Annotated in this window: 46 protein-coding genes and 2 pseudogenes (1 of these 48 running past the window's edge); 27 read left to right on the top strand and 21 right to left on the bottom strand. The window is 61.6% G+C overall.

What is annotated here, in order from left to right; genetic code table 11:
* The 3 genes from JQ609_RS20605 to JQ609_RS20595 form a co-directional block, all read right to left on the bottom strand.
* Positions 1-448, bottom strand: the start of a protein-coding gene (locus JQ609_RS20605; protein ID WP_212214714.1) for a Gfo/Idh/MocA family protein. 569 nt of this gene lie to the left of the window's left edge; 448 of the gene's 1,017 nt are visible here — the first part of the coding sequence; its start codon is at positions 446-448; its stop codon lies beyond the left edge, outside the window.
* 227 nt (positions 449-675) lie between these two features.
* The gene (locus JQ609_RS20600) at positions 676-2,775 is read right to left on the bottom strand and encodes a caspase domain-containing protein (protein WP_212274754.1); all 2,100 of its coding nucleotides are present in this window, start codon (positions 2,773-2,775) and stop codon (positions 676-678) included.
* Between the two features lie 23 nt (positions 2,776-2,798).
* Positions 2,799-3,725, bottom strand: a complete 927-nt coding sequence (locus JQ609_RS20595; RefSeq protein ID WP_312014740.1) for a DUF4399 domain-containing protein — start codon at positions 3,723-3,725, stop codon at positions 2,799-2,801.
* A gap of 310 nt (positions 3,726-4,035) precedes the next feature.
* On the opposite strand from JQ609_RS20595, the gene JQ609_RS20590 reads away from it, so the two are divergent.
* The 8 genes and pseudogenes from JQ609_RS20590 to JQ609_RS35145 all read left to right on the top strand — a co-directional run.
* A complete protein-coding gene (locus JQ609_RS20590; RefSeq protein WP_249119596.1) occupies positions 4,036-4,827 on the top strand; it encodes a formylglycine-generating enzyme family protein in 792 nt (263 codons plus the stop codon).
* A 200-nt stretch (positions 4,828-5,027) separates the two neighbouring features.
* Positions 5,028-5,939 (top strand): LysR substrate-binding domain-containing protein, encoded by a 912-nt coding sequence (locus JQ609_RS20585; RefSeq protein WP_212214779.1) that lies wholly within the window; start codon positions 5,028-5,030, stop codon positions 5,937-5,939.
* Positions 5,940-6,070: 131 nt separating this feature from the next.
* On the top strand, positions 6,071-7,228 hold the full coding sequence (locus JQ609_RS20580) for an ABC transporter substrate-binding protein (RefSeq protein ID WP_212274752.1): 1,158 nt from the start codon (positions 6,071-6,073) through the stop codon (positions 7,226-7,228).
* A gap of 155 nt (positions 7,229-7,383) precedes the next feature.
* On the top strand, positions 7,384-8,382 hold the full coding sequence (locus tag JQ609_RS20575) for an ABC transporter ATP-binding protein (RefSeq protein WP_212274751.1): 999 nt from the start codon (positions 7,384-7,386) through the stop codon (positions 8,380-8,382).
* The gene (locus tag JQ609_RS20570) at positions 8,379-9,347 is read left to right on the top strand and encodes an ABC transporter permease (RefSeq protein ID WP_212274750.1); all 969 of its coding nucleotides are present in this window, start codon (positions 8,379-8,381) and stop codon (positions 9,345-9,347) included. The genes JQ609_RS20575 and JQ609_RS20570 overlap by 4 nt, the downstream gene beginning before the upstream one ends.
* Entirely contained in the window at positions 9,337-10,152 is an 816-nt protein-coding gene (locus JQ609_RS20565) for an ABC transporter permease (RefSeq protein ID WP_212274749.1), read from the top strand. The genes JQ609_RS20570 and JQ609_RS20565 overlap by 11 nt, the downstream gene beginning before the upstream one ends.
* 24 nt (positions 10,153-10,176) lie before the next feature.
* Positions 10,177-11,604: a gamma-aminobutyraldehyde dehydrogenase gene (locus JQ609_RS20560; protein ID WP_212214678.1), complete on the top strand. Its 1,428-nt coding sequence runs from the start codon at positions 10,177-10,179 to the stop codon at positions 11,602-11,604.
* 92 nt (positions 11,605-11,696) lie between these two features.
* Positions 11,697-11,848 (top strand): annotated as a pseudogene (locus JQ609_RS35145) (4-aminobutyrate--2-oxoglutarate transaminase); the annotation flags it as partial.
* A gap of 143 nt (positions 11,849-11,991) precedes the next feature.
* On the opposite strand, the gene JQ609_RS20555 reads toward JQ609_RS35145, so the two are convergent.
* Positions 11,992-12,111, bottom strand: a complete 120-nt coding sequence (locus tag JQ609_RS20555) for a hypothetical protein (RefSeq protein WP_312014880.1) — start codon at positions 12,109-12,111, stop codon at positions 11,992-11,994.
* Positions 12,112-12,746: 635 nt separating this feature from the next.
* On the bottom strand, positions 12,747-13,184 hold the full coding sequence (locus JQ609_RS20550) for a hypothetical protein (protein ID WP_212274748.1): 438 nt from the start codon (positions 13,182-13,184) through the stop codon (positions 12,747-12,749).
* A gap of 470 nt (positions 13,185-13,654) precedes the next feature.
* Between JQ609_RS20550 and JQ609_RS20545 the strand changes: the two genes are divergently transcribed.
* The 6 genes from JQ609_RS20545 (at position 13,655) to JQ609_RS20520 (ending at position 20,433) form a co-directional block, all read left to right on the top strand.
* A complete protein-coding gene (locus JQ609_RS20545) occupies positions 13,655-14,971 on the top strand; it encodes a DNA modification methylase (protein WP_212274747.1) in 1,317 nt (438 codons plus the stop codon).
* The gene (locus tag JQ609_RS20540) at positions 14,961-15,395 is read left to right on the top strand and encodes a DUF5681 domain-containing protein (RefSeq protein WP_212274746.1); all 435 of its coding nucleotides are present in this window, start codon (positions 14,961-14,963) and stop codon (positions 15,393-15,395) included. Before JQ609_RS20545 ends, JQ609_RS20540 begins: the two co-directional genes overlap by 11 nt.
* Before the next feature lie 67 nt (positions 15,396-15,462).
* Positions 15,463-17,034, top strand: a complete 1,572-nt coding sequence (terL, locus tag JQ609_RS20535) for a phage terminase large subunit (protein WP_212274745.1) — start codon at positions 15,463-15,465, stop codon at positions 17,032-17,034.
* 822 nt (positions 17,035-17,856) lie between these two features.
* Positions 17,857-18,711, top strand: a complete 855-nt coding sequence (locus JQ609_RS20530; RefSeq protein ID WP_212274744.1) for a YqaJ viral recombinase family protein — start codon at positions 17,857-17,859, stop codon at positions 18,709-18,711.
* Entirely contained in the window at positions 18,698-19,825 is a 1,128-nt protein-coding gene (locus tag JQ609_RS20525; RefSeq protein WP_212274743.1) for an ERF family protein, read from the top strand. Before JQ609_RS20530 ends, JQ609_RS20525 begins: the two co-directional genes overlap by 14 nt.
* Positions 19,822-20,433, top strand: a complete 612-nt coding sequence (locus JQ609_RS20520; RefSeq protein WP_212274742.1) for a hypothetical protein — start codon at positions 19,822-19,824, stop codon at positions 20,431-20,433. Before JQ609_RS20525 ends, JQ609_RS20520 begins: the two co-directional genes overlap by 4 nt.
* A 13-nt stretch (positions 20,434-20,446) precedes the next feature.
* Here the strand turns inward: JQ609_RS20520 and JQ609_RS20515 are convergent, their stop codons facing one another.
* Together JQ609_RS20515 and JQ609_RS20510 are read right to left on the bottom strand one after the other, a co-directional pair.
* Positions 20,447-21,859 carry a mannose-1-phosphate guanylyltransferase/mannose-6-phosphate isomerase gene (locus JQ609_RS20515; protein WP_212274741.1) on the bottom strand — a complete coding sequence of 471 codons (1,413 nt, stop codon included), beginning with the start codon at positions 21,857-21,859 and terminating at the stop codon, positions 20,447-20,449.
* An 8-nt stretch (positions 21,860-21,867) separates the two neighbouring features.
* On the bottom strand, positions 21,868-22,857 hold the full coding sequence (locus JQ609_RS20510; RefSeq protein WP_212274788.1) for an NAD-dependent epimerase: 990 nt from the start codon (positions 22,855-22,857) through the stop codon (positions 21,868-21,870).
* Positions 22,858-23,060: 203 nt separating this feature from the next.
* Between JQ609_RS20510 and JQ609_RS20505 the strand changes: the two genes are divergently transcribed.
* The 3 genes from JQ609_RS20505 to JQ609_RS20495 all read left to right on the top strand — a co-directional run bounded on the left by JQ609_RS20505 (position 23,061) and on the right by JQ609_RS20495 (position 26,439).
* Positions 23,061-24,020 carry a lysylphosphatidylglycerol synthase transmembrane domain-containing protein gene (locus JQ609_RS20505; RefSeq protein WP_212274740.1) on the top strand — a complete coding sequence of 320 codons (960 nt, stop codon included), beginning with the start codon at positions 23,061-23,063 and terminating at the stop codon, positions 24,018-24,020.
* Positions 24,021-24,094: 74 nt separating this feature from the next.
* Positions 24,095-25,339 carry a glycosyltransferase family 4 protein gene (locus tag JQ609_RS20500; protein WP_212274739.1) on the top strand — a complete coding sequence of 415 codons (1,245 nt, stop codon included), beginning with the start codon at positions 24,095-24,097 and terminating at the stop codon, positions 25,337-25,339.
* Positions 25,340-25,425: 86 nt separating this feature from the next.
* A complete protein-coding gene (locus JQ609_RS20495) occupies positions 25,426-26,439 on the top strand; it encodes an MraY family glycosyltransferase (protein WP_249128229.1) in 1,014 nt (337 codons plus the stop codon).
* Positions 26,440-26,457: 18 nt separating this feature from the next.
* Here the strand turns inward: JQ609_RS20495 and JQ609_RS20490 are convergent, their stop codons facing one another.
* From JQ609_RS20490 to rfaD, 6 genes are all read right to left on the bottom strand, one after another.
* Positions 26,458-27,399 carry an NAD-dependent epimerase/dehydratase family protein gene (locus tag JQ609_RS20490; protein WP_212274737.1) on the bottom strand — a complete coding sequence of 314 codons (942 nt, stop codon included), beginning with the start codon at positions 27,397-27,399 and terminating at the stop codon, positions 26,458-26,460.
* Complete coding sequence (locus tag JQ609_RS20485) at positions 27,396-28,613, bottom strand: glycosyltransferase family 4 protein (protein WP_212274736.1); 1,218 nt, start codon at positions 28,611-28,613, stop codon at positions 27,396-27,398. The genes JQ609_RS20490 and JQ609_RS20485 overlap by 4 nt, the downstream gene beginning before the upstream one ends.
* A 54-nt stretch (positions 28,614-28,667) precedes the next feature.
* Positions 28,668-30,602: an SDR family NAD(P)-dependent oxidoreductase gene (locus tag JQ609_RS20480; protein WP_212274735.1), complete on the bottom strand. Its 1,935-nt coding sequence runs from the start codon at positions 30,600-30,602 to the stop codon at positions 28,668-28,670.
* Positions 30,603-30,715: 113 nt separating this feature from the next.
* Entirely contained in the window at positions 30,716-32,005 is a 1,290-nt protein-coding gene (locus JQ609_RS20475; protein WP_212274734.1) for an O-antigen ligase, read from the bottom strand.
* A complete protein-coding gene (gene rfaE1, locus JQ609_RS20470; RefSeq protein ID WP_212274733.1) occupies positions 32,002-33,474 on the bottom strand; it encodes a D-glycero-beta-D-manno-heptose-7-phosphate kinase in 1,473 nt (490 codons plus the stop codon). The genes JQ609_RS20475 and rfaE1 overlap by 4 nt, the downstream gene beginning before the upstream one ends.
* 20 nt (positions 33,475-33,494) lie before the next feature.
* Positions 33,495-34,475, bottom strand: coding sequence for an ADP-glyceromanno-heptose 6-epimerase (gene rfaD, locus JQ609_RS20465; protein WP_212274732.1), 981 nt, complete (start codon positions 34,473-34,475; stop codon positions 33,495-33,497).
* Between the two features lie 160 nt (positions 34,476-34,635).
* Between rfaD and waaF the strand changes: the two genes are divergently transcribed.
* The 3 genes from waaF (at position 34,636) to JQ609_RS20450 (ending at position 36,946) form a co-directional block, all read left to right on the top strand.
* Entirely contained in the window at positions 34,636-35,715 is a 1,080-nt protein-coding gene (gene waaF, locus JQ609_RS20460) for a lipopolysaccharide heptosyltransferase II (protein ID WP_212274731.1), read from the top strand.
* An 89-nt stretch (positions 35,716-35,804) separates the two neighbouring features.
* A complete protein-coding gene (locus tag JQ609_RS20455) occupies positions 35,805-36,407 on the top strand; it encodes a D-sedoheptulose 7-phosphate isomerase (protein ID WP_212274730.1) in 603 nt (200 codons plus the stop codon).
* The gene (locus tag JQ609_RS20450; protein WP_212274729.1) at positions 36,404-36,946 is read left to right on the top strand and encodes an HAD family hydrolase; all 543 of its coding nucleotides are present in this window, start codon (positions 36,404-36,406) and stop codon (positions 36,944-36,946) included. The genes JQ609_RS20455 and JQ609_RS20450 overlap by 4 nt, the downstream gene beginning before the upstream one ends.
* On the opposite strand, the gene JQ609_RS20445 is transcribed toward JQ609_RS20450, so the two are convergent.
* Entirely contained in the window at positions 36,928-37,974 is a 1,047-nt protein-coding gene (locus JQ609_RS20445) for a glycosyltransferase family 4 protein (RefSeq protein ID WP_212274728.1), read from the bottom strand. The genes JQ609_RS20450 and JQ609_RS20445 overlap by 19 nt on opposite strands.
* 130 nt (positions 37,975-38,104) lie before the next feature.
* On the opposite strand from JQ609_RS20445, the gene galE reads away from it, so the two are divergent.
* The 3 genes from galE to JQ609_RS20430 all read left to right on the top strand — a co-directional run bounded on the left by galE (position 38,105) and on the right by JQ609_RS20430 (position 41,791).
* Positions 38,105-39,118, top strand: coding sequence for a UDP-glucose 4-epimerase GalE (gene galE / locus JQ609_RS20440; RefSeq protein ID WP_212274727.1), 1,014 nt, complete (start codon positions 38,105-38,107; stop codon positions 39,116-39,118).
* Positions 39,119-39,227: 109 nt separating this feature from the next.
* The gene (locus JQ609_RS20435) at positions 39,228-41,042 is read left to right on the top strand and encodes an ABC transporter ATP-binding protein (RefSeq protein WP_212274726.1); all 1,815 of its coding nucleotides are present in this window, start codon (positions 39,228-39,230) and stop codon (positions 41,040-41,042) included.
* A 47-nt stretch (positions 41,043-41,089) separates the two neighbouring features.
* Positions 41,090-41,791, top strand: coding sequence for a fumarylacetoacetate hydrolase family protein (locus JQ609_RS20430; protein WP_212274725.1), 702 nt, complete (start codon positions 41,090-41,092; stop codon positions 41,789-41,791).
* Positions 41,792-42,829: 1,038 nt separating this feature from the next.
* Here JQ609_RS20430 and JQ609_RS20425 read toward each other — a convergent pair.
* From JQ609_RS20425 to JQ609_RS20405, 5 genes are all read right to left on the bottom strand, one after another.
* Positions 42,830-44,296 carry an NAD(P)/FAD-dependent oxidoreductase gene (locus JQ609_RS20425; protein ID WP_212274724.1) on the bottom strand — a complete coding sequence of 489 codons (1,467 nt, stop codon included), beginning with the start codon at positions 44,294-44,296 and terminating at the stop codon, positions 42,830-42,832.
* 53 nt (positions 44,297-44,349) lie between these two features.
* Entirely contained in the window at positions 44,350-44,769 is a 420-nt protein-coding gene (locus JQ609_RS20420) for a nuclear transport factor 2 family protein (protein ID WP_212274723.1), read from the bottom strand.
* Positions 44,770-44,937: 168 nt separating this feature from the next.
* The gene (gene ahcY, locus JQ609_RS20415; protein ID WP_212274722.1) at positions 44,938-46,368 is read right to left on the bottom strand and encodes an adenosylhomocysteinase; all 1,431 of its coding nucleotides are present in this window, start codon (positions 46,366-46,368) and stop codon (positions 44,938-44,940) included.
* Positions 46,369-46,445: 77 nt separating this feature from the next.
* Entirely contained in the window at positions 46,446-47,708 is a 1,263-nt protein-coding gene (metK, locus tag JQ609_RS20410; protein ID WP_212274721.1) for a methionine adenosyltransferase, read from the bottom strand.
* 60 nt (positions 47,709-47,768) lie between these two features.
* Positions 47,769-49,124, bottom strand: a complete 1,356-nt coding sequence (locus JQ609_RS20405; protein WP_212210132.1) for a hypothetical protein — start codon at positions 49,122-49,124, stop codon at positions 47,769-47,771.
* A 169-nt stretch (positions 49,125-49,293) separates the two neighbouring features.
* Here JQ609_RS20405 and JQ609_RS20400 point away from each other — a divergent pair.
* Positions 49,294-49,663 (top strand): annotated as a pseudogene (locus tag JQ609_RS20400) (tetratricopeptide repeat protein); the annotation flags it as partial.
* 159 nt (positions 49,664-49,822) lie between these two features.
* Here the strand turns inward: JQ609_RS20400 and JQ609_RS20395 are convergent.
* Positions 49,823-53,155 carry an adenylate/guanylate cyclase domain-containing protein gene (locus JQ609_RS20395; RefSeq protein ID WP_212274720.1) on the bottom strand — a complete coding sequence of 1,111 codons (3,333 nt, stop codon included), beginning with the start codon at positions 53,153-53,155 and terminating at the stop codon, positions 49,823-49,825.
* A 788-nt stretch (positions 53,156-53,943) separates the two neighbouring features.
* Here JQ609_RS20395 and JQ609_RS20390 point away from each other — a divergent pair.
* The 3 genes from JQ609_RS20390 (at position 53,944) to JQ609_RS20380 (ending at position 56,123) form a co-directional block, all read left to right on the top strand.
* Positions 53,944-54,453 carry a hypothetical protein gene (locus JQ609_RS20390; RefSeq protein ID WP_249119025.1) on the top strand — a complete coding sequence of 170 codons (510 nt, stop codon included), beginning with the start codon at positions 53,944-53,946 and terminating at the stop codon, positions 54,451-54,453.
* Positions 54,454-54,577: 124 nt separating this feature from the next.
* Complete coding sequence (locus tag JQ609_RS20385) at positions 54,578-55,174, top strand: TetR/AcrR family transcriptional regulator (RefSeq protein WP_212274719.1); 597 nt, start codon at positions 54,578-54,580, stop codon at positions 55,172-55,174.
* A gap of 70 nt (positions 55,175-55,244) precedes the next feature.
* On the top strand, positions 55,245-56,123 hold the full coding sequence (locus JQ609_RS20380) for a DMT family transporter (protein WP_212274718.1): 879 nt from the start codon (positions 55,245-55,247) through the stop codon (positions 56,121-56,123).
* 317 nt (positions 56,124-56,440) lie between these two features.
* Here the strand turns inward: JQ609_RS20380 and JQ609_RS20375 are convergent, their stop codons facing one another.
* Positions 56,441-57,403, bottom strand: coding sequence for an IS110 family transposase (locus tag JQ609_RS20375; RefSeq protein ID WP_212274717.1), 963 nt, complete (start codon positions 57,401-57,403; stop codon positions 56,441-56,443).
* Positions 57,404-57,671 lie beyond the last annotated feature (268 nt).

Genomic DNA, 57,671 nt, shown 5'->3' with positions numbered 1-57,671 from the left:
TCGCCTGCTTGATCGCCGCGACCGCCGGATTGAAGCGCTCGACATGGCCGACCATCAGTGTGACACCGGCGCGATGCGCAGCGTCGACGATGTCCCGCCCCTCCTCGACCGTGGGCGCAATCGGCTTCTCGACCAGAATATGGATCTTGCGCGCGATGCAGGCGAGCGCGACCTCATGATGCAGATGGGTCGGGGCCGCGATCGTGACCGCATCGACGCCCTCGGCCAGCAATTCTTCGAGACCCTCGAAAGCGCGGCAGCCTGCGAGTTCGGTGGCGCGCAGGCGATGCTCCGGCAGCGGGTCGACGATGCCGACCAGCGTGACGCCGGGCAGCCCCGCCAGCACGCGGGCATGGTTGCTGCCCATCACGCCGGCACCGATCACGCCAACGCGCAATTCAGGCGTGGCGCCGGCTTTCGCATCCGACCCGGACCCTTTGGAACTCATATTGTCGACCCCAACAAATCAATCCCCCAGTATTGCCCCGGCGGTTCTCTAGCACGCCGCCACAAGTGTGGCGAACGCCATCCTCGCTATCCGGACACGTTTTGATTCAAAGAGTTACAGCCCAGAAACACTGAGAGAAGCGCATTGGCGGGGCTCATCGGGGGCTTAGGCCACCGCAATATGGAGGAATTAAGTGCTTCGGCCGAGGCTGTGGGAGCCCGTCCTGACTAGCCTCCGGACAGGCTTTCCCGCAGCCGTATGACCTGAGGCCGCAACTGCTCGCAGGCGAGTTCGCGCTCGAATCGAACCACATCCTCGCGTGACTGGCTGGCGCGTAGCTTGGCCAAGGTGGCCCTCTCCTCGTCACAGCTTCGGACCGGGACAATCGGCGCGGGCTGCGCCGGCTTCGCCCCTGATGGCGCGGACTGAGCGGATTGAAGGGTTGGCGGATTGGCCGCAACCGACGGCTCGTCCGGTTTCGCCACTTCCTTCGCGATTTCCTTGGGCAGGCTCTCGCGCAGCCGCACGATTTGCGGGCGCAACCGCTCGCAGCTGAGGTCACGCTCCAGCGCGGCCAGATCGGCGTGCGAGGGATTGGCGCGGACCTTGGCAAGCCTGGCTTCGTCCTTTTTGCATTCGGGTGCCGGTGCGACAGTCGCAACGGCGACCTTCGGTTCCGGCGGCTTCGGGGCGGCTTCCTGTTTCGGGGCGGCCGGCGGCGGCGGTGGCGCAATAACCAAGGCCGGCGGCGGCGCAATTTTTTCAACGACAGGCTTAATCTGGGCGGCGATGGCCGGCGCCGCGTTGGCGACCGCCGAGAGGCTTTCCCGCAACCGCAGGATCTGGGCACGCAATTTCTCGCAGCTCAGGCTCCGTTCCAATTCGGTGACCGCCTCGATCGACGGGTTGCTGCGCAACTGCGCCAGCATGGCGCTGTCGCGATCACAGGGATCGCCAGGCGCCGGCGCGGCGTCAGTCGGCGGCAGCGTCCGGATGTCGGTCGATATGCCGGCGAGCGACGGACTGGTCGGCTCCTTCCGATCGATCGCGGCGATCTTGGTCCGCGCCTGCTCGGCCAGCAATTGCGCAGCCTCTTCACGCAGCTTGCGCTCCCGCTCGGCCGCGAGCTTCACGCGTTGCTCTTCCTGGGCCTTGGCGGCTTCCCGCTCCTTGCGCTCATTCTCGGCCACGAGCCGCAAGCGCTGCTCTTCCTGCGCCTGCGCGGCCTCGCGTTCCTTGCGAACTTTCTCGGCTGCCGTCTGCGCGCGAAGGGTCTCCTGCTTGCGCAGCGCTTCTTCCTGCTCGGCCAATTTGCGCATCATCGCTTCGCGTTCGGCCTTGCGCTGCTCTTCCGCAAGCCTTGCCGCTTCGCGCTGACGGGCCTCCTGGTTCTGGCGTTCGCGAATGGCGGCCTCGATGCGCTGGATGCGGTTTTGCGCCTCCGGCACGTAGCTCGACGTCGAGAACTTGGCGATGAAGTCCTGCAGCACGGCGGGATCGGGCGAGTCCTTGATCTTGTCGAACGCGATCCGGTCGGTCTGGTTGAGGTAGTAATTGCTCAGCAGCGACACGTAGGTTTCCGGGCGCTGGCGGCCGCCGGTCTGAGCGTTGACGTCGGCGGCGACGCGGCGGAACAATTGTTCGATTTCGAGGCCGGGCTCCTTGAGCCGCTTCAGGAAGGCGCTGGTGAACGGGCTGTTGCGGCCGTCGCCGTCGGCGGCGACTTCATCCGCCGCGGTGGAATAGGCCACCACCATGCCCTGGGCCTTGTCGATCTTGGCGAGCCCGCCGCGCACGGCATCGATGGCGCGGCTGTCGCCGGACTTCTTCTTGCGGCGAAGCGCGTTGACGATCGGATTGTTGCGGCACGCATCGAGGATCACGATCTTGACGCCGTCGCCGCGGTCGAGCGCGGCGCGCACGTCGTCGAGCGGCGTCATCTGGTAACGGAAGCTGATCTCGTCCTCGACTTCGGCGTCGGTCGGCATCAGGAAGTTGCGGCCCTGATACTGGACGGCATGACCGGCGTAATAGAACAGCGCGGCGTCGGCGTCGGTCGCCAACCTGGCGAATTTGGCCATGTTCAGGTCGAGATCGCGCTTGTTGGCGTCGATCGCCTGCAACACTTCGAAACCGACCCCGCGGAGTGCCGCGGCAACGTCCGTGGCGTCGTTCTTCGGATTAGCCAGGAACAGGCTCGCATTGCTGTAGTTCGAGTTGCCTACAACCAGCGCAACGCGCCGGTCAGCCTTCGCAACGCTGATCGAACAGGTCAGCAGCACGAGACTATACAGAGCTGCAATCCAGATCGGACGACGTGTGCTCATATCAGGCTCCGGAACTGCCCCCTTTAGTAATAGCGACGATATTTGCGATACTTCCTCTTCGCAGGCGGACGACCGTTGGCGGTGACCGTGACCGTGATCGGTTCCGACAGCAACGGCGGATCGTGCGGGATGTGGAGTTCGTCGGCGAGCAGCAATCGCAGCGTATGCTTGCCGAGCGGAAGCGTAATCTTGGCTTCGGTCTGGCCGGCGCCGAAATGCAGATGATTGAAGTCGGCGGGAATCGGCAGGTCGAGGTTCGGAACGTCGGTATCGATCAGCAAATGGTGGTGACCGGTGTTGACCTTCTCGAAGCCGGCGGGTGCAACGCCCATGCCGATCAGGCCGAAACGGATGACCGGGTTCGGCGTGACATAGCCGCGATTCTTCGGAAAGACGAAATATACCTTGGCGCCTTCAGGAGATTTTTTGCGGCCCGCGCTGGCGGGGGTTGTCGTGGCGGGCGCCGCGGCAGATGCCGACGCCGCAGGCACCTGGGAGGCGGCAACCACGCGAATCTTGATCCGCTCGGAGATCACCGGAATCGTATTCGGAATGTGGTCCTTGTCGCCCAGCACCAGCTGCAGCGTGTGCTCGCCTTCCGGCAAGGTCACTTCGGCCTCGGTTTGCCCCGCGCCAAAATGCAGATGATTGAAGTCGCTCGGGATCGGCTGATCGAGCGGCGGCAGCTCGGTGTCGATCAGCAAATGGTGGTGTCCGGCGTTCGCCTTGTCGGAGCCGGCGGGCGCGACGCCCATGCCTTTGAGGCCGAAATTCACGGTGAAGGTGGTCGGTACCGTCTGACCATCCTTGAGGCCAACAAAGTAAACGGCTGCACCCGGGGGAGAGGGATTGGGACCACCAACCGGCTTTTGTTGTCCGTGGCTCGGTCCGATCGTTCCTGCCAGCATCAAAAGCGAGACAGCAATTCCGGTCGATACTTTCGAGAACACGCGCACACCTCCTAAAATCAGACAGGCCGGCTGCCAAAATCTCAAATAACTCAAGAACTGAAATGCGTCTGTGAAATAGTACACTGGATTTGCGCCATTGAATATCGTCCCCTGCCCGCGGGCGGACCACACCCTTGCGCCCAAGCTCTCGTCGATTTGATTATGGAATGAGGCGATCTGGAGTATTATAATACCACCAAACTAACTGACGATAGCGACACTGCGACTTTTGATTTTATGGAGTGTTGCGGGCACGATGGACCGACAGGCGGCGCGCGGGACGACCGGCGCAATTGAGGCCGAGGGTACGATGTTCAGATTTTTTGCTTTTTTGATATTTCTGCTCGCGGCCGGACCGGCCGCCGCCCAGTCGGCCGCACCGCCCGAACCGGGCGAGCTGTTCCGAGATTGTCCGGATTGCCCGGAAATGGTGGTGGTGCCATCAGGCGAGTTTGACATGGGCGGCAAGGACAGCCCGTACGAGGCGCCGCAGCACCGGGTCACCATTGCCAAGAACTTCGCGATCGAACGGCGCGAAACCAGTTTCGCCGAGTGGGATGCGTGCGTCTCGGACGGCAAATGCAGGCACCGGCCGGACGATCGCGGCTGGGGTCGCGGCGATCAGCCGGTCATCGACGTGAGCTGGGAGGACGCCAAGGCGTTTGTTCTGTGGCTGACGCAGAAGACCGGCCGCAACTACCGCCTGCCAAGCGAGGCCGAATGGGAGTATGCGGCGCGGGCCGGCACCACGACCACCTACTGGTGGGGCAAAGAGGTCGGCAAGTCGAACGCCAATTGCGACAATTGCGGCGACTCGCTGCGCCGGACGATGCGGACCGGATCCTACCGGCCGAACGGCTTCGGGCTCTACGACACATCCGGCAACGTCTACGAATGGGTCGAGGATTGCTGGAACGACAATTACAAGAATGCGCCCAAGGACGGCTCCGCCTGGACGCAAGGACAATGCCGCCAGCGCGTGCTGCGCGGCGGATCGTTCGCCAACAAGGCCAATACGGTCACCTCGGCGGCGCGTTACCGCTACGATCTCGACGTGCGCTATTTCGCCAACGGTTTTCGCGTCGTGCGGGACGTTCAGTAGTCCTTCGGTTCTGCTTCGATCAGAACCGAGCTTGCGCCAGGGACAATAAACCCGCTTTCTCGGTCACGTCTTTTTTGCTCTTTGACGGTTTTTTCAGGCGCCACCTCATGGCGCCATTCCTCGCATTGATACTGTGGTCGTCGATCTGCCGCTCGCGGCTGGAGCTTTCTTCCGCGGCAATATTGGTGCTTAATCCCGTCATGGCGTTCACGATCAGACAGCTTCAGTTCTTTGTCGCGGTGGCCGAGGCCGGCACGGTTTCCCATGCCGCGCAAGCGCTGTCGATCTCGCAATCGTCCGTCACCGAGGCGATCAAGGAGCTCGAGGCCGATCTGAACGTAAAGCTATTTGAACGTCACCCGCGCGGCCTGTCTATTACCCACAAAGGCCATCAGCTCCTGCGCCACGCGACGCGCATCCTGACGGATATCTCCGATGCACGCAGGAGCTTCTCCGAGCAAGCTTCGAACCGTGGTGGCCGCCTACAGCTCGGCGTTACCTCGCTCGTCGCCGGCTACGTGCTCTCGGATCTTCTGGCGCGCTATCGCCGTGCGTTTCCGTCGGTTGAGGTCAACGCCATCGAAGACAACGGCGACTACCTCGAGCACCTCTTGATCGGCGGCGAACTGGATGTTGCCGTCATGGTGGTGTCGAACCTGCGCGACCGCCTCGCAATCGACGCCGAGATCGTCGAAGTCTCGCCCTATCGTTTGTGGCTGCCGCTCGGACATTCACTTGCAAGCGCCGACAGCATCGCGCTTGCAGACATTCTCTCCGAGCCCCTTATCATGCTGACAATTGATGAGGTGGAGGAAAATACGGGCAAACTGCTCGCCGCATTCGGAACCCGCCCCAAGATTGCTTTCCGCACGCGATCCGTCGAGGCGGTGCGCAGCCTGGTGGCCACGGGCGCCGGACTCGCACTGCTGCCCGATCTTGTCTACCGGCCCTGGTCTCTGGAAGGCGATCGCATCGAGTCGCGCGACGTCTCCGGCTCACTGCCGGCAGTTCAAATCGGCATGACGTGGCGGCGCGGGTCAGGTCTCACGCAAAACGCGCGCGACTTCATAGGCATAGCGCAAGGCCAGCGCAGCGCACGGCAGCGACCATAACGGCACGCTATCGGAAAAAGCGAAACCCACCCTCTGATAAATGAATTTGCGAAAGCTTGCATTTGCCGACACGCTCTGTGCGAGGACCGTGCTGCCTCGAAAATGCAGCCGCCTGGACCTGGGAGGTGTTGATGAAGTCGATACTCGCATTGCTGAGTGGCGTTACGTTGACGCTGGCGCTTGCGAATCCATCCGCGGCGCAAATCAAGGAAATCGGGAAGGCCGAAGGGCAACTTACCATCGTCGCCTGGCCGGGCTATATCGAGCGCGGCGAGACCGACAGGAAGTTCGATTGGGTCACAAAATTCGAGCAAGCTTCCGGTTGCAAAGTCAATGTAAAGACCGCCAACACCTCCGACGAGATGGTGGCGTTGATGAATGAAGGCGGCTTCGACCTCGTGACCGCATCTGGCGACGCCTCATTGCGGCTCGTTGCCGGCAAGCGGGTGCAACCGATCAATATCAGCCTCATCAAGAGTTGGGGAACAATCGACGAGCGCCTCAAGAAGGCGCCTTGGCATACGGTCGACGGCGTGCACTACGGCGTTCCCTACATGTGGGGGCCGAACGTTCTGATGTACAACACCAAAGTCTTCAAGGACCCGCCGAAGAGCTGGAAGGTGGTATTCGAGGAGATGGCGTTGCCGGATGGCAAACCGAACAAGGGGCGCGTTCAGGCCTATGACGGCCCCATCCACATTGCAGACGCGGCGCTCTATCTCATGACGCACAAGCCCGATCTTGGCATCAAGAGCCCTTATGAGCTGAACGACGCGCAGTACAAGGCCTCGCTCGAACTCTTGCGCGCACAGCGCAAGCTGGTCGGCCGATATTGGCACGATGCCTTCATCCAAATCGACGATTTCAAGAACGAAGGCGTTGTCGCGTCGGGCTCGTGGCCATTCCAGGTCAACCTGCTCAAGAGCCAGAATCAACCGGTCGCATCGTCGATCCCGGACGAGGGTGTCACCGGGTGGGCCGACACGACCATGATGCACGTCGACTCACGTAATCCGAACTGCTCATACATGTGGATGGAGCATTCGCTTGCATCCAACCTGCAGAGCGACCTCTCGGCCTGGTTCGGGGCCAATCCGGCGGTTCCGGCGGCGTGCACGGACGGACGCGGAATGCAGACCAAAGAGGGCTGCTCGACAAATGGCTTCGACAACTTCTCGAAGGTTCGCTTCTGGACGACGCCAACAACGAAATGCGCGACGCAGGGCGACAAGTGCGTGCCCTACTACCGCTGGGTCTCGGACTACATCGGCGTCATCGGAGGGCGTTGAAGCCTGATGCCGCGGTGCAATTCCGCGGCAAAGGTGGCCAGGCGCGACGAACCCTTAAGGGTTGCCGCGACTGGCCACGAGATCTCAAGCGCGTGCTGGCCACCGACAGGCGCCGTAGGCCGAGCGCCGGATCATACAAGCAACGCGGGCAAAGCATGATCGCCGCCGTTTCATTCGAGAACGTATCGCGCCATTTCGGCAGCGTAAAAGCGGTCGACTCGGTCGACCTGGAGGTACAGCCCGGCGAGTTCTTCGCCATGCTCGGGCCATCCGGGTCGGGTAAAACCACCTGTCTTCGCCTCATCGCTGGTTTCGAACATCCAACCGCCGGCGCCATCTCGATCTTCGGCGAACGTGCCGAGGGCGTTCCGCCGTATCGGCGCAACGTCAACACCGTGTTCCAGGACTACGCACTGTTCCCGCATATGAATGTACTGGACAATGTGGCCTACGGACTGAAGGTGAAAGGTGTCTCCAAGACAGAGCGGATACGGACTGCGGAGGACGCGCTGGCGCTCGTCCGCTTGCCGGGCTACGGCACGCGTAAGCCTGGGCAGCTTTCCGGAGGGCAACGCCAGCGTGTTGCACTCGCGCGTGCGCTCATCAACCGGCCCAAGGTTCTGCTGCTGGACGAACCGCTTGGCGCGCTCGACCTGAAACTGCGCGAGAACATGCAGGAAGAGCTGAAGGCGCTGCAGAAATCGCTCGGGATCACTTTCATCTTCGTAACGCATGACCAGGGCGAAGCTCTGTCGATGGCGGATCGCGTCGCAGTCTTCAACGATGGCCGCATCATGCAAGTAGGCACGCCGCAGGACATCTACACTCGCCCGGCTTCCCGGTTCGTGGCCGATTTCGTCGGCTCCTCCAATGTTGTGCCGCCGGACTTCGTCAAACGCCATTGCCAGCGTGACGGCTGGGGAAGCCTAAGGCCTGAGGCGATCCGCGTGAGCACCCAGACCAACGGCACAGGCATCCCGGCGCGCGTGGTGTCGGTGAGCTATATCGGCGCGGCGACGCGCCTCGGATTGGACGCGGAAGGATTGCGGCTGCATGCGACGGTACCGGCCGGCGTGACCGTGCCGGAGCAGGGAGCGGACGTCGTCCTTTCCTTTGGCGCCAACGCGCTGCATGTGATGGAGGCCGACGTATGAGCGATACGGTTGCGCTGAGCGATCGGAGCGCGCCGGCGGTTCTCACCGCGCGCAACGGCGTGCTGGGCGCCCTGTCCGATCTCTTCTGGCGCAAGCCAAAGCTGCTGCTGTTTCTCATGCTGCTGCCGCCGGTTCTGTGGCTCGGCATTGTCTACCTCGGCTCGCTGTTTGCGCTTCTGCTGCAGAGCTTCTTCTCGATCGATGAATATTCGGGGATGATCAAGCGTGAGTTCACGCTGAAAACCTACGGCGAACTGCTACAGCCCTCCAACCTGGACATCATGATTCGTACCGTCGTGATGGCCACGCTGGTGACGATCGCATCCGCCGTCGTCGCGTTTCCGATCGCCTACTATGCGGCCCGGTATGCCCGCGGCAAGTGGAAGGCATTGTTCTATCTCGGAATCATGCTGCCGCTGTGGTCGAGCTATCTGGTCAAGATCTATGCCTGGAAGCTCATCCTCTCAAAGGAAGGCATTCTCAACTGGGCTCTTGCAAAGCTGCACCTGACGGGCCTGCTCGAGGCTTGGCTGGCGCTGCCGATCGTCGGCGGCAACTCGTTGTCGGTGTCGTCCACGGGCACGTTCATCGTTTTCGTCTATGTCTGGCTGCCTTTCATGATCTTGCCAATCCAGGCGTCACTTGAGCGCATTCCCGTGAGCCTCATTGAGGCGTCGGCCGATCTGGGAGCCTCGCCAGGGCGTAGTTTCTGGAACGTGATCTTCCCGCTGGCGTTGCCGGGCGTCGCCGCAGGATCGATCTTTACGTTCTCTCTGACGCTTGGCGACTACATCATTCCGAAAATCATAGGCACCTCGCACCTGTTCATCGGACAGGCTGTCTACGCCCATCAGGGAACAGCCGGAAACATCCCGCTCGCCGCCGCATTCACAGTCGTGCCGATCGTGGTCATGGGCCTCTATCTGTGGATGGCCAAGCGCATGGGGGCGTTCGATGCGATCTGATCGCAAAGCATCCGCGCCGCTCGGGCTGAAGGTGGCGACCGCCTGCGGCCTTCTGTTCTTGCACGTGCCGATTCTCCTGATCTTTGTGTACGCATTCACCACTGAAGACAAAACCTACCAATGGCCGCCGCCCGGCTTTACGACACAGTGGCTCGGGGTAACCTGGAATCGGCCCGACGTTTGGGAGGCGCTGACGGTGTCGGTGAAGGTCGCGGCGATCGCAACCCTGATCGCGATCGTGCTCGGAACATTGTGCGCTGCTGCGGTGAGCGGCTCGCGCTTTTTCGGCCGCGAGGTCATATCACTCCTCATCATCCTGCCGATCGCGTTGCCCGGCATCATCACCGGCATCTCGTTGCGGTCGGCCTTCTCGCTGATGGATATTCCGTTCTCAACGTGGACCATCGTGCTCGGCCACGCCACGTTCTGCGTGGTCGTCGTCTACAACAACGCGGTCGCGCGCTTCCGCCGCACGTCCGGCTCGCTGATCGAGGCATCGTACGATCTCGGCGCCGACGGCTTTCAGACCTTCCGCCATGTCGTTCTGCCGAATATCGGTACGGCGCTGCTCGCGGGCGGGATGCTGGCCTTTGCGCTGTCGTTTGACGAGGTGATTGTCACCACCTTCACGGCTGGGCAGCAACAGACACTGCCGATCTGGATGCTGGAAGAACTCGTGCGGCCGCGTCAGCGGCCGGTCACGAACGTGGTGGCGATGGTTGTGGTGCTCGTGACGCTGATCCCGATCGTCGCCGCCTACTACCTGACGCGCGAGGGCGATCAAGTCTCGGGCGCGGGCAAATAGAAAATGCAGAAAGGAGACTGGGCTATGGATATGGCGATGCTGATCGGCTCGAAGCTCGAAAAGGGAGCCGAAACCGAAGAGCCGATCTTCAATCCGCGCACTGGAGAGATTGTGCTGCAGATGCCCGAGGCCTCGCTGCAGCAGATCGAGGCCGCAATCCTTTCCGCCGAGAAAGCGTTTGCGACCTGGTCGCGCACGACACCTGCACAGCGCTCGGCCTATCTCTTGCGCATCGCCGACCGTATCGAGGCAGAGGCTAACGAGTTTGCCAAGCTCGAGGCGCTCAACTGCGGCAAGCCGATCAACGCCGTGCTCAACGACGAACTGCCCGCGATCGTCGACTGCTACCGGTTCTTCGCCGGCGCAGTCCGTACCATGCCCGGGGCAATCGCCGGAGAATATCTCGCAGGCTTCACGTCGATGATCCGCCGCGACCCGATCGGCATCGTCGCATCCATCGCGCCGTGGAACTATCCGCTGATGATGATGGCCTGGAAGCTCGCGCCAGCCATCGCCGGAGGCAATACGGTGGTGTTCAAGCCCTCCGAGCAGACGCCGCTGACAGCGCTCAAACTAGCCAAAATCCTGGCAGACATCTTGCCCGAAGGAGTGGTCAACGTCGTGCTCGGCCGCGGCGAGACAGTCGGCAACGCGCTGATCAACCACCCCAAGGTCAACATGATCTCGATCACGGGCGACGTCGCAACCGGCAAGAAAGTGTTGCAGGCGGCGGCAAAGTCGGTGAAGCGCACACATCTGGAGCTTGGCGGCAAAGCCCCCGTCATCGTTTTCGACGATGCCGATCTCGCGGCCGTGGTGACCGGATTGCGCGCCTTCGGCTACTACAATGCCGGCCAGGATTGCACAGCCGCCTGCCGCATCTATGCCGGCAAGGGGATTTACGACAAGCTGGTTGCGGATCTCTCGTCTGCCGTTTCAACGATCAAGTACGATCGCGCGGACGACACCGAAAACGAGATTGGCCCCTTGATCTCGCAGCGTCAGCTCTATCGTGTCGCAAGCTTTGTCGAGCGTGCGTCGGAACTCAAACATGTCGCCATCACGACCGGCGGCAAGGTCGGTGGGGGCCAGGGCTTCTACTACCAGCCGACCGTCGTCGCGGGCGCAGTGCAAAACGACGAGATCGTGCGGCGTGAAGTTTTCGGGCCGGTGGTGTCGGTCACCCGGTTCACAGAAGTCGATGATGCGGTCGCTTGGGCCAATGACAGCGACTATGGGCTGGCCTCGTCGGTATGGACGAAGGACGTGGGACGCGCAATGGCGACTGCGGCTCGGCTGCAATATGGCTGCACCTGGATCAACACACATTTCATGCTGACCAACGAGATGCCGCATGGCGGGGTCAAACAGTCGGGTTACGGCAAAGACATGTCGCTCTACGCATTGGAAGACTACACGGCCGTGCGCCATGTAATGGTCGCGCACGGGTAGTGGCACGGGTTGTTTTGCCTTGGATCCGCACCACCGCCTAGAGGCGGCCGTGTTCCTGATGACACACTGGCCTGGGCTGTATGTCGGCATCGATGACCAATGCGGCGGTCTCCGCGCGCAAGGGGAATGCGATCTCGCGAGCTGTCGGCATGACTACGCAGATCTACGCCGACCGCGCCGAAATTCAGAGATTTGGGACATCGAAGGCCGACGCTACGTCGACTTCGCCGGCGGCATTGCCATTGATCCGGCCCGGGTCGCCGCGATTACGCTGCCTGCGATGACGAACGCTGGAATTTCCGATTCCCCAAGCTCAACAAAGGCCTCCAGTCTTCCTTGGCCGCATACCAAATCGTATCTGACGCCTTGCTCGTCCTCCCGCCTAGACTACGTGCGCTGATAATCATCCTCGATGCGGATGATGTCGTCCTCGCCGAAATAGCTGCCGGTCTGCACCTCGATCAGCTTGGTTGCTTCGCGGGCGGCCGTCGCCATAGAGTTGGTCAACAACTGCAATTCCCTGGTAACAGGGAATTTTACAGGGATATTCTACGTCCCTTGCGCGTTCCGAGCCGTCAAAATGGCGATATGCCCTTCATAATGACCATTTGCTGGCGAATTGCTGTGCATCTTGCAGGGAAAAATTCGGAGCCGAACAGGGAAATTGTGGCGAGGAACAGGGAGGTTTATCACCACTGCATGGTCTTTAAGCACGATGTGCTCTCGCTCTCGACTAGCGAGACGGGGGACGAGAACGAAACGTAAGCGCCAGGGCACGACTTTCGGCCGGGCTACAAGGCGTGGAAGCGTAGCCGTCAGATCGCCGATTCTATGCGATCACGAGATCCATCGAGTGCTCTGGCGCGCAACCATCTGTTCGCGCGGAACCTGACGGGCAGGCGTCCGGTGACAAACGTCTCCCTCAACGCCATCGCGAAGCTTAACAACGTTGAGCCAATTGCTAGCTCCGGAGACGTCGTCGAGAAACAACTACATCCCGCCAGCCGCCCCACCTAAATCGTGCACTGAACTCGAGGCCGATAGGGGCCAAGACAAGTCGCGATCTGCAGGGAATGGATTGGTTACCTAAGTTTCACAATTCATTGCGCAGGCGCGCTATGCTTAAAATCATGCGAGATCATTTAATCGTCCCGCTCATGCGTCCATCCGTCGCCGGAATCTGCGTGCTTAAAGAACTTCCAAGGCACCGATGGGCGAAGTCTCAGAGTCTTGACTTCGATGATGCCTTCTAGATTGTTCCAAACGATACGGAAGACGATATCGCGCCCCTTATATATCGTCAGTTGATTTTCCAACGAGCGATTCGCTAGATCCAGCGGTGGTGATCGGACGAGTCGAATGTTATGAATGACATAGAAACCGTACCCTTTGACCACGGCGTACCGCGTTGCGCCACCGATACTCGTCGAGGCTCGTCCCAGATTTGCAATAAGGCAAAGCGCGGCGTCACGAATTTCCCTTACGCGCAATTCTTCACGCTTTGCCTGCTCGAGTTTAGAACGCTCGTCGAGTGGGACGATCCAAGCCAGCGGATCGTCCGGATCGGGCAGCATCAGCAACCTTGACGGGATCCGCCTTGGGCGGCGAACCAGTCGCGCCCGAGCGCGTCGGGCATCATGCCGACCGGGAACGTAAAGTTCCGTCATAGGATCATCACTCATATATTGACCACCTCAGGACAACAGCGAGCCCCCGTCGAAACTAAATAGTGCGCATTCGGGCAAATTGAAACAGTCCGTTGAAGATTCAGACTCAATGAGGTAACGTTAGGCGTTAGATTGGGCCCTGGCACCTTCGTGGGCGCGACGCCAGGATTAGCCACTGCCCGCAGTTCCGAAACCAGAAGGGTTCGCTCAACACACGGATGCGTGATCCGCATGGGCGAGGCCTTTGATCTTTAACCGGACACTTAGGTGTTTCGGCTGGATCCGGTCTCGCATGCGGGTGGAACAGCCAATCATGCAACCCTCGCCTTTGAGTTCGCGACCGTAGTCCGGCTGGCACCTCAGTCCAAGCACTGAGGGTAACCATGACTAATCTGCATAACTCGCGAACCACCGCGATGGTCTCAATCGATGACCTAAAGCCCTACGATAACAATCCGCTTATCTACCCCCGCAAACAGCTCCGCAAGATCGAGGCCCTTATCCGGCGCCATGATCAGATTCCGACGATCTTGGTAACGTCGGATCTGACGATCATCGGTGGCGAGGAATGGTGGCAGGCGCTGAAGAACGCGGGCAAGACCGAGGTAAAGGTCGATATCCTCGCGGATCTTTCGCCCGCCGAGGCCAATGCCGTTCGACTGGCATTGGGTCGCCTTCCGCTGGACGCAAAGCTCGACCGCGATCGACTGGGGGCGGAACTCACTGCCCTGCAGGCCCAAGGCATCGACCTCGATCTAACCGCTTTCGATCAAGCGGAGATCGATTTCTCGCTCGAGCTTGATATGCCCCGCGCCAATGTCGCCGAAACCATCGACGTCAGCGCCACGCGCGCAGATGTCGCTGTCTCTAAGCCCGGGGATATTTTTCAGCTCGGCAGCCACCGTGTTGGCTGCGGCGACGCGCGCGATCAAGGCTTGGTTGATCTGCTTCGCGAGGGCCGACAGGCCAGCGTTTGCATCACGGATCCGCCCTTCAATCTCAAATTTTCCGGGTTCGGCTTTGGAAAAAGCCGCCACCGTCACGGCGACTTCGTCGAAGCCTCGGGCGAGATGTCGGAACTCGAGTTCTACGCGCTGATCCATGACGCGCTGCAGGTCATGCGCTCATCCAGTTCCCCCTCGGCGCTGATCTTCACCATCATGGACTGGCGTCACTTCCTAGAACTGACCGCAGCAGGCAAGCAGCTCGGCTTGGCGTTGCTGAACGTGTGCGTCTGGGTCAAGCCAAATGGTGGCCTTGGCGGGCTTTATCGCTCCCAGCATGAACTCGTGGCCGTTTTCAAGGCCGGCTCCGGACCCCACCGCAACAACGTCGAATTGGGCAAGTTCGGCCGGAACCGGTCGAATGTTTGGGAATACGCCGTACCGTCCGTCCAGGACGCGCTGCTTGGTTCCCATCCGACCGTGAAGCCCGTGGCGATGCTGGCTGACATCTTGCGCGACTGCACCAAGCGCGGGGACCTGGTCATCGACACTTTCCTGGGTAGTGGTTCCACGTTGATCGCCGCGGAGGAAACCGGACGCGCCTGCGTCGGCACGGAACTCGACCCCTATTATCTCGATGTGGTCATCCGGCGCTGGCAGTCGATCACCGGCCGCGAAGCTGTTCACCTCCGCACCGGGCAGCGCTTCGACGATATGGCGCAACGCCTGCTTCCGGGAGTGCGCCATGGCGGATGAAAGCGAACAGATCGGTTATCGACGCCCACCGAAGAGCGGCCGGTTCAAGCCTGGCAGCAGCGGCAATCCGCGCGGACGTCCGAAAGGCACCGCTGACTTCAAAGCAGATCTCGCAGCTGAGATGCGCGAGCGCATCACGTTGCGCGACAAGAATGGACGCCCTCACAAGGTCACCAAGCAACGTGCGCTGATCAAGTTGCTTTTCTCTTCCGCACTCCAAAACGAGAAAAGCGCGATCAACGCCTTGCTGGCGTGCATGCGCTACTTCGGAAGTGGCAACGAGGAGCCCCCCGGTCCGGAAGCCGTTGATCTCGAAGATCTCGACATGATCAAAAATTATGTCGCACGCAGCGAGGCGCGCATCAAGCACGAGCGCGCGCCCATCGGACAGCCAAAGTCACCGAAGAGGAAAGGAAAGCCCTAGCCGAGGAATTACCGTTCGTACAGGAAGACCGATTCCAACAGGACGCAAATGTAACTGGAGTAACCTAATGATCAACTTGACCAACACTCTCATTGCAGAGGACTTTCCATCCTTCGTTCACGAATGCCACAAGATCATCCGCGGCAAAGCGCTCAACAACGACCCCTATTTGTTGTTGGCGTTTGCGATGGCGGAGGATATTGCCGCCGGTAAAAAGCCGCGAGCTATCGTCAACTTGCCACCTGGTACCGCCAAGAGCTTCATTTTCGCAACCTGCTTGCCGGCGTGGATACTGGCGCATGATCCATCCGCCAGCATCTTGATCGTCGAGCACAGCAAAAAGCTGGCCAAGGACACCACGCGGAACATTCGCAAGATCATGCAATCGGGAGCATTTAAGCGTAGCTCTAAAACGCGCATCGACCAGAACTGGAAGGGTGCGGGTGATTTCGGGACCACCAAGGGCGGCAACGTCTTTGCCACGTCCATCAGTGGCACCATCACGGGCTACCGCGCCGATTTCATCGTCGTCGACGATCCGCTTCCGATAAAGCAGGCTGACAACATCGAGCAGATCGATTTCGTCAATGATACCTTCGACGACGAGATTTCGTCTCGTATCCGAGACGAACACAGCCGGATCGTGGTCGTGATGCACCGCCTCCATGAAAACGACCTTACCGGGCATCTGCTCGAGCAAGGCGGCTACAAGCTGCTGGCGGTTCCGCTCATGGTCGACACGTCCAAGACCTATTCTTGCCGTTACGGCGATTGGGAACGTGCGCGAGGCGAGCAGATTCGCGCCGGTCAGTACAGCAAGAAAGAACTGCGCGATTTCGCATTCCGGCCAAGCTTTCGGTTCCTTTACCAGCAAGGCAAGGGGGGCGGTGCCTCGCTGCGAGTACGGCCAAAGAATTTTTCGTTTTTTGAGGGCCGGCTGAACAAGGCGCTGCCATTCGTGTTCAGTATCGACACGGCGCAGAAGGCCAACGGCGGCTCGAGCAAGATGGCAATTCAGGTGTGGCAATCCGACGGCACCAATCACGCCCTGATCGACGTTTTTTCGGCGAAATGTGACTATCAACGCCTCTGGGAAGAGCTTAACCACCTCGTCCGCCGTTATCCTCCGGCCATGATCCTGATCGAGGATACGTCAAACGGATCGGCACTGATCGCGCAGGCCAATCGACGTCTTCGGTTTAGCGTCAGAGGCGTTGTTCCAACCGAACCGAAGTTTGACCGGTTCCGGCGGCACTTCAAATTGATCAGTAAGGGTCGCATTCATTTGCCGCTCGCGGCGGATTGGGGACCGGACTGGATCGAGGAAATTGTGGCGTTTCCGAATGGCGACTACGATGATCAGGTTGACGCCCTCACCATGTATCTCGACTTCATGGCTACCCGCCCGTGTTTAACGATTCCCGAAAGCGGCGCTGGAGTCGGCAGCATGATCACCCCACGCGGCGTGAGCGCCTACGTCCCGCCCAGCGTCGAATCCGCTACATCTGCGATCGCTGGAATAGCCAAGGCTACTCGCATCGCCCAGCCAAGCTCACCCGCCATGATAAACGGCCGGCCTAATTTGGGTCCGAAACCAACGCTCGTCCAAATGCCGTTGGGGCCTGTACTTATTCGCTGAACGGCAAGTTCAACGACGCCTTTTTGGAAAACGTCAGCGGTCCCCCGCTGGCGTTTTTTACTCTTCGACATGACGGAATTGGGTTCGTTTTGTAAATGTGCGGAGCGGTTTCGGACAGTTTGCAAAACGAACCAATTTTGTCGGCAGCGCGGTGGTCGTTACAGCGTCGCACCGCCTACCTTGATCAAAGTCCGTTGGCAGCGAGCCGGCGCTTGCCGCGGGCGACGCGTTCGTAACGCTCGAGAGCCAGCAGCTCGCGAAGAACGTTGTCGCCCCCGCTGGGCAGTGAGGCCAACAAGGCGGCCCTCACGGCGCGAACGCGCAGGAGCTCAGCGTTTGCCCGCACGAATTGCCGGGCCGCGTCGGCCTGGGTCTCGTCGGCTCCCGACTGAACGAGTGCCTCCGCCAATCCGTCGATATCTATCGAGGCAGATCGTACGCGGCAGCAGAGGCCGTGCCGCAGCGCATTCCGGCTGGAAAGATGCCGTCCCCGGTTCGTTTTGGGTCCGGTGCTTCGCTTGGCGTTGGCGCGATTGGCCCTAATCTGTCGCTCTGTCGCCATTTCAATCCTCTCCGCCCCCCAAAAAATCGCTTCCTTCGCGGCCAGGAACTTCGCTCGGTTTGATCAGCCTCGCAAGTCGATTTGGGTCCTCGCAGAAAACAACAAAGTTGCTCAGAAATGTCTGGAATCTCAATGAAATCGGAGCGTTAATGGCGTTGATCGGAGCACGTGCTTCCGGAGATTGAGCCCCGCCGGGCCAACTGTTTGGGCGGGGCCGAGGCACTGCGGTGGGTATCGCCGCTTCAGCCGAGGTAATCTCCATGGATAGCGTCCAACAGCGCAGCCTAACCCCTCCCCATCTCCTGCAATTCAACCCCGAAGATCGACGTTCCTTTATCGGCGGCTCCGATGCCCGGATCATCATGGGCGCCGACGAAGCCGTGCTGCTTCGGTTGTGGCGGGAGAAGCGCGGCGAAGCGGAGCCCGAAGATCTGTCGGACAATCTGATTGTTCAGCTCGGCAGCGTTACCGAAGACCTCAATCGACGATGGTACGAGCACCAAACCGGCTACACCGTGAAGCATGTCCAGCGGCGCATGCAACATCCCGTCAACAAATGGATGGCAGCTACGCTCGATGGGTTGATCGAACCATCGGGCGCGGTTTTCGAGGCAAAATTCATGTTACCCTGGTCGTTTTCGGAAGAGGCTGCCGCCGAAAAGCATATGGCGCAATTGCAACACAACATGTGGGTCACCAACTCGCGGGCAGCCGTCCTTTCGATCATCACCGGCGGCGGCAAATGGGTCGAAATGACCATCCATGCAGATCCGCTTTACCAACACCTTCTGCTCACTGCAGAGAGAAAGTTTTGGCGCTGCGTTATGACCGCGGAGCCCCCCTGTCTGTTCACCGTCGAGCCACCGCGGCCGAGGCTCGAGGCCATCCGTGTGGTTGATATGAATGAATCGAACAGCTGGGCGGAATTTGCGTCGATTTTCCGCCGTACCCGGGGCGCCCATCAGGAACATGAGGAAGCAAAGGCCGGTCTTAAGAAATTGATACCGGAAGATGCCAAGGAGGCTCTGGGACATGGGCTTCGCGCCAAACGCTCCAAGAACGGCGCGATCAGCTTCGAGCTCCAGGACCTGGAGGTCGCCAATGCACCGCTCTAGCCCGTCCATCAGTGCGCTGGCTGCCGCACTCGCTAAAGCTCAATGCCAACTGAATAATCCGGAAAAGACGCTTTGCGCGACCATTCGGTCGCCGTTCCCGCGCGAAGGCGATCGAACGTTTCGTTACGCCTCGCTTGCGAGTGGTCTTGACATCATTCGCAAAGGTCTGGGCCAACACGAAATTGCAACTATTCAAACCACATGGATCGATTCTGGCGGAGCCATTCAATTGACCACGCTGCTTGCCCACGCTTCGGGTGAATGGATCTCGTCGGACTTGCCGGTCTGCTCGGCACACGAAACGGCTCCGCATCGCATGGGCGCGGCACTTACCTATGCACGACGCTATGCTTTGTTTGCGCTCGTCGGAATCGCGGGGGAAGATGACCTCGATGCACCGGACGGGCCAGCGTACTCTTCTATCGTCCCCTCACCCGAACGGCGAATTGCTGCTCGCCGGTCCAATGCAACAAATGACAAGCAACGACCTTTGCTACCGGTCGAAGCATCCGGTGACCTACGCGATACGTTAATCGCTGAACTTCGTGCGCTGCACGAAAGTACTGAGCTGGCATCGTGGGCCCGACGGCGGCTTCCTTCAAAGAATTCCTTAATTGCGGACGATGCGAGAATAGTCGAGGCAACATATCGATCCATCATGGATGCGGCATTGATCGTGGATGAATCAACCGCCCTGGACAATCATTTATCGGCCGGGATCGATCGAAGCATTGCGGCAGTCGACCTCAACAACAAGGAGGAAAATTCCGTCGTACCATTGGCCAAACAGATTCGCCGTCGGAGCAAGGCGCATCTGGCATACGTTCGAGCGCAACCGTGTGTGATCTGCCAACGAGAGCCGTGCGACGCGCATCACCTAAAATTTGCTCAGACCAGAGCTTTGGGTCGCAAAGTAAGCGATGAATTCACGATCCCCTTGTGCCGCGACCATCATATCGACCTGCACCGAGGTGGCAACGAAATCGCTTGGTGGGCCAATCTCCAGATTGCTCCGCTTGAAATAGCGAAAAGCCTTTGGGAGGTAAGCTCTACTGGAGGCCGCGACGAGGTCGAAGCTGCTGGCTTCAAGACAATACAGGCGGCGCCGACGTGAAGACGCCTAATGACCACGCTGCCAACCCTGAGCTAGTCGATTTTAACGTCCCCGCGATTTTCCATCGCGTGGTTCAACCCGCGTTCCTGATGCCCGGCGAAAGCTTGAGCGATTATGAAGCTATCCGGGATATGATCATCCAGGAGATCGCGCCGCAGTCCGGGATCGAATGGCTTTGGGTCGCCGATCTTATCGAACTGTCATGGGACGTTATCCGCTACCGGATGCTACGACAGAAAATGCTGGAAGTTCGACGCAAGGATGCTATCGAAGCCATGCTGAAGCGTATCGATTTGCCCGGCATCCCGGGCGCATTCAAACAAGTTGCGCAAGACCATACGAGGCTCAACGCGGAAGCATGGCAGATCGACCCTGACGCCACAACCGAAATTGAACTGAGGCTCGAAAAGTACGGTGTGGATGAGGGATCGGTCAACGCTGAGGTGCTGGTCCAGGCTCAGGAGTTGCTATTGCTGTTTGATGGCTTGATACAATCTGCTCAAAGCCGCCGCATCCTTCTATTGAGAGAGATCAATCGGCGGCGCATTTCGTTGGCCATAGAGCAAAATGGGAATCCCAAGCGCAGAATAGTTCCCAATGATCGCTAGCTTATCGACCCCTCTATGAACGACTGTAATCATCCTCGATGCGGATGATGTCGTCCTCGCCGAAATAGCTGCCGGTCTGGACCTCGATCAGCTCAAGCTGAATCTTGCCGGGGTTCTCCAGCCGGTGCACCGCGCCGATCGGAATGTAGATCGACTCGTTTTCGTGCACGGTCTTGACCAGTTCGTTGACGGTCACCCGTGCCGTACCACGCACCACAATCCAGTGCTCGGAACGGTGATGGTGTTTCTGCAGCGAGAGCCGCCCGCCGGGCTTGACGATGATACGCTTGACCTGGTGACGCTCGCCATTGTCGACCGACTGATAGGAGCCCCACGGCCGGTGCACCTTTATGTGATCTTCGGTCACCTGCGGCGCGACGTTCTTCAATGTCGCGACCAGCCGCTTCAACCCATTGGCGTCCTTTTGCCGACTAACCAGCACCGCGTCCTGCGTTGCGACCACCACGAGATCATCGACGCCTTCGAGCGCGACCAGCGCGCGATCGGTCGTCACGTTGCAATTGCGTGAATCCTCGAACACGGCCGCCCCGCGCGCGGCGTTGCCTTGCCCGTCCTTGTCGGACAATTCCCACACCGCATGCCAGGAGCCGACATCCGACCAGCCACAGGACACCGGCACCACGGCGGTGCGTGAGGTCTTCTCCATCACTGCATAATCGATCGAAATCGATTTGGCGGCAGCAAACGTATCGGTATCGAGCTTGACGAAGCCAAGGTCGCTGCCGGCCATGGCGACGGCGTCCGAAACCGCCTGCACGCTTGCGGTGTCGACCTTGCGGTACTCATCGAGCAGCACCGCGGCCCGGAACATGAAGTTGCCGCTGTTCCACAGATAGCCGGATTTGACATAGCCCGCCGCCGTTTCCGCGTCGGGCTTCTCGACGAATTTTGCCACCGCACGAACCTGCCCCGAGATGACGTCGCCCGGGCTGATGTAGCCATATTCGGTGGCGGGACGCTCGGGCTGCACGCCGAAGGTCACGATGTGCCCGGCTTGCGCAGCCGTCAGACCTTCACGGCAGGCGGCGACGAAGGCTGCGGTATCGCGCACCACGTGATCGGCCGCCAGCGCCAGAATGATCGCATCCTTGTCGCGCGTTTGCGCAAAGGCGGCGCCGGCCGCGATCGCAGGCCCGGAATCGCGCCGCATCGGCTCCAGCAGCACGTCGGCCTCAAGGCCGATCTCCGCCAATTGCTCGAGCACCATGAAGCGATAGGCGTTGTTGGTGATGATGACAGGACGCTCGAACAGCGCCGCGTCCGATACCCGGATCAGCGTATCCTGAAACGTCGAACGTGCCCCGAACAAGGGCAGGAACTGCTTTGGATGCACCTCGCGCGAAGCCGGCCACAGCCGGGTTCCTGCGCCGCCGCACATGATCAGGGGGATAATTCGTCGGTCCATCAGTGCCCTCAAATCTTGTAGTGGTCGCGATACCAGGTGACAAACTCGCGAATGCCATCCTCAATCGATGTCTGTGGCTGAAAGTCGACGTCGTGCTTGAGATCGTCGATATCGGCATAGGTCGCCAATACATCTCCGGGCTGCATTGGTAACATTTCCTTTATCGCCTCGCGGCCCAACGCCTTCTCCAGGACCGCCACGACATCCATGAGGTTTTCCGGCCGGTTGTTGCCGATATTGTAGATTCGCGCAGGTGCACCGCCGCCCTCGCCGCCGCCCCCGGGCACGTGATCGATCAGCCGCAATATGGCACGCGTCACGTCGTCGACATAGGTGAAGTCACGCTGCATCTTGCCATGGTTAAAAAGCTTGATCGGCGTTCCCGCCATGATCGCCTTGGTGAACAGGAAGATCGCCATGTCCGGCCGACCCCACGGTCCATACACGGTAAAAAAGCGCAATCCGGTTGTCGGGATCCGGTAGAGATGGCTGTAGGAATGCGCCATCAATTCATTTGCCTTTTTCGTCGCGGCATAGAGGCTGACCGGATGATCCGCCCTGTCAGCAACCGAAAATGGCAATTTGGTGTTAGCGCCGTAGACGGAAGATGACGACGCGTAAATCAGGTGGCCGCATCCATGATGCCGGCATCCTTCCAGCACGTTAACGAAACCCTCGAGATTGGCGTCGGCGTAGGCGTGCGGATGGTCGATCGAATAGCGCACCCCGGCCTGCGCCGCGAGGTGGATCACCTTTGAAAACCGGTGTTGGGCGAACAGGGCAGCCATCGACGCTCGATCGGCGAGATCGACCCGCTCGAACATGAAACCCTGCTCACCCCGCAGGATGTCCAGACGTGCCTGTTTCAGCGCCGGCTCGTAATAAGCGTTAAGGTTATCCACCCCCATCACCGTGCGGCCTTCGGCCAGCAGCCGACGGGCGACGTGGAAGCCGACGAAACCCGCGGCACCCGTGACCAATATTGCCTGATCCGACATCACATTCCTGGGAGCCACCGCCCCGGTCGCATCGTTCCAACTTCCGCGCATCTTTAGCCGCGGTGCGCGGGGTCCCGCAATACCCAGCTGCGCGGCTATTGCCATATTGGCTTTAAAGCCATACCAAGGCGACGAAGTTTGGCGCATGCCGTCGATTTACGCCGCTTTTGGCCCCTTTCTCCAACATCGCAAGCTCCAACGAGATGCGCCGGATTCTGCTTTCGACCATCAAGATATTGATTTCGGCTGCGCTGCTTTATTTCTCATTGCGCAAGATCGATCTGTACGAGCTCGCCTCACGCATCCAACTCGGGAGCCTGGGCTGGATCGCGCTGGCGATCGTGATCTCGTTCCTGCAGCTTTTTGTCGGCGTGCTGCGCTGGCGCGAAATCAGCGCGGAATGCGGCGCGCCGCTCGAGACCAGGCAGGCGATGCGATTCAACGTGATCGGGACCTTCTTCAATCAGACGCTGCCGTCCGCGATCGGCGGCGATGCCGTACGGCTCTGGCTGGTGGCGCGCGCTGGCGCCGGCTGGCGCGCTGCGACCTATTCGATTTTCGTCGACCGCGCCATCGGCCTGATCGCGCTCGCGATCATCATCGTCGCTAGCCTGCCATGGAGCTACCAGCTGATCAACGATACCCACGGACGCTCGGCGCTCCTGCTGGTCGATTTTATCGCGCTCGCAGCCGGCGCCGGATTTCTGATCCTCGGCATATTGCCGTGGCCCTGGCTGAAGCGCTGGTGGGGAACGTATCACATCCGCGCCTGCTCCGAGATCGCAATCCGGGTCATTTTCAGCAGGAACCGCGGACCGAAGATTGCGGCGCTGTCCCTGCTCGTTCACTTTCTCACCGTGGTCATCGCCTGGTGCGTCGTGCAATCGATCGCCGCACCCGTGATCTTTGGCCAGGTCTTTCAACTGATACCGCCAGTGATCCTGATTACCATGCTGCCAATCTCCATTGCCGGCTGGGGCGTTCGTGAAGCTACCATGGGGCTAGCTTTCGGATTTGCGGGGTTGGCGACGAGCGAAGGCGTGAACGTTTCGCTGCTGTTTGGCGCGGTGTCGTTCATCGTCGGCGCCGTTGGCGGACTGGTGTGGATCTTGAGTGCCGAGAAGGCCGCGCAGGGCACGACGCCCATTGAAGTTCCAAAATAAGTTTCGCCGGTTTCGACTTTCCTAATTGTCACCGCCACAGGCCAAGCCGCCATTCATTCCCAAAGATGACACTCATGAAAAAGCTCGGGAAAGTCCTGGTCGTCACCCAGCATTACCCGCCGGATTCGAGCACCACAGCGGCTTATCTGGCTGCCATCGCGGAAGGATTGGCCGCTAACGACACCGTCGTGGTGCTGTCCGGATCACGGAGTTCCGCGCCTCAACGCAGCGCCAACCCCAACAGCCTTGAGGTCATCGAGATACCGAACTGGAGCGCACCCAAGGATGACCTCGTCCGGCGCGCAATCGCAATTTCGTTGTTTGCGCTGCGGATGTTTTTCGCAACGCTCACGCGTGCCAGCCGCAACGATGTTGTATTCTGCGTCACGACTCCCTTCACGCTGCCCTATGCCGTCGTTCTGGCGGCAAAGCTGCGCGGTGCTGCGACCGCCTTGCTGATCTACGATCTCTATCCCGAAGCGCTCGAGGCCTCAGGCCTGATCAAACCGCGCTCGTTGACGGCGCGGCTGTTTCGGCTGGTCAACGGCGCGCTGTTCCGCGCGCTCGATGCGATTATCACCATTGGCCGCGATGTGAAACCGTTGCTGCTGGCCTACAAGGGCGTTGGCCACGAGAAAATCCACTTCATCCCGAACTGGACGCTGCTCCCGATCGGTTACCGGGAACCCGCGCCGGGCAATCGCTTCCGCGTTGGGCGGGACTCGCAGTTGATCGTCGGATTGTCCGGCAATCTGGGGTTCACCCATTCGCCGCGCACGATTTTTGAGGCCGCGCGATTGCTGCGCGACGACAAGGATGTTCACCTCCTGCTGTCGGGATGGGGCATGGGCTGGAAAGAGCTCGGTGATCTGCAGGCCACGGAACGGCTGGCCAACGTAACCCTGCTCGAGCGCGTCTCCCAGGATGATCTCATCGAATTCCTGTCGGCCGCCGACGTCTGGATTATCCCCTATCGCCGCAACATTGCCGGGGTGTCGATTCCGAGCCGGATGTACAATTTGATGGCGGTCGGGCGTGCCATCATCGTCGCCGCCGAACCGCACGCGGAGGCTTCGCTTGTCGTAAACGAAGACGCGATTGGCTGGGCCGTGCCGCCCGAGGATCCCGTGCTGCTGGCCAACGCCATCCGCCTCGCCGCGGCCGATCGCGCCGCCACCCTGAAAATGGGCCGGCGCGCAGCGACGACTGCGGAAAAGTACAGTCAGGACATCGCGCTGGCGCGCTATCGCGAGGTCATCCTCAACGCCGGCCACGGGCCTCACCCTCCAGATGAAACTCGACGGCGCAATCTTCGCTAGGTATACAGCGGACGGCTTTCGACGCCTGTGCCGCATCCTACCCTCCATTTCATATCTGCCGCCTTCGCCGCGGCATGCCGGGTCCAATGACGACTACTGAACTGTTCCTACTCGCTGCGGTGCTCGCGGCATTTTTGTCGTATCTCCTGACATGGGCGATCCGCCCCCTGCTGCTGCGCCATGTGCTGGCCAATCCAAACGCGCGCTCGTCGCACCGGGTTCCGACCCCGCAGGGCGGCGGCACCGCGGTGATCGCAGCGACGCTGATCGTTGCGGGCCTCGTCATCGGTTACGTCAATGCATTCAATTTCGCCGCCGTGCCCTTGACCGTGTTCTGCGCAACGCTCTTCATCGCGCTGGTAGGCATGGCTGACGACATCAAATCCATCCCGGTGTTGCCGCGATTGCTACTGCAGGCGGCGGCGGTCGGCGCCATTATCCTAGCCGCGCCTGCTGAAGCCAGGATCGTGCCGGCGTGTCCGTTGTGGATCGAGCGTGGCCTCGCTTGGATCGCCGGACTCTGGTTTGTTAACCTCGTCAACTTCATGGACGGGCTGGACCTGATGACGGTGGCCGAGGTCGTGCCGATCACCGCTGCGATAATCGTGTTGGGCTGGCTCAGTGAGTTTCCGCCGTCAGCGACCATTGTCGCAGCGGCGCTTTGCGGCGCGATGCTTGGATTTGCGCCCTTCAACCGTCCCGTCGCAAAGATATTCCTTGGCGATGTCGGGAGCCTGCCGATCGGTTTGCTGCTCGGCTGGTGCCTGTTGCAACTGGCTCATCACGGGCAATTCGCGGCGGTTCTGCTGCTGCCGCTCTATTATCTGTCCGACGCGACGCTGACGCTGCTGCGGAGGATGACGAAAGGCGAACCGTTCTGGGCGGCACATCGCTCGCATTTCTATCAGCGCGCAACCGACGGCGGCTATTCGGTGCCGCGCGTCGTCAGCGAGGTGTTCGTGCTCAACATCGCGCTCGCGATCCTGGCCGTTACGTCAATCGAGCTTGGCTCATTCGCAGCGGACTTTGTATGCCTCCTTGCCGGAGCCAGCGCGGTGACGCTGGTCCTGTACAGGTTCGCCCGACGGTCGGCGCCTTGAACAGCGCGCCTTGGTTGATCAGGAATCGGGCGCGCGCAATGCCAGGTCCAATCCCTCATCGAGAGTGACCTGCGGCCGCCAGCCGGTGGAAGCGGCCTTCGAAAGGTCGAGCTCCAGCGAGCCGACAAGACTGTCGTTGATCTCCTTGCGGCCGCTGACATTCAACAGCGCGGTCAACAAACGGGGCGGGATCGAAAAAAGCCGCGGCGAAGTACCCGCCGCTTTTGCAAGCCGCCGGATGAACTCCGGCGTGGAAACCTGTTCCTGGTCCGCCACGAGGAAAGTATCGAACTTGGCGCCCGGATGCGACAACCGATGCTGGACGAAGGACGTCAGATTTTCGATGGCCAAGAACGCACGTCGATTGTCAATCCGCCCTAACGGGAGCGGGACACCAACTTTCACGGCTTTCGTCAGCAGTGCGAAATTCCCCTTTGCGCCGGAGCCGTAGACCAGCGGCGGTCTGACCACCGTAGCGTTCATGGTGCTGCTTTGCGTCAAGGTCATCAGACCCACTTCAGCGGCGGCTTTTGACATTCCATACAGGCCGCGCGGCGTTAAGGTATCGCTTTCACAAAATGGCGCACGAAAATTATTGGTTCTGCCGTGCACGAGAACGGTACTGACAAAGATGAATTCGCGCACGCCGGCATTCGCGGCGCTGCGTGCAAGCTGCAGCGTCCCCTCGAGATTGATGCTCCGATAGAGTTCGACCGCGTTTTCTTCATGTTGATGGTGAACGCGTGCGGCGAGATGAACCACGGCGTCGACGCCGACGAGAGCCTGTTGCCATTCGGTCGTAGGGCCGATCGATTCTATCACCACTTCATCGTCGCTACCGGATGCCGTTCGCACGGCGCGGCGCACAGCCCATCCGTTGCGCGCCAGCGCACGCGCCATATGCTGGCCCACGAAACCGCTCGCGCCCGTCACCAGGACGATGGGGAGGCCATCCTTCATGGGGTTCGTCCCGATTGTTCCGGCTTCTGCAGAAGCCCCTGAATCAGTGAAGCGTAGCTCGTCAGCGCCCGGTCGGGGCTGAAATTCCCGGCAACCGCGACGACACGCTCCGCCATCGATGAATCAATCGACGTTGACGCGGTCCGGATTGCGTTTGCCAATTGATCCGACATGCCCGGGCTCACCACCCAACCAAGATTGTTTTCCGTCACGGTGAGCGCCGCTTCAGCCTCGGGCTCGGAGACGAGAACGACCGGCCGCCCAACAGCGAGCAGATTATAGAACCGGCTGGGGACCGATACGCCGGCGACGTTCTTGCGGTAGGGAATGAGCCAGACGTTGGCGGCCGAGAGAAACGCCTCGAGGTCTCCGTCTTCGACGCGATCGATCAGCGTCACGTTGGGAAGATTTTCGCGCGATTGCATCTCTTTCAGCCGATCGAAGCCGATCCCCCAGCCCGACAGAAGGAAATGAATATCCGAATCGTTTCGCAAAAGGCGCGCCGCCTCGAACACGATGACCGGATCGTGGGTGAAGCCGAGATTGCCGGAAAGGCCTACCACAAAGCGGGCCGCGAGCGACCGCCGAAAGGGATTGTCGGCCCGGACCGGACGAACCGCTGGAACCAGCGTGGCCCAGTTCGGAATGAACCGGATCTTGTCGGGCGTCATCCCGCCATAGCGCAACAGCAGCTTCTCGGTATCGCGCCCGATGATGACGACGGCGTTCAGGGCACGGAACATCAGCGCGTTCAGCCCATGCATCGCCTTCGCCCCAAGCGATGCCGGCCCCAGCAGGTCGGCCATGACGAGGACGTCGGGATAAAGATCGTGCATGATTAGCACAGACTTTGCCCGCTTCAATCCGGCGGCGGCGGCGACCGCATAAGGCAACATGAAGGGCGCGGTTACGGTAAGCGCCACATCGCCACGCCGCAACTTCGTCAGCAGCGCCGCGAATGTGCGAGCCGTGAACAATACCTCGGCGGCGGCGCGCTTGATCAGCACGGCCTTGCCCGGCATCCAGTTTCTGATCACAGCGACGGTCGGCTTGCCCGCGGATGCCGATGCGGCAGAGCCCGACATTCCCGAGAGCACCAGGACCTCGGTATCGAGTGCGATGCGGCCTGCGATCGCGGCCATAATCGCTGCTGTCGTGCTGGGATCCGGCGGATAGTGCTGGCTGACGATAACGACCTTTCCGGACTTCTGCATCATGGCTTTCGAAACGGGCCCGCGCCGCTGGTGGAGATAGCGGTGGGCGATGGACTAAGCAGCGTTCGATCCGAATTCGGGGACCGCGTCCCGTAGTACCGCAGTGATGGTAGCGCGGTCGTCATTGGCGATCGCCTGCTCAAGTGCCGCAAGCCATTTGCGCAAGGTCTGCATTGGCGGTTCGTTGGGTTTGGCCGCCATTACGCCGGCGACGCCGATCTCGATGGTCGGCTCTTCGCTAGCGAACAATATCTCGTTAAGCCGCTCGCCCGGCCGCATTCCGCTGAACACGATCTCGATGTCGTAACCGGGCTGCAGACCGGACAGCCGGATCATCCGTTCGGCAAGGTCTACGATCTTCACCGGCTGACCCATGTTGAGCACGTAGACCGAGACATCGGGCCGTGCCGGCGTCGCCGCATGCGTGGCCGCCGTGATCACGAGATCGCAGGCTTCGCGGATGGTCATGAAATAGCGGACCATATCGGGGTGGGTGACCGTCACCGGACCGCCCGCCTCGATCTGCGCCTTGAATTTCGGCACCACCGATCCGTTCGAGGCCAGCACGTTGCCAAAGCGCACCGAGATCAGACGCATGTGCGGCTTGCCCTCGGATTGGACCGCCAGATCATGGTCGAGCGCCTGGCAATACATCTCGGCAAAGCGCTTGGTCAGGCCCAGCATCGAAACCGGCTCGATCGCCTTGTCGGTCGAGATCATCACCATCGCTTCGGCGCCAGCCGCCAGCGCCGCATCGGCAACGTTGACCGAGCCGAAGATGTTGGTCTTGACGCCCTCGCTCCAGTCCCGCTCCAGGATGGGAACATGCTTCAGCGCCGCAGCATGGAACACGATAGCGGGTTTGAATTCTTCCATCAGCCGCATGACGCGGGCCCGATCACGGATATCGGCAATCCGGCCCTCGACGGCGACGCCGGTTCCGCCCGCAGCCAGTGCTTCCGTGACCGCATAGAGCGCCGGTTCCGAATGCTCGATCACAAGCAACCGCGCCGCGCCGAAGGTCGCAACGCGCTCGCATATCTCCGACCCGATCGAGCCACCGCCGCCGGTCACGATGACGGCCTTGCCCCTTACCAGCGATTCCAGCCGCGCATAGTCGATCTTTTCGCTGGGACGCAGCAGCAAGTCTTCGACGGCGACGTTGGTCAACCGCGGTGCATCGCCGCTTTCCAACGACGGCAGGCGACTGACGATCAGGCCGAGCCGCTTCGCGCGCATCAGCACCGCTTCGGGATGCGCGTCTGGCTCGAACGCCGACGGGGTCATCACCGCGCGTTTGATCGGCTTTTCGCGGCGCTCGAAATCGCGAACCACGTCCTCAATGTCGTCGATGCCGCCCAGCACGGGAATGTTGCGGATCAGCTGCCCGCGATCGGCCGGCGACGGCGACAACACGCCGACCGGCCAGATGCGTTTGATGGCGCCGCTCTCGATAGCGCGCAGGAGAATCTCGGCGTCCGCAGCGCGACCGACCAGAAGCGCCGGCGAAGCGTTCTCCGCCTTCGCATGAAGTCGCGCGCGCGTGTAACGAAAATACCGATAGGCGAACCGCGATCCGCTCAGGAAGAACACCTCGAGAAACCAGTAGAGGATGATGGTGACCTTGCCGATAAAGAACGCACCCGGCACGTTCGGCGCGACAGGCGTGCCAAGGACGTTCGGCGCAACGAACACGTAGTCGAGCACCACGAGCGCGAGCGTCAGGATCGTCGCCGCGCGCAGGATGTTCAACGCATCCGGCAGCGAAATGAATCGCCATTTCGTCGTGGTGAGATGGGAGAAGTAGCAGACGACAACGCTGAATACGACGAAAAACGGCAGTATGCGCAGCAGCAACGGCAGGCGATCGTAGAACATGTCGCCTTCGAACCGGAGAAAGAAGCTGGCAAGCAACGCTGCGCCGGTCGCAAGCGCATCATGCACTGCGATCAGCAGGTTCCGCAGCGTTAATTGGGAAAGACGCGTCATGCTCTTGATCAACTAAACCTGTCCCGCAACGTCAAACTCCGCTGATAGCTCATCTCGATCACCCAAACCAGCGTTTAAGGCCGCTGCTGTTGCTGATCCCAATCGCTGACCTGTCAGCCTGTGGACGCCGGCATCGCGCTTCCGCCCTTATTATCCTTGGCCCTCAGTATCATGCCGCCGGCCACTCCGACACCCAGCACGTACATCCAGCCCTCGTGGAAATCGAACAGATGCGAGTTGAACAATGAACTGAAGAAGTTCTGCAGGACGACCATGAGGCCGATCCAGGCCACCAGGCCTTCGCCACGAAACAACAGCAGATGCACCAGCCACATCGCATACAGGAGGACGACCCCGACGGAACCCCATTGGACCGCGACGTTTAGCGTCTGGTTATGCGGATTTCCGATCACCTCGCGCTGGGCAAGTCCCGCGGGACCGGTGGCGGCGGCCTCGAACAGTCTCCGCGTCGATCCGGTCCCGTGTCCAATGATCGGCGCCTCGGCAAAAAACCGCAGTGACTTCTCCCAGAATACCAGCCGCAAGCCAAGCGACGTCGGCTGGTTGAGTTCCTTGTACAACCGGTAATCTCGCGCGAACCTGTCCGTCGTCGCCTGCAACTGGGGCGACCCGGTCCACGCCAGCCCGCCCAGCACAATCGTGGTGAGCAGCAGGATGACGTTAGTTCGCCATTTCAGGTGCATCAGCGCGAATACCGCGAGCATGACCGGCATGGTGACGAGCGCGGTGCGCGACACGATGACGAACGTCATGTTGGCGATAAAGCTCGCCGCCAGCGCGGTCAGCAGCAATGCCTGCCAGAACTTCCTGTCCTGCAACAGTGTGATGACGGGATAAGCGAGTATGACCGCGCACAGTGCAAATTCCTGGCTCTGGTCGATGTAGTTCTTGACGAAAATACCGCGGTCGGCACCTTCCGGTTTGAGCGTCAGGCTTGGATACATCAGGACCAGCCAGGACATCACCATCAGCAGCGCGCAGGAGACCAAAAAGGCCACCAACACCCACATGCCGCGCGCCGAGCGTTCGAAGTGATAGAACAGCAGCGGCAGTACGAGGAGCTTCGTTGCGGGACTGAGGGCGTACCTGCGCACGTCCCATGGCGCGTCAGACCAGAGCGTCCCGACCAGCGCCAGCACAAACATCGCGATCGGCAACGCGCAGACCGGCCGCCTCAACGATTGCAGGAAAAGTCGCAAATCGAGTGTCGGCGCGACCGCCAATAGCCAGATCACAGCAAAAATGCCGACCAGCGAGGTTGACCAAGGCAGCGAGAACGCGATCAGCACCGCGAAAATATCGGCGGCCTTCGCCCAGCGGGCGGGATCGCGCCAGGCCGAGAGCGCGTGAGTTGCCGGTGAACTGTCCGCGGTGGAGTTCACGCAACGCCTCCGCGGGCGCGTTCGACCAGCGAGGTCGTAGAGTGCCCGGCCAAAATATCGATCAGCAGCACCTCGCCGCCGCAAGCCTCGACCACCTCATAGCCAACGACCTGCTCGCGGGTATAGTCGCCGCCCTTGACCAGCACGCTCGGCTTCACGCGCGTGATCAGGTCGATCGGAGTGTCCTCTTCGAAGATCGCGACGAGGTCGACCGCCTCCAGCGCCGCCAGCACTTCGGCACGCGCGCGTTCGTCCTGCACCGGACGTCCCTCGCCCTTCAGCCGCCTGACCGAAGCGTCGCTGTTCAGTCCGACGATCAGGCGGTCGCACGCGCCGCGCGCCGCGGTCAGCACCTTCACATGGCCGGGATGCAGGATGTCGAAACAGCCATTGGTGAAACCGACGCGCAGGCCCTGTTTGCGCCACTCCGCCAGGTGAACATCGAGGTCGCCGCCGGCTGCCACGATTTTTTCTTCGGCCGCCAGCGACGCATGCGGCAGGATTTTTCGCCGCAGTTCGGCCGGCGTAACGACGGCGGTGCCCTTCTTGCCAACCGCAACAGCGGCCGCGGCGTTCGCCATCCGCAGCGCCGTCTCCCAATCGGCGTTGGCGGCGAGTGCCAGCGCGAGCGCTGCCGCAACGGTGTCACCCGCGCCCGAGACGTCGCGCACCTTCACCGGAAGCGCCGGCACATGGATCACCCCGCCGCCGCGCACGACCAGCGTCATGCCACGTTCGCTTTGCTTCACCAGCATGGCTTCGCAATCGGCCAGATGCATCGCGTCCTGGGCGGCATCGGCGATGCCCTGTTCGGTGTCGGCGCGGCTGCGGGTCGCGGCCGCGAATTCCTTGCGGTTGGGCGTCAGCAGCGTAGCCCCGCGATAGATCGCCAGATTGGCGCTCTTGGGATCGACGATCACGCGCTTGCCGAGTTTCTTCGCGGCGTCGATGACGTTGCGGATCACGCGCGGCGTCAGCACGCCCTTGGCGTAGTCGGACAGCAGCACGATATCGACGCGGGCGAGCTGCGGCAGAATGGCGTCAATCAATTTCTGTTCGATGTCGGGCGCCGCAGGCAGCGCAAGTTCCCAATCGGCGCGCAGCATATGGGTGGAAAAATGCTCGGAGACGAAGCGCACCTTGCGCGTGGTAGCGCGGCCGGGATCGGAAACCAGCACGGCCTCGATCCGCTCTTCCCGAGAAAGCTCGGCCCTTAGTTTCGCGCCCGCTTCGTCTTCACCGACCAAAGCTACAAAAATGCAGCGCGCGCCGAGCGAGGCGATATTGCGCGTGGCGTTGCCGGCGCCGCCGACATTGGTTTCGCTGCGTTGGACCGCGATGACAGGCGCAGGAGCTTCCGGCGAAATCCGGGAGACCTCCCCATAGACGAATTCATCGAGCATGAGATCGCCGATGCAGAGGACGGTCCGCCGGGTTATCGCATGCGACAGGGCATCAAAATCAAGCATATGGTCTTACCTGTAGCCCGTCAGCGGAAGCGATCGGCGCGGTCGAGGAAGCCCTTCACGTAGGCATCGACCGCGTCTTCAAGCGCCGTGAAGCCGCCGTTATAGCCGGCGTGCTGCAACCGATCGACTTCGCTCTGGGTGAAATATTGATAGCTGCCGCGAATCTGCTCGGGCATGTCGACATACTGGATGTTGGGCTTGGCGCCGAGCGCGGCATAGGCTGACAGCATCAGATCGCGGAAACTGCGCGCGGTGCCGGTTCCGACGTTGAACAGACCGCTGACACCGGGCGTCGCCAGCAGCCACATCATCACGCGAACGACGTCGTCGACATAGATGAAATCGCGGCGCTGATCGCCGTCCGCAATCCCTTCGCGGTGCGACTTGAACAATTGCACGGGACGTCCCGCCTTGACGTCGTCAAAGCGCCGCGCCAGCACGCTCATCATCGTGCCCTTGTGATACTCGTTGGGCCCGAACACGTTGAAGAACTTCAGCCCGGCCCATTGCGGCGGCAACTTCTCGCCGCGCGCGGCGCGTTCGGCCACCGCCATGTCGAACAAATGCTTGCTCCAGCCGTACAGATTCATCGGCCGAAGTTTTTTCAGGTTTTCCACAGACTGGTCGTCGCGAAAGCCTCGCTCACCATCGCCATAGGTGGCCGCGGAAGACGCATAAATCAGCGGCGTCGCATTCACGGTGCACCAGTCGAGCAGCCGCATCGACAGCCGGAAATTGGTTTCGATAACCAGATCGCCGTCGGTCGCCGTCGTCTCCGAGATGGCCCCGAGATGGATCACGGCGTCGAGCCGCCGGCCCTTCAGCCAGTCCGTCAGTTCCGCCGGCGGCACGAAGTCGGCGAGCTGGCGCTTGGCCAGATTGCGCCATTTGCCGTCATGGCCGAGGAGGTCGCACACGGCCACATCGGTGCGGCCCGCGTCGTTCAACGCGGCCACGACGTTCGATCCGATAAAACCGGCGCCACCGGTCACCAGCAACATGCCGTCCCCTGCCGTGATTGTGCGGCGCCAGCTTTGCCCCAGACGCGCCCGGCAGGCAACTTGGCTTGTGGACCTTGGTGAGACCGGCTGCGGCTTTACCTGTCGGTGCGGAGCGGTTACCTCCGGAGCCGGAAAAGGCCGGGCGCCAGACGTGTAAGACATGAATATAGATTCACCAAATGGGATCGCGATGGAGGATGCGGCCGACACCAGGCCGATCCTGATCATCCCCTATATGTGGATCGGCGATTTCGTCCGCGGCCATACCGTGGTGCGCGTCCTAAAGGCACGCTGGCCGAACCGCCCGGTTGACCTGCTGGTGACCTCCCTTTGCGCCCCCCTGGTCGATTATATGCCGGGGGTCCGCGCCGGGATTGTCTGGGATCTGCCGCGCAGCCGGCTGGCGGTTGCCAAGCAGCAAGGTCTGGCCAGGGAATTGCGGTCCCGGGGCTATGCGACGGCCCTGGTCCTGCCCCGGACCTGGAAGGCGGCGATTGCGCCGACGCTGGCCGGTATCCCGGAACGGGTAGGCTTCTTCGGCGAAGCCCGGTTCGGGCTGATCAACCGGATGCGCTGGGGCGAGAAGGCCCTGCCCCGCTTTATCGACAAGAATGCCGCGCTGGCGCTGCCCGACGGCGCGCCATTGCCGCTGGAATGGCCGGTGCCGCAACTGGCCGTGCCGCCGGAGGATGCCAGCCGTTGGCGGCAGGCCAATGGGCTCGGTACGGGGCCTGCGGTGGCGCTGGGGCCGGGTTCCGTCGGAGCGTCCAAGCGCTGGACCTATTTCCCGGAAGCGGCCCGGCTGCTGGCCGAACGCGGCTTTGAGGTCTGGGTGGTCGGCGGTCCCGGCGAAAAGGCGCTGGCGCAGGAGATCGTGGCCGCCGGGGGACCGAGAATCCGCGACCTCACCGGATCAGACCTGCGCAACGGAATCCTGGCAATGGCCGCGGCCAGCGTCGCCATCTCAAATGATTCGGGCCTGATGCACATCGCCGCCGCGATCGGCACGCCGACCATGGGCATTTTCGGGCCGACCAGCCCCTATCTCTGGGCGCCGTTGAACGGCCTGGCGGCGACGGTTCTGCAAACCAAATCGCAACTCACCTGCCAGCCCTGCCAGCGCACGGTCTGCACCATGAACGACCATCGCTGCATGCGGGACATCCCGGCATCCGACGTGGTCGACATCGTGCAGCGCGTGCTTGGCGAAGCCCGCGCGCGTGCACATCGACCTTCGTGAGCTTGCGCGTGAGCCGCGCGATCAGTACCAAGACGTTCCAAAAGACTTGCCAAGGTAGAACTCGCGCGTTGCAACCCTGACGGTGCATTTTGGACCAGAATTCGAAAGACCTGATCGCGGCCCATCTGAAACAGTCGCTCGTCGCGCTGGAGCGTGCCAATAGCGATGCGGCGCTGCTGGCCGTCGCACACGCGATAGCGGGCGCGATCATTGCGGCCCTGCGGACCGGCAACAAGCTCCTGATCATCGGCAATGGCGGCAGCGCCGGCGACGCCCAGCACATCGCCGCCGAAATCGTCGGCCGCTACAAGCAGGAGCGGCCCGGCTACGCGGCGATTGCGCTCACGACCGACACGTCGGCGCTGACCGCAATCGGCAATGATTACGGCTATGAGCAGATTTTCGCCCGCCAGGTCGAAGGCCTCGGCGTGCGCGGCGACGTGCTGCTCGCGCTCACCACGTCGGGCCGCTCGCCGAACATCCTGGCGGCGTTGCGCAAGGCGCGCGAGCGCGGGCTTGTCACGATCGGCTTCACCGGGGGCAAGGGCGCGGCCATGGGCGCGGATTGCGATCATCTGCTGGTGGCGCCGACCGACGACACGCCGGTGGTGCAGCAGATCCATCTCGCCATCGGCCACGGCATCTGCGACGAGATCGAGCAGACCATGATGCGCGAGGCCTCGAAGAAATGAGCGGCACCGACCTCGCCCGCGCGATTCCGAAGCCCGCCGCCTTCCTCGACCGCGACGGGGTCGTCAACCACGACGATGGCTATGTCGGCACGCGGGAGCGCGTGCGCTGGATGCCGAACGCGGCAAAAGCGATCCGGCGCCTCAACGATGCCGGCTATTTCGTGTTCTTCTTCACCAACCAGGCCGGTATCGCGCGCGGTTACTTCACCGAGGCCGAACTCAACACGCTGCACGACTGGATGCGCGCCGAGCTGGCCGCGCAAGGCGCCGTCATCGACGACATCAGGTACTGCCCGCACCATCCGGAGGGCACCGTCGCCGGCTATCTCGAAAATCATCATTGGCGCAAGCCAAGCCCCGGCATGATCCACGATCTGATGCAGCACTGGCCGGTGCGCCACGCCGGCAGCTTCGTCATCGGCGACCGCCCGACCGATATCGAGGCCGGGCAAGCCTGTGGCTTGCCGGGCTTCCTGTTCGCCGGTGGCGACCTTGATGCGTTCGTTGCGGACGTAATGGCTCAGACCACGGTTCGATAGACGGCCGCGATCGCATTCGCTTCAGCGTCGAGGCTGAACTTCTCCAGTACGCGCGCTCGCGCCCGCATCCCCATCGCCGCCGCCGAGGCAGGATCCTGCATCAGCGGCTCCAGCGCCGCCACCAAGGCATCAGCGTCGCCGGGCGGCGTCAGTACGCCGGTGACGCCGTCCTCGACCACGAATTCGGCCGCCCCTGCCCGCGACGCCACCAATGCCGCGCCGGACGACATCGCCTCGATCAGCGTCAGCCCAAAACCTTCGTTGCGAGAGGTGAAGGCGTAGATCGTCAGCCGCTGATACCAGCGCTGCACTTCATCGATCTCGATCTCGCCGGTGATGATGATTCGTGACTGCAAACCGGCGGCCTCGATCTGCTTTTTCAGCCCGTTCGCAAAGCCTTGCTGCTCGGGCACAACAGCACCGACGATCACGGCTGTGAAATCCGGAAAGCGCGGCAGCAGCCGGCACATCGCCTCGACAAAGACGTCGCTGCCCTTTTGCGCGCGGACCCGGCCGAAGCAGCCGATCGCATAGCGGCCCGGCAATCCGCTTTGCGCAAACGCCGCCGCACGATCGGCCGGCGGCGCGTAACGGTCAGTATCGACGCCATGCATCACGACCGTCGATTCACGCTTGAGGAAGGAAGCCGAGAGCGCGCTGGTGGCGATGATCGCGTCCATGCGGCGGATCAGCCAGCGCGTCAGCGATTTATGATGCCGCTGCGCCGCTGACGTGAACACGAGCTTCAGCGGCCAGCCGAGCGCGCGCAACAACACGCCCGCAATCATTTCGTCGTTGCGCCGCGCGTGCCAGATCAGCGGCGCGGGGCGGCGCCAGAGTTTTGGCAAATCGGCGAAACCCATCCGCGCAATGCCGTCAGGGGCGTGGGAACCGAGCCATGCCGCGCGAAACATTTTTGCCAGTTTCGGCGCCACCATCCGGTTGGTCGCCGTGACGCCGGAATAACGCCTGTGCAGATTCGGCACGATCAGCTGCAGATCATCGGCTGAATTGTTCTCGATCGGCACGTCCGGCTCCGTTTACATGGGTTCCTATACGCAACATTAAGCATAGTGACCAGTTCGCTCATGCCGAAACCCACTCTTCACCGCGCCCCGGCTAGCATCGGCGGCAACAACTGGGAGAGAGGGTAAGCCCATGACCGTGCTTGTCACCGGTGGCGCCGGCTATATCGGAAGTCATATGGTTCACGCGCTGGCGGACGCCGGCGAAAGCGTCGTCGTGATCGACAATCTCTCCACCGGATTCTCCGCCTTCCTGCCCGAGGGTGTGCCGCTGTTCATCGGCGACGCCGGCGACGAAAACCTCGTCGAGGGCGTGCTCTCCCAGCACGGCGTCGAGAGCATCATCCATTTCGCCGGCTCGGTGGTGGTGCCGGATTCGATGCGCGATCCGCTGGCTTACTACCGCAACAACACCATGACGACGCGCAGCCTGCTGAACGCAGCCGTCAAGGGCGGCGTCAACCGCTTCATCTTTTCATCGACCGCCGCCGTCTATGGCAACCCGGACCAGGTGCCGGTGCCCGAGCATGCGCCGACGCGGCCGCTGTCGCCCTACGGTTCTTCCAAGCTGATGACCGAACTGATGCTGCACGACGTCGCCGCGGCGCATGATCTGAAATATGTCGCGCTGCGTTACTTCAACGTCGCGGGCGCCGATCCGAAGGGACGTGTCGGCCTTGCCACCGTCGGCGCGACGCATCTGCTGAAGATCGCCGTCGAAGCCGCCACCGGACAGCGCGCCAAGATCGACGTGTTCGGGACCGATTATCCGACGCCGGACGGCAGCTGCATCCGCGATTTCATCCACGTCAGCGACCTCGCGCAGGCGCATCGCGCCGCATTGTCGTATCTGCGCAGTGGCGGCAATTCGGTGACGCTGAACTGCGGTTATGGCCGCGGCTATTCGGTGCTGGAGACCATTGAGGCGGTTCGCCGCGTCGCGATGCGCAATTTCGCGGTCCAATACGCGCCGCGCCGGCCCGGCGATATCATGACCATGGTCGCCGACACCAGCCGCATCCGCGCCACGCTGGACTGGACCCCGCAATTTGATGATCTCGAGACCATCGCCACCCACGCGCTGGCCTGGGAAGAGCGGCTGTTCCAGGAGCGCGGCGGCCTCGGCCGGCAAGCGGAATCGGCGTAAAATCAAGCTGTTATTTGGCTTGAAAAACCGCCATTTAGCGGGCAAGCAGTCACCGTAGCAGCCCTGACACGCGGGTAAATTCATGCCCAGCGCCGTCAATGGAACGCGGATGACCGAGCTTCCCAAGGAAACACCGAGAAAAATCACTGACGACCCCTATGGCGCAGCGATCCTGATTCGCCGCCTGGTGGCCGAACAGGGCCTCGCCTATTGGCGGCGCTACCTGCTGGCGTTCGCGCTGATGGGGGTTGCGGCAGCGACGACGGCCGGTTCCGCCTATCTGCTCGGCGAAGTCATCAACAAGGCCTATGTCGACAAGGATGTGCGCGGCATTGCGATCCTGTCGCTGGTCACCATCGTCATCTTCACGCTCAAGGGTGCGGCGACCTACGGACACACCGTGATCCTGTCGCAGATCGGCAACGCGATCCTGGCCAACAACCAGCGCCAGCTGTTCGCCAAGCTGATGAGCGAAAACATCGCCTTCTTTTCCGAGCGGCATTCCTCGGAATTTCTGGCGCGGCTGACCGCCGGCGCCACGTCGGTGACACAGGTCCTCAATCTCCTGATCAACGCCATCGGACGCGATCTGCTGTCGCTGATCGCGCTCGTCGTCGTCATGCTGATGACGGATCCGTACATGGCGCTGCTGGGTTTCGGCGTGGCCCCCCCGGCGATGCTGGTGCTGCGCAAGCTCGTCAAGCGCATCAAGGGCCTGGCGCATAACCAGTTCTCCGGCACCGCCGACATCATGGAAACCATGCAGGAATCGCTGCAGGGCATCCGCACCGTGAAAGCGTTCACGCTCGAACAGGCGATGCGCGAGCGGATCGACGCCAGCATTACCGCCGTCGAACGCAACGCCAACAAGATGGCACGGGTGTCCAGCCGCTCGAGCCCCCTGATGGAAACGCTGGGCGGTTTCGCGATCGCCGCGGGGCTGATGTATGGCGGCTATCGCGTGGTCGCGATGGGCGCTTCGCCGGGCCAGTTCTTTTCGTTCCTGACCGCGTTCCTGCTGGCCTATGAGCCGGCCAAGCGGCTGGCGCGGCTCAATATCGAGTTGAACAGCAATCTGATCGGCGCGCGCAAGCTGCTGGAAATCGTCGATAGCCCGCCTTCCGAGCCCGCCGACGACGACAAGCCGGCCCTGAAACTTATCGACGCGCGGGTCGAGTTTCGCGACGTGACCTTCGCCTACCGGCCAAGCGAGCCGGTGCTGCGCCGCATGAGCTTCATCGCCGAGCCCGGCAAGACCACCGCCCTGGTCGGCCCGTCCGGCGGCGGCAAATCCACCGTGCTGGCGCTGCTGCTGCGGCTCTACGAGGTGGGCGACGGCGCCATCCTGATCGATGGCCAGGCGATCTCGGGCGTGTCGCGGCATTCGCTGCGCCAGCAGACCGGCTACGTCGGCCAGGACGTCTATCTGTTCCGCGACACCATCGGCGCCAACATCGCCTTCGGCAAGGTCGGCGCCACTAGGGACGAAATCGAGACCGCCGCCAAGGCCGCCTGTGCCCACGACTTCATCATGAGTTTTCCGCTCGGCTACGACACCCCGGTCGGCGAGCACGGCACGCAACTGTCCGGCGGCCAGCGCCAGCGCATCGCGGTGGCCCGCGCGCTGATCAAGAACGCGCCGACCATCCTGCTGGACGAGGCCACGGCGGCGCTAGATTCGGAATCCGAGAAAGCAGTGCAGGAAGCGATCGAGCATCTGTGCCGGAACCGGACCACGATCGTGATCGCCCACCGCCTGCACACCATCATGCACGCCGACGCCATCCTGGTGGTCGAAGGCGGCGAGATCGTCGAGCGTGGCCAGCACGACGACCTGTTGCGGCGCGGCGGGCGCTACGCCTCGTTCTTCCGCCTGCAGCAACGCAGCCATCCCAGTCTGGCGCCGATCAGCGCAACCGCGTAAAGCTATCGCCGCCGTTCCACCCCAAAACCCGTCCAGAGACCCATTTCATGAACGCCGCATCCTACGTCATTCCCGCTCCCCCGCAGCCTTCGCTTCCCGTCGTCGGTGAATCGAAATCCTATCCCGTGCGCCGCATCTGGTGCGTCGGGCGCAACTATCTCGAGCACATCCGCGAAATGGGCAATGACGAGCGCGCGCCGCCGTTCTTCTTCGCCAAGCACGCCGACATGCTGGTGGCTGATGGCGCCACCATCCCCTACCCGCCGCTGACCAAGGACCTGCATCACGAGGTCGAACTGGTCGTCGCGATGAAGGGCGGCGGCCTCCATATTCCCACTGAGAAGGCGCTCGACCATGTCTACGGCTATGCCGTCGGCATCGACCTGACCCGCCGCGACCTGCAGATCGCCTCGCGCAAGAAGGAGCGCCCGTGGGAAGTCGGCAAGTCGTTCGACTATTCCGCGCCCTGCTCGGCGCTGCAGCCGGCCTCCAAGATCGGCCATCCCTCAAAAGGCAAGATCTGGCTCACGGTCAACGGCACCGAAACGCAAAAGGGCGATTTGACCGAGCTGATCTGGAACGTGCCTGAAATCATCTGGCAGCTCTCGCAGCAGGTCGCGCTCGCCGCCGGCGACATCATCATGACGGGAACGCCGGCCGGCGTCTCCCAGCTCAAGCCAGGCGACAAGCTCGAATGCGGTGTCGACGGCGTCGGTACGCTCAAGGTTGCGATCGGCAATCCGGAATAGGCTGCCTCCCTAAGCCTGATGCAAAAAAGGTAGTGGGTCAGTTTGATTGTGGCGGGGTTCCGTACTGGAAAACCAGCCGGGCGCGGGGCATATTCGCGGGATGGCGCGCTGGCTCAAAATAGCTCTTATCGGCATCGGTATATTTGCCGGGTGGGCGACCCTTAGCGTTCTTACCTTTGATGACAACATCAAGGTTATTTACGATCGATGAGCGGGAACGGGGAGAACCTGACCGCGATTCTACGCCAGAGGAGCAGGGCAAGGACCCGGCCGCGGTGGCGTTGGGTGAAGGGCGGCAAGGCGCGGGCTGATACTATAACGCCGGAGCGGCGGGCGGAGATTGCTCGGATGGCGGCTGCGAAGCGGTGGAAGGGGCTTAGGGCGCTCTATCACATTCAGATAGCCACATATTTCCTTCTCATCTCCATATTTCAAAACGACGAGTAGCGCGTTATCGAACGCGTTACGCGAATGATGACCTCCGAAGTTTTTCGTGGTCCGCTTCCGCACCCAAAGCATCTGCAGGCTTATGAAGATACGTGCGGCGGCTCAACCGACCGTAATAAGAACGGCAGAGGTTGCTCAAGAGCGCCGAGAGAATCGCCGCGACATAGCATTAAATAATAATCCAATGACCGACGTTTTGTGATCCTGGTTTTTTCGGCCCTCGTGATTCTTGTAAGTGCGGGCACTCTTCTGTCGCCCTCGGTTACGTAGCCGCTGGCGCAAGCCTGTTGGGTACAGCCGTTTTGGGAACGGCTGTCGGAACGTTCGTCCACGGCAGAAAATCAGGTCCTCCCGATAAGCCAGGGCCAGCACCACCCGCGCCGGAAACGGCAAAGAAAATTAGGGTAACAAACCAAGGACGTTATTTCGGGGTCACTTTTCAAACTGACCCACTACCAAAAAAAGCCTCGGACCGGTTCCGGGGATTTTGCCATTTGAGCCGTTTTAGCGGACCTCTCTCTCGTGTCCTGGATGCGGTGCAGCGCCTCGCGTCCCGCAGGCAGGGCCGCGGACAGCCCAGCTTCTATCCCGTCACGAATACTGCATCACCCCGTCGTCGATCTTACCATAGCGCAGCGTGACGATGTCGAGGGCGTAGTTCTGATAGAGCCGCCACGGCCGCTTCGAGCCCTGCTTGGGCATCTGCGCGATGGCGCGCTGCACGTAGCCGGAGGAGAAATCCAGCGATGGCAGTTCCGATATCGAGGGATCGAGGTTATGCGGCACACATTGCTTGTAGCCGTGCCGGTCCATGTAGTTGATCAGGCGGCAGACATATTCGCAGGTGAGGTCGCATTTTAGCGTCCACGATGCGTTGGTGTAGCCGAACGCTGACGCCATGTTCGGCACGTCCGAATACATCATGCCCTTGTAGTTCAGCGTCCGTGCGAAATCGACCTGCCTACCGTCGACGCTGACTTCGAGGCCGCCGAGCACCTGCAGGTTGAGCCCGGTCGCGGTGACGATGATGTCGGCCTCGAGTTCGCTGCCGTCCTTCAGCTTGATGCCGCTTTTAGTGAAGGTGTCGATATGGTTGGTGACGACGGAGGCGCGCTTGTCCCTGATGGCTTTGAACAGGTCGCCGTCCGGCACCAGGCACAGCCGCTGCTCCCAGGGATTGTAGCGCGGCGTGAAATGCGTGCCGATGTCATAGTCCGACCCGAGCGCCATTTTGACGCCGCCGAGGATCAGCGCTTTGGCGCGGTCGGGCTTGCGCCGGCACAGCTGGAAAAAATACATGCCGAACAGCACGTTGCGCCAGCGGATCATGTGATAGGCGAGTTTTGCGGACAGGTTGCGCCGCAGCTTGTTGGCAAGCGCGTCTTCCGCCGGCCGCGCCACCACATAAGTCGGCGAGCGCTGCAGCAGCGTGACATGGGAAGCAGTCTTGGCCATCTCCGGCACCAGCGTCACCGCCGTGGCGCCCGAGCCGATCACAACCACGCGCTTGCCGGCATAGTCGATGTCTTCTGGCCATTTCTGCGGATGCACGATGCGGCCGGCAAAATCCGCCGAGCCTGCAAACTCTGGCGTGTAGCCTTCCTCGTATTTGTAATAGCCCGAGCACATGAACAGGAAATTGCATGTGAAGCGCGCGATCTGGGTGCCACCCTCGCCTGCCCTGCGTTCGGCCTCCACGGTCCAGCGCGCATCCTGCGACGACCACGACGCGCGCTTGACGCTGTGGTTGAATCGAATCTTCCTGTCGATGCCGTTCTCGATCGCCGTCTGCCGCACATAGTGGAGAATATTCGGCCCGTCGGCGATCGCCTTCGGTTCGGTCCACGGCTTGAACGAATAGCCGAGTGTAAACATGTCGCTGTCGGAGCGGATGCCGGGATAGCGAAACAAATCCCAGGTGCCGCCGATGCAGTCGCGGCCCTCGAGAATGGCGTAGCTCTTGCTGGGGCATTTCTGCTGCAGATGAAAGCCGGCGCTGATGCCGGACAACCCGGCGCCGACGATGAGGACGTCGAAATGCCCTGATGTATCCGTCATCGCGCTCTCCCTGCCCAATGGTATGGGCAGGGTCGCGTTAAATTGCAACCGGCTCAGGTGGCCGCGGCGGCGACGGCGGCTGTATCGAAATATTCGTAGAATTCGACCGCCTTGCCATCGCGAAAGCGCCAAAAATCGACTTTCGGCGTGTCCGCAACCTTCCCGGTTTTCTTGTTGGTCCAGGCGCACGAGCCGCGCGCGACCACGGCATCGCCCTGCGCGATGTACTCGTCGATCGTGTAGCTGACCATCTCCCAATCGTTCAAAAGCCCGCCGAAATAGGCCCGCAAGGCTTCGCGGCTCTCGTATTGTTTTGCAAAAGCCAGCACCGGGACCTGACCGCGAGGAACCGAATCCCAGCTGATATCTGGATCGCAGATGCTCAATATCTGCTCGACGCTGCCGCCTTTGCTCTCATGCCACTGGCGATAGGCGTCCTTCAAAATCGCGACGTTGGCTGCTTCGTTCGACATGGCTTTCCCTCCGCAATGTTTTCGGCATCCGAAAATAAAGTCTGGAAAGTGTGCCGCCCGCTTCCATAGTGCGGGCTTGTTATGCTTCTACCTCAGATCGTATCAGGGTTTTGCCATAAAAAAAGCCCCGGATCGCTCCGGGGCTTTTTTGTCGCGTATGCGGATCGATCAATACCGGTAGTGGTCCGCCTTGAACGGGCCTTCCGGCTTGACGCCGATGTATTCGGCCTGGTCGGGGCGCAGTTCGGTCAGCTTGACGCCGATCTTGGCGAGATGAAGCCGCGCCACCTTCTCGTCCAGCGACTTCGGCAGCACGTAGACTTCCTTCTTGTACTTGCCGTCCTTGTTGTTGGCGAACAGCTCGATCTGCGCCAGCGTCTGGTTGGTGAACGAGGCCGACATCACGAAGCTCGGATGGCCCATGGCGTTGCCGAGGTTTACGAGGCGGCCTTCCGACAGCAGGATGATGCGGTGGTTGTCGGGGAAGGTGATCTCGTCGACCTGCGGCTTGATGTTGTCCCACTTCAGGTTCTTCAGACCCGCGATCTGGATCTCGTTGTCAAAGTGGCCGATGTTGCAGACGATAGCGCGGTCCTTCATCGCGCGCATGTGCTCGATGGTGATGATGTCCTTGTTGCCGGTGGCGGTAACGAAGATGTCGGCGCGGGGCGCCGCGTCTTCCATGGTCACGACCTCGTAGCCTTCCATCGCCGCCTGCAGCGCGCAGATCGGATCGACTTCCGACACCATGACGCGGCAGCCGGCCTGGCGCAGCGACGCCGCCGAACCCTTGCCGACGTCGCCGAAGCCGGCGACCATCGCCACCTTGCCCGACATCATCACGTCGGTGCCGCGGCGGATGCCGTCGACCAGCGATTCACGGCAGCCATAGAGGTTGTCGAACTTCGATTTGGTCACGCTGTCGTTGACGTTGATCGCCGGCCACAACAGCGTGCCGGCCTTCTGCATGTCATAGAGACGATGCACGCCCGTGGTGGTCTCTTCGGAAACGCCCTTGATGCTCTTGGCGATCTCGGCGAAATAGCCCTTCGGCTTTTCCTTGAGCTGCTTCTTCAGCAGCGCGAAGAAGACTTCCTCCTCTTCCGAACCCGGCGTGTCCAGAAACTTGGTGTCGCCGTTCTCGGCGCGCAGACCGAGATGGACGTACATGGTGGCGTCGCCGCCGTCGTCAAGGATCATGTTCGGGTGACCGCCACCGTGCCAGTCGAACAGCCTTGCGGTGTAATCCCAGTATTCGGTGAGGCTCTCGCCCTTGACGGCAAACACCGGAATGCCGGCGGCTGCGATCGCCGCCGCGGCGTGGTCCTGCGTCGAATAGATGTTGCAGGAGACCCAGCGGATGTCGGCGCCGAGTGCGGCCAGCGTCTCGATCAGCACGCCGGTCTGGATCGTCATGTGCAGGGAGCCCGCGATGCGCGCGCCCTTCAAAGGTTGCTGCGGGCCGTATTCCTCGCGCGTCGCCATCAGGCCGGGCATTTCGGTCTCGGCCAGCGAGAGTTCCTTGCGGCCGAAGTCGGCGAGAGAGATGTCCTTGACGATATAGTCGGTAAAGGCAGGCTTCTTGGCGGCGGCGGTCATGTGTTGATCCCTTGAAAAAGCTTATTCCGGAAAGCGCGAAAGGCTTTCCGGAACAAGCAGGACGAGTGCGGAGAAAATCAGAACGCGCCCTTCAGCGCGGCGACCAGATCGGTTTTTTCCCAGGAGAAGCCGCCGTCCTTTTCCGGCGCGCGGCCGAAATGGCCATAGGACGCCGTGCGGCGATAGATCGGCCGGTTCAGCTTCAGCGTGCGGCGGATGTTGGTCGGGGTCAGCCGGAACAGTTGCGGCAGCACCTTCTCGAGCTTCTTTTCATCGACCTTGCCGGTGCCGTGGGTTTCCACCAGCAGCGACATCGGATCGGCGACGCCGATCGCATAGGCGACCTGGATGGTGCAGCGATCGGCAAAGCCGGCCGCGACAACGTTCTTGGCGAGGTAGCGCGCGGCATAGGCAGCGGAGCGATCGACCTTGGTCGGATCCTTGCCGGAGAAGGCGCCGCCGCCATGCGGCGCGTAGCCGCCATAGGTGTCGACGATGATCTTGCGGCCGGTCAGGCCGCAATCGCCGTCGGGACCGCCGACCACGAAGTTGCCGGTCGGATTGACCAGGAAGTCGGATGACTTCTGCGGCATCCAGCCCTTCGGCAGCGCCGACTCGACTTCATGCGCGATCATGTCCTTGATCAGGCCGGGCGAATACTTCTTGCCGTTGCGGCTCTTCTCGTTGTGCTGGGTCGAGACCACGACCTTGGTGCAGCCGACCGCTTTGCCTTCGACATATTTCACCGTGACCTGGCTCTTGGCGTCGGGCTGCAGGTCGAACAGCTGACCGCTGCGGCGCTTGTCGGACAGCACTTTCAGGATGCGGTGCGCGAAGAAAATCGGCGCGGGCATGAAGCTGCCCTTTTCGTAGATTTCGCTCTCGTTGCAGGCATAGCCGAACATCATGCCCTGGTCGCCGGCGCCTTCTTCTTCGCCGCTCTTCTTTTTCTTGGCATCGACGCCCATCGCGATGTCGGGCGACTGGCCATGCAGCAGCACCTCAATGTCGGCGCCGTGATAGGAGAAGCCGTTCTGGTCGTAGCCGATGTCCTTGACCACGCCGCGGGCGATCTCGGAGATCAGTTCGCGATCGACCACCGAGACGCCGTGGATGTCGCGGAACAACTGGCCACGGCCCTCGCCCGCAATCACGATCTTGTTGGTCGTGCACAGCGTCTCGCAGCCGAGACGGGTGTTGACCGCACTGTCGTCGGCAATACCGAGCTTGACGTCCTTCTCGAGGAAGGCATCAAGGATCGCATCGGAGATTTGATCCGAAACCTTGTCCGGATGGCCTTCGGAAACCGACTCGCTGGTGAACAGATAAGACGCGCGCATCAACAACCCCTTGTTTCCGCCTGATGTCGGCGGGCTCTCTTTGTCATTTATCCCGGAATGTCAGTCGCGACGGCGCGAAATGACGTAGGATTCGTCGTAAAACCAAAGCCCATTATGCTTGCGCAGAACTTCTCTGGTGGCATCGAGGGTTCGGCCGTTTTCGGTCATTTCCGTCAACCGTTCATCTTCGATCTGGGCGACATACACTGCCGCGTTCCACGCTGCAAAGGCCGTCGAGGTTCCGATCGAGCCGGTGACCTCGTTGGGCAGCGCTTCCATATCATAACGGAAGATGGAACGGTTATCGGCGTAGGCATTAAAATTGAGGTCGCGCCCGGCTGACCCCAGCTCGTATTTCACGGTGCGCAATAGCTCATGACGGCTCACCGCGAAAGGATTTTCTCCGGGCCACACCGCCTGGATGATTTCCAGCCCCGGATCCTGCCCGTGGGAGTGAATTCCGATCAACCGGCCACCGGCCCGCAGCGCCCGCGCCAGCGGCGCGATGATCCGCTTGGCGCGGAAATTCACAGAGGATTTGGCCCGGTATGGCTGGGATGCAATGACGAGGTCGAAATTGGCCTCGGTTCGGCCCGCCCGGGGGATGATCGAATCAAGCAGGAACCGGTGGTCCTCCCGGTAAACCACCAGCGCCACTGGCCGTTCATAGATCGGCATGCCCGATGTGGGGCTGACATTGGCCCGCCAGTTCTGCTCAAGAAATGGGCCTAATGCGGCGATCTGGGTCTCGAACTCGCCCGACGAGGCCCCCTGCAAGGCCACCTCGTGCCAGATCATGCCCGCGGCCGCCGCAGGCGAAGCCGGCGTCAGCCAGGGCGCCTCGGCGTAGTACATGTTGGTGAGCACAAAAACGGTCGCGGGATGCTCGAACAGCCGGTCCGGGACCTTGTCGAGCGTCAGCCGGACGTCCTCCAGGCTGAGCTCCTTGCCGGCGATATAGAACGGCATATGGGGGAAGCGGCCGTGCATCGAGCGCATCACCCGCGCCAGCACCGTGCCGTCGCCGACGCCGGCATCGAACACCCGCAGCGCCGGCGGCCGCGGATGCAGGCTCGACAGCTCCAGCGCCACCCGGTCGGCGATCACCCGCTTTTCGCTGCAGGTATGGACGAACAACAGATACTTCTGCCGGTTCTCGAAGAAGCGGAAATTACCCCTGGGGTCGCGCTTCTCGGGCGGCACTTCGATTCCGCGCGGCGGCGGCAGCCCGCCCGGCGTGGAAGCGGCGATGTAGGCCTGGATCCGGTCCAGCGTGTCGATTGTGATGCGCTTGCCCTCGCGCAGGCGATGCACCAGCTTGCCGTCATTGACGGCCCGGCGGCCAAACGTCGTCTCCGCCATGTCGGCCTGGCGGCAGAACTCCGATATCTGGCTGAGAATCTTGTCGTTTTTCATCGGGTGGCAGTTTGGGACGGAGCGGTGGGCAACGGCAGGTGACCGGGACGTCCTACCACCATCTGCCCACCGGGGAAAGGTGCGCTTCCGGGCCGGCCGGCATGAACCGCCATCCCGGATTTCGCCACCAAGACGTGGGATGCAACCCGTTGATGATGAGGACCAATTGATGCGCCGCGCGATCCTGACGCTGACCTTGCTCGCAGCCGCCCTGTGGTCGGCGCCCTCCCTCGCCCAGTCCCGCAAACAACTCGGGCCGCTCTGCACCACCGACACCACACCGGCCGATCAGATCATCGATGCCTCAACAAGATCATCGCGCTGAAGGTGTTGTCCGGCGAGAAACTCGCGGGGATCTATTTCTGGCGCGCGGTCGGCTGGAACAAGAAGCGCGACTACCTCAAGGTCATCGCCACGCCAGCGAGGCGCTCAGGCTCAAGCCTGATATCGCGATCTACAATCTGCGCGGCTCGGCCTATTACGACAAGGGCGAATACGATATCGCGATCTCGGACTTCAACGACGCGCTGCGGCTGGGGCTAGCGCACATCCCGGATCAGGCTGCACCACGCGGCAAGGTTGCGTTGCGGATCATAGCTCGTGGCGAGCCGCTCGCGAAGCCTGCCTGACGGAGAAGTGAAGACGCTTGGTTTGGCGCAGGTCGCCGTCGCGCCCCTCACAAGAATGTACTGCACCGGCTAACGGCTGTGCCGGAGCAGCCTCTCCGCCTCTTCGATTTCGGGGAGATCCTGCGCGGCGTCGAAATCAATAAGGAGTGGCCCGAGCAGTTCGGATACGGGCGCCGTTCGACCATTCCTGATGTAGGAGCGCGCCAGGCCAAGCGCGCTGCGCAATTCGAAAGTCTTGGTCTGCTGGCGGCGGGCGATTTCAAGCGCCCGGTTGAAGGCATCTTCGACCCTGGAAGCATTCGGCGGGTCGCAACGGAGCAGCAGTTCTCCGTGGGCACGATGCAGTTCGGCATCGAGCCAATGCTGGCCCGATTGTTCCGTCCAGCCGATCAGTTCGCGCACAATTTCCAGACCGGTCTGAAGTTGCCCCGCTTCCGCGTTCGCCAGGGCAACATGCATCCCCCAGAACGGCTCACAAAGGTAGCAATCATTTTCATGCAGCAGGGTCCAGCCGCGGCGCATTTCGCCGAGGCCCTCCACCTGTTCGCCGGCGCGCCACTTTGCAAGGCCGTTCAGGTAGGTCCCGGCGGCCACATACAACGGCATGGTATGTTCGCGGGCGAGAGCGAGGGCAAGGATGGTCTCTGTTTGCTGCAACATGCCGGCGCACAGTCCGTCGAAGACGGCTTTATGAACGAGAGCATTGGCCTGCGACAGCGCCCGCTTTTCGCCCGGCACACTCACCGCTGCCGCGGCGAGCCGGCGCGCACGATCGATCTTCCCGATCGGCCAGAGCACCAGGGCAAGAAACCTCATGATGACGAACGGCAGGTCCAGCGTTGACGCCCTGAAGGTTTCGGGGTCAGGCTCGGCGCCGTAGATTGCGAGGGCCCGCTCAAGATGCACTTTCGCATTCAGGTAATCGCCGCCGAACCAACAGGTCACCCCGCGGGTGCAATGGGAGAGGACTGCAGCCACCGGCGATTCCGGTCGCCGGTCGGCGGCGCTGACGATTGCTTCCACCAATTCCCGCATCGGCGCGATCTCGCCGTGAGTGAGGCAGGCATTGAACAGGCCCGAATGGATCGGCGCCAGTTCGACCGGATCATTGATGTCAGCTGCGAACTGCCGGGCGCGCGTCCATGCGGCTACCGTTTCGGGCGCGCTGTGCCCAAGGCTTCCGCGCAGCGCGCGGCTATAGGCAATTTGGAGGTCGAGCCGGCTCATGATGCGGCCCGGCTCGCCCGGCAACCCATCGGCGATCGCGACGGCCTTGCCGAGATGGGCGACCGCCTCAGAATAGGCCGAGCGTTTCAGCGCCTGCTGGCCAGCCTTGCGCCACCAGCCGAGGGCCACCTCGCCGAGCCCCGCTTCGGTGAAGTGGTAGGCCAGCACTTCCGGCTCGGTTTCGGCGATGACCGGAAAGCCGTCGCGCAGCACATCGCCGATATGCTTGTGGAGCTGCAGTCGCCGGCTCTTGAGCAGGCTCTCGTAAGCCGCTTCCTGAACCAGCGCGTGCTTGAAGCTGTAGCGTGCTTCCGGCGGCGTGCCGCGCCGCATCAGCAGCTCGGCCTGTTCGAGCTGCGCCAGCGCGGCGCTCAATGTCAGATCATCGCGACCCGCCACAGATCGCAGCAGCGTATACGAGAAGTCGCGGCCAATGGCAGCGCCGATCTGCGCCACCTCCTTGACCGGCGCCAGCCGGTCGAGCCGCGCCATCAGCGAGTCCTGCAGCGTCGCGGGAATGGCGAGCGACGGGAACGGACTATCGAGCCGATAGCGCCCGGCATCTGCCACGAGCAGTCCGGACTCCAGCACCATCTTGGTCAATTCCTCGACGAACAGCGGGATGCCATCCGTCCTCTCGATGATCTGCCTCATCATCTCGTCCGGTAGCTGGCGACCGACGGTCACCTGCTCGACCAGCGCGCGCGTGTCCCGCCGGTCAAGCCGATCGAGCCGCAACAGGCTGACGTTGGGAAGCCCCACCCAGGGCGGCTCGAACTCGGGCCGAAAGGTCAAGAGCATGAGTATCGGCAATCCCCTGATCCGGTCGACCGTGAGATCGAACAGCTCGAGCGTCGTGGCGTCGGCCCAATGCATGTCCTCGCAGACAACCAGCACAGGCTGCTGCCGCGCCAGACCCTCGACCTGATCGAGCAGGGCTGCGAATGTCTGTCGCCGCTGCTGCACCGGATTGAGGCCGAGCGGCGGATAGCGCTCGCCGGTTGCGATCGAAAGCAGAGCGGCGATCAGCGGCGTCGCCTTGGCCACCTGCTGCGTTCCAAGCGCCAGCATTGCCTCGAGCTTGTCGAGCTTTTGCTCCGGCGTGTCCTGCGACCTGATGCCGGCAGCGCGCTCGAGTTGAGCGACAAAGGGATGAAGCGCACTGTTGGTATGGTAGGGCGAGCACTGATAGCGCACCCGGCGGTGGGTCCCCAACGCAGGGTTCTCCAACAGCGTCGCGACGATGCGCGACTTGCCGATCCCGGCCTCGCCGGAAATCAGGACCACCTGGCCCTGGCCCTGCCACGCCAGCTGCTGGCGCGAGAGCGCGAATTCGATCTCCGCCTTGCGGCCGACAAAGCCGATCGAGCGCACGGTTCGCACCGCCTCGAAGCGGCTCTCCGATGCCGCTCCGCCTTCGACCGCCCAGACCGCGATGGGCCCGTCGATGCCCTTGACCTCGCGGTGACCGAGACTGCGAAACGTGAACAGGTCGCCAAGCAGTTGGCGCGTCGAAGCCGCAACGACAACCGCCCCGGGCTCCGCCAGGCCCTGCAGCCGCGCAGCGACGTTCGGTGTATCGCCGACCATCGCCTGCTGCTCTGACGCGCCTCCGCTGATGAGGTCGCCTACCACCACAAGTCCGGTCGCGATCGCGATCCGCACCTCAACGCGCTGTATCGCGCGCGTTTCGAGCGGCCCTATTGCGGCGGTGATGTCGAGCCCCGCCCGCACGGCGCGCTCCGCGTCATCCTCGTGTGCAACGGGATAGCCGAAATAAGCGAGTATTCCATCGCCCACGAACCTGGCGATAATGCCGTCGTAAGTGGCAATGACCCTTGCGCAGGCGGCCCGATAGGCGCGGATCACCTCCCACATGTCCTCGGGATCGAGGCGCGCCGAAAGCGCCGTCGAACCGACCAGGTCGCAGAACATGACGGTGAGGTGCCGTCGTTCGGCATCGCGCCGGATCGTCGGCTCGGCGACCAATTCGGCTTGATTGAGTTCGGCAATCGCGCGCAGCATTTTGCGTCGATGACCGAGCAGGACTCCCAATCTTTCGAAGTCCTGATCCGTCAGTTCGGGAAGGACACCAAGATCGATCCCGTTCTCGGCAAAACGCAGCGCGTATTGCCCAAGCCCCAGCTTCTCGAGCCAGTCCGCAATCTGCTGCATTGGCACCACCCACTGTCTGGTTGGCGGCCTGACCAGTATTGGACCACGGTAACGAAAAAATTATTGCACATTTTTCCCGGATCGCACGTCTTGTTTGCGGCAATTCGGCGGCGGCCGGCCTTCGCTCGTTCTCTAGCGTGCTCAGTCCAAATCTCCGCTACTCAAGAGAGTATTGGCAGGATGCAAACGGCTGGATTGCTGGACACGCGCATGCGACGACAGCGAGGAACCCGTTCGCAGCGTTCAAAAATTCAGACGGATATGGACGTTGCGCCGGTTTGAGCGGATCGGCAAGCCGGCGACATAAGACCCGCCGAGATCTGCGCCATATCAAGCATCGGCCAACGAACGATCAGGTACCACGTTACTCCGGAGAAAATTTTTGAGCGCCGGACGATGACGTAGCCTGCACGGCGGCAGCATGTCGACGATGTGAAGTGTCTCACACAGTGGTGCATTGGCAGGTGCTAGAAGTTCGACCGGTCCCAACGGCTGCTGTCATGAGCGACATCAGATTTTTCCGGGGACCCGAGGGCGCTCAATAGCGCCCCCGCGGAAGCGGCGCAGATTCACGGTCCGGCCATGTAGCGGCAACCTGGATTGCGCGAGCCAGGTCAAAACGCATTCAACTAAACTGCACACGCAACCGGATTCCACGGATCCGGGCCGAACGTCGTCAAACGCGTTGATGCAGTCGAGACTACCTCACGCTGGACGATTGCTGCGTCGTCGGTGACGCGGTCTGCTCGTCGCGTCGTCCCGCAGGCACCTTTTGGAAAGGTAGCAACATGAAAATGGCCAATGCAAATTTCGACAGGTCATCCGGCGCGAAGACGACCGGGTTCGCTCCTGCTGCTCTCATCAAATCGGCGCATCTTATTGAACGAATCGGACTCGCCGCGATTGGCGGCTCCTGCGGCTTGTACGTCGCCGCAGCATTAATGCGCCGGCAAAGCGAACTGCCCTTGAGTGTCGGGATCGTCCTGTTGATGATGCTCTTTGGGGCTTTCAGCTTCTATGTCGGCATCGATCTGCCTCGCCGTTCTGCCCGAAGATCAGCCTCGATCCAGCGGCAACGATGGAGCCCGGACACTGTGGTCGAGATCCTGAGCGCGGTCGGAATATTTCTTGCCGCGATTGCGACGTTTGCGTCCGTCGGCATCATCATCCTCGACGAGACGGTGTCTGACGGATGGCTGGCTTTCATCGGAATCAGTTGGATGACCGGCTCTTTGTTGCAAATCGCTGCCGGCATCATCGCCCGCAGCTACGGCACGGCCGAAAATGCCGGCAAGTGATTTCCGATTGCAGTTGGAATGCGCAGGCTGGCTGCGACGCAGGCCGACGCAATTGACCCATAGCAGCCATTTGCAATTCAAGACCGGTCGGTCTATATATACGGCCATGGCACGCCAATCCCCCATGCAGTTGCCGCGCGGCCGACCCCGTGGTTTCGACACGGAAGCCGCCGTTGAGCGTGCGATGGGTGTGTTCTGGTCGCGCGGCTATCACGGCACGGCGCTTCCGGACCTGCTGCGAGCGACGAAGCTTTCGCGCGGCAGCCTTTATGCCGCCTTCGGGGACAAGCACGCGCTCTTTCTGCGGGCGCTCGATCGCTATATCGCCGACGCGCTTGCGCGGATGGACGTCGAACTCGGTCCGCGCCATGCGCCGGTTGACGGCCTGCGGACCTTCCTTGCCGGTTATGTCGACCGCACCAGCGGCGCCAGCGGTCGGCGCGGATGCCTGCTGGTGGCCACAGCCATGGAATTGGCTGGCGACGACGGGGATATCGAAGGTCGCATCGGCGGCTTCTTCAAAGCCATGGAGGCCAAGCTCGCCAGCGCACTCTCGCGCGCGAAGGCGGCCGGCGAACTGGCAGCCGGTGTTGAGCCTGCAAGTGCCGCGCGGATACTGGTCTGCTTCGTCGAGGGACTTCGGGTGGTCGGCAAAACGGGACCAACGCGCACCACGTCGCAAGCCACGGCCGACGCCCTTCTCGACCGCTTCATCAGTTAGCTCAGCCATGGACGCACTCCGGGTTACGCGCGCCTATATCTGGACTGTTTGGTCTAAAAATGAGGATGCCATGTCTGCCATTCAGATCGCCTGCGCGGTGCTGGTGCCTCTCATCTGGGGCTATCAGTTCGTAGCTATCAAAGTGGGTGTGGTGCAGTTTCCGCCACTTTTCTTCCTCGGACTGCGCTTCCTCGCCATGGCCCTGCTGCTGATCCCCTTCGTCACAAGGCCGACACGTCAGGAGTTCGGCTCCATCGCTGTCATCTCGGTCTTCCTGGGTGGACTGAATTTCGGCTTGTTCTATGTGGGGCTGGGGCTCGGTTCAGGCAGCATGTCTGCGGTCGCCTATCAACTCACGACGCCCTTCACCGTGCTGTTGGCCTGGCCACTGCTTGCGGAGAGGCCGTCGCTGATGACGTCCGCAGGGGTGTTGATTGCCTTCGGCGGCGTGGTCGTGTTGGCCGCCGGGCCGGGCCTGTCCGCAAATGCGTTACCGATCCTGCTGGTGGTGGGGGCAGCCTTCGCGTTCGCGGTCGCCAACGTCCTGACCAAGCGCCACGGCCCGTTCGATCCCTTGATGTTGACGGGATGGTCGTCACTTTTCACGGTACCGCAGGTCATGTTGATGTCGCTGTTCCTTGAACATGGACAACTGACGACCCTCGTCACGGCGGACGAACGTGGCTGGATGGCGCTCGCCTACACTATTTTCATCGGAGGAATCGTCGGATTCGGCCTTTGGTTCTGGCTGATCGCCCGTTGCACCATGGCCCGCGTGGCGCCATTCGCCCTGCTGCTTCCGGTCTTCGCCTTGATTTCGAGCGTGTTGTTCCTCGGCGACCGCGTGACGCCGACGCTGGCTATCGGGGCGCTACTCGCCATCTCGGGCGTCGCCATCACGCAAGTGAGACCGATCGCTCGACCACATGCGTCGCCCCGTTTGCAATAGCAAACTGGATACGACGGATGCGACGAAATAACCCGACGGGCAAATCACTTCTGATTGTCGGAAATCGTGTCAAGTCGATAATTTCTGAGAATCGAAAATATTTCTCTTTCCATCTGACCCAAATCAGTGCGCATCTATCGCCATCCCGTCCCACTCAGAGCAACTGTGCTGAAGTAAACCGGCGATCGGCCGGCCTCAAGGCTGGCGCGGGGCGCGCCCCCGCCTTCGGCGGCTTACGGCCTTGACCCCGTCCGCTCTGCGGTTTGTTGGCTTGGCATGCGCTCGGTCGAGGACCGAGCGCGGTGAGGTGCGCTCGCTCAGTTCAGTGCGTGACGGCTGGGATCCCATTTCTGCCGGCGTGCGATCATGGTGTTGAGGATAATGATCAGCTTGCGCATGCAGGCGATGAGCGCAACCTTTGGCTCTTTTCCCTTGGCAATGAGACGCTGATAGAAGGCCTTGAGCACCGGGTTGTTCTGCGTGGCAGCGCCGAGACAAGGCATGTAGATGGCGTTGCGGACCCAGCGGCGACCGCCCTTGATGTGGCGCTCGCCGCGCCGTTTGCCGCTATCGTCGTCATAAGGGGCGGCACCCAGTAACGCAGCGGCGATCTGCTTGCTCACCGTTCCGAGTTCCGGCATGCCTGCAATGAGGGTCGCCGATGCCGTTTCGGCGAAGCCCGGAACACTCTCGATGATCTCGGCGCGATCGGCAAACTCCGGCGTGGCCTTGACCTTGGCGGAGATTGCAGCCTCTAGCCTGGTAATTTCGGTGGCTAGGCTCTTCAAGACGCGGGCATGGGCCTTCTGAATCGCCTCCGGTGCAGCATGTTCGTTTTGCGTTTTCAGCCGCGTCTGCAGGTCGAGCAGATGTTTGCGGGCTTTCACCAGTGCCACCAACGCCTCATGCGCGGCATCGTAGATCGGGCCCGGCGCCGCGCTAAACGTCTCGGCAAACCAGGCGATCATCTCTGCGTCGATCGTATCGTTCTTGGCTAGCCGTCCGGCCGACAGCGCGAAGCTGCGGACCCGCTTGGGGTCGACAATCCGCACCTCGATGCCGGCCCGGCGCAGCACCCTGGCCCAGTCCCGCTCATAGCCGCCGCTCGCCTCCATGACTGCCTTGCTCACCTTGTGCTTGTGAAGCCAGGCAATGATCTTGCGGTGACCTTGTGCGGCGTTTGGAAAGGCGAGCCGCTGCGATAGCGTGCGAATGCACGCATCCACCTTGTCTTTAGCCACATCGATGCCGACGACAATCTGATCATTCTGTGCCATCATCCATTCCCTTCCTTGCGCGGTACGGGCTCGAAGCCCTTGCAACTGTTCGGGTTGAGGAAGACACCGGAACTGTCCCTCGCTCTGAGACAGGCTCAGTCACCTTGGGGGCGTACGGGCTCAGTTCCAGCAACGGGCGGTTGGTCGGCAACCGCCCGTTCGCACATTCTGCCAGACTTTCTGGACACAAGGGGCGTCGGCCGTCGTCACGACGAGGGGCGGGTCGCGGTGGACGCTGAGGTTGCGATTGACGGTCGCGGCTGAAGCGTAC

It is taken from the genome of Bradyrhizobium sp. AUGA SZCCT0169, from assembly GCF_018130085.1.
Classification (GTDB): Bacteria; Pseudomonadota; Alphaproteobacteria; order Rhizobiales; family Xanthobacteraceae; genus Bradyrhizobium.
This window is presented reverse-complemented; position numbering and strand designations above follow the sequence as displayed.

Coding starts and splice junctions, on each gene's coding strand:
- JQ609_RS20600 (WP_212274754.1), bottom strand. CDS start 2,775: ATGAGCACACGTCGTCCGATCTGGATTGCAGCTCTGTATAGTCTCGTG.
- JQ609_RS20590 (WP_249119596.1), top strand. CDS start 4,036: ATGTTCAGATTTTTTGCTTTTTTGATATTTCTGCTCGCGGCCGGACCG.
- JQ609_RS20585 (WP_212214779.1), top strand. CDS start 5,028: ATGGCGTTCACGATCAGACAGCTTCAGTTCTTTGTCGCGGTGGCCGAG.
- JQ609_RS20580 (WP_212274752.1), top strand. CDS start 6,071: ATGAAGTCGATACTCGCATTGCTGAGTGGCGTTACGTTGACGCTGGCG.
- JQ609_RS20575 (WP_212274751.1), top strand. CDS start 7,384: ATGATCGCCGCCGTTTCATTCGAGAACGTATCGCGCCATTTCGGCAGC.
- JQ609_RS20570 (WP_212274750.1), top strand. CDS start 8,379: ATGAGCGATACGGTTGCGCTGAGCGATCGGAGCGCGCCGGCGGTTCTC.
- JQ609_RS20565 (WP_212274749.1), top strand. CDS start 9,337: ATGCGATCTGATCGCAAAGCATCCGCGCCGCTCGGGCTGAAGGTGGCG.
- JQ609_RS20560 (WP_212214678.1), top strand. CDS start 10,177: ATGGATATGGCGATGCTGATCGGCTCGAAGCTCGAAAAGGGAGCCGAA.
- JQ609_RS20545 (WP_212274747.1), top strand. CDS start 13,655: ATGACTAATCTGCATAACTCGCGAACCACCGCGATGGTCTCAATCGAT.
- JQ609_RS20540 (WP_212274746.1), top strand. CDS start 14,961: ATGGCGGATGAAAGCGAACAGATCGGTTATCGACGCCCACCGAAGAGC.
- terL (WP_212274745.1), top strand. CDS start 15,463: ATGATCAACTTGACCAACACTCTCATTGCAGAGGACTTTCCATCCTTC.
- JQ609_RS20530 (WP_212274744.1), top strand. CDS start 17,857: ATGGATAGCGTCCAACAGCGCAGCCTAACCCCTCCCCATCTCCTGCAA.
- JQ609_RS20525 (WP_212274743.1), top strand. CDS start 18,698: ATGCACCGCTCTAGCCCGTCCATCAGTGCGCTGGCTGCCGCACTCGCT.
- JQ609_RS20515 (WP_212274741.1), bottom strand. CDS start 21,859: ATGGACCGACGAATTATCCCCCTGATCATGTGCGGCGGCGCAGGAACC.
- JQ609_RS20510 (WP_212274788.1), bottom strand. CDS start 22,857: ATGTCGGATCAGGCAATATTGGTCACGGGTGCCGCGGGTTTCGTCGGC.
- JQ609_RS20505 (WP_212274740.1), top strand. CDS start 23,061: ATGCGCCGGATTCTGCTTTCGACCATCAAGATATTGATTTCGGCTGCG.
- JQ609_RS20500 (WP_212274739.1), top strand. CDS start 24,095: ATGAAAAAGCTCGGGAAAGTCCTGGTCGTCACCCAGCATTACCCGCCG.
- JQ609_RS20495 (WP_249128229.1), top strand. CDS start 25,426: ATGACGACTACTGAACTGTTCCTACTCGCTGCGGTGCTCGCGGCATTT.
- JQ609_RS20490 (WP_212274737.1), bottom strand. CDS start 27,399: ATGAAGGATGGCCTCCCCATCGTCCTGGTGACGGGCGCGAGCGGTTTC.
- JQ609_RS20485 (WP_212274736.1), bottom strand. CDS start 28,613: ATGCAGAAGTCCGGAAAGGTCGTTATCGTCAGCCAGCACTATCCGCCG.
- JQ609_RS20480 (WP_212274735.1), bottom strand. CDS start 30,602: ATGACGCGTCTTTCCCAATTAACGCTGCGGAACCTGCTGATCGCAGTG.
- rfaE1 (WP_212274733.1), bottom strand. CDS start 33,474: ATGCTTGATTTTGATGCCCTGTCGCATGCGATAACCCGGCGGACCGTC.
- rfaD (WP_212274732.1), bottom strand. CDS start 34,475: ATGTTGCTGGTGACCGGTGGCGCCGGTTTTATCGGATCGAACGTCGTG.
- waaF (WP_212274731.1), top strand. CDS start 34,636: ATGAATATAGATTCACCAAATGGGATCGCGATGGAGGATGCGGCCGAC.
- JQ609_RS20450 (WP_212274729.1), top strand. CDS start 36,404: ATGAGCGGCACCGACCTCGCCCGCGCGATTCCGAAGCCCGCCGCCTTC.
- galE (WP_212274727.1), top strand. CDS start 38,105: ATGACCGTGCTTGTCACCGGTGGCGCCGGCTATATCGGAAGTCATATG.
- JQ609_RS20435 (WP_212274726.1), top strand. CDS start 39,228: ATGACCGAGCTTCCCAAGGAAACACCGAGAAAAATCACTGACGACCCC.
- JQ609_RS20430 (WP_212274725.1), top strand. CDS start 41,090: ATGAACGCCGCATCCTACGTCATTCCCGCTCCCCCGCAGCCTTCGCTT.
- JQ609_RS20425 (WP_212274724.1), bottom strand. CDS start 44,296: ATGACGGATACATCAGGGCATTTCGACGTCCTCATCGTCGGCGCCGGG.
- JQ609_RS20420 (WP_212274723.1), bottom strand. CDS start 44,769: ATGTCGAACGAAGCAGCCAACGTCGCGATTTTGAAGGACGCCTATCGC.
- ahcY (WP_212274722.1), bottom strand. CDS start 46,368: ATGACCGCCGCCGCCAAGAAGCCTGCCTTTACCGACTATATCGTCAAG.
- metK (WP_212274721.1), bottom strand. CDS start 47,708: ATGCGCGCGTCTTATCTGTTCACCAGCGAGTCGGTTTCCGAAGGCCAT.
- JQ609_RS20405 (WP_212210132.1), bottom strand. CDS start 49,124: ATGAAAAACGACAAGATTCTCAGCCAGATATCGGAGTTCTGCCGCCAG.
- JQ609_RS20395 (WP_212274720.1), bottom strand. CDS start 53,155: ATGCAGCAGATTGCGGACTGGCTCGAGAAGCTGGGGCTTGGGCAATAC.
- JQ609_RS20390 (WP_249119025.1), top strand. CDS start 53,944: ATGAAAATGGCCAATGCAAATTTCGACAGGTCATCCGGCGCGAAGACG.
- JQ609_RS20385 (WP_212274719.1), top strand. CDS start 54,578: ATGCAGTTGCCGCGCGGCCGACCCCGTGGTTTCGACACGGAAGCCGCC.
- JQ609_RS20380 (WP_212274718.1), top strand. CDS start 55,245: ATGTCTGCCATTCAGATCGCCTGCGCGGTGCTGGTGCCTCTCATCTGG.
- JQ609_RS20375 (WP_212274717.1), bottom strand. CDS start 57,403: ATGATGGCACAGAATGATCAGATTGTCGTCGGCATCGATGTGGCTAAA.